Consider the following 42,441-nt stretch of genomic DNA (forward strand, 5'->3'; position numbering starts at 1 on the left):
TCGTGCCGCGGCACGGCAGGAACGACGCGAACACGACGGTCGCGATCAGCAGCAGGCTGTAACGGTCTATGCGCTTGAACATCGTGCCTAATCGTCCCGGTGATGCAGTGCGTCAACGGACGGGGCAGCGATACGATGCCGCAGCTTTGGCTACGCAGACGATCCGCCTTCGACTATGACGGCGGGATCGAAGCGATTACCAAGGGCGGCGGATACCGACCGTCGTCGGACAGGAGTAGGGTCAGGAATGGAAGCTATGATCGCGTGTGCCGCCGCTGCAATGGCCTTGACCGGCATCGCCGCCGCCACCCCGCAACCGCAGGCCGCACCCGCCGCGCCCAGCGCGATTGCGGCTTCCGCCGCACAGGCCGCCCCCGCCGGCCGGCCCGAGGATACCGAGGTCTGGGCGCCCGAAGTGCCGGTGATCGTCCCCGGTCCGGCCACGACGACCCCTGCCCCCTCCGACGCGATCGTGCTGTTCGACGGCAAGGATCTGAACGAATGGGTTTCGACCAAGGACAAGGGTGCAGCGAAATGGACCGTCGCGGACGGCGTGCTGACCGTGAAGAAGGGCACCGGCAACATCCAGACCAAACGCAGCTTCCGCAACTATCAGGTTCATCTGGAATGGAAGGTGCCGGCGAACATCACCGGCGTGGGGCAGGCGCGCGGCAATAGCGGGCTGTTCCTCGCGTCGACCGGCGACGGCGACAACGGGTACGAACTCCAGATCATGGATAGCTATCGCAACAAGACCTATGTCAACGGTCAGGCGGGCGCGATCTACAAGCAGTTCGCGCCGCTCGCGAACCCGGTGCGTGCGCCGGGCGAATGGCAGAGCTACGACGTGATCTGGACCGCGCCGGTGTTCGCCGCGGACGGATCGGTGACCAGCCCCGCCTATGTCACCGCCTTCGTCAACGGGGTGCTGGTGCAGGACCATGTCGCGCTGAAGGGTGAGACGGCGTATATCGGCGCACCCCGCTACAAGGCGCACGGCCCGGCTCCGATCAAGTTGCAGGATCACGGCGACCCGAGCGCGCCGATCAGCTACCGCTCGATCTGGATCCGCGAGCTGAAGTGATCTTGTGGGGGGAGAGCTGCGGCCCACCCCCACTTCCCCTGCGAGGCCGGGGTCCAGTCGCGGTGAGTTCATTGAAAATCATGAGGTCAGCGGCAACTGGACCCCGGCCTTCGCCGGGGAGGGGAATGGGCGCTGATCGGCAGTCCCCTACTTCGCCTTCGTCGCCGCGATGTAGCGGTCGACCTGCTCCTCCAGCACCGCCAGCGGCAGCGCCCCCTGGCTCAGCACCGCTTCGTGGAAGTCGCGGATGTCGAACTTGGGCCCGAGTTGCTGTTCCGCCCGCTTGCGCAGCTCGGCGATCTTGAGCTGGCCGACCATGTAGCTGGTCGCCTGACCCGGCCAGTTGAAATACCGGTCGACCTCGCGTCCGATGTCCTTCTCCGACACAGAGCTGTTCGCCTTGAAATACGCGACCGCCTGTTCGCGCGTCCACCGCTTGGAATGGATGCCGGTGTCGAGCACCAGCCGGATCGCTCGCCACACCTGCAACGAGAGCATGCCGAACCGTGCATAGGGGTCCTTGTACACGCCCATTTCGTTCGCCAGCCGCTCCGAATACAGGCCCCATCCCTCGACATAGGCGCCGTAGCCGCCGAACTTGCGGAACTTGGGAATGCCCGTCATCTCCTGCTGGCGCGCAATCTGGAAATGGTGGCCCGGTGCGCCCTCGTGCGCGGCGATGCCGGCGACCTGCACCTTTTGCGTCTGGTTCATGTCGACAAGGTTGACGTAATAGATGCCCGGCCGCGATCCGTCGGCGGAGGGCGGGTTGTAGAACGCGGTCGACGCGGTGCCCTCCCGCCACTTCTCCACCGCACGCACCTCCAGCGGTGCCTTGGGCAGGACGCGGAAATAGCGCGGAGCGGCGACCATCACCGACGCGATGACGGCGCGCGCATCGCCCAGATACTCCTCGCGGCCGGCGGCGGTGTTGGGATATTTGAACTTCGGATCGGTGCGGACGCTGTCGAAGAACTGCTCCAGCGTGCCGGTGAAGCCGACCTCCCGCCTGATCGCGTCCATCTCCTGACGGATCGCCGCGACCTGACGCAGGCCGAGTTCGTGGATCTGGTCCGCGGTCAGGTCAGTGGTCGTCGAACCCTTCAGCCGGTCGGCGTAATAGGCTGCGCCGTTCGGCAGGCTCCACGCGCCGAAATTGCCCTTCGACAGCGGTTCGATCGCATCCAGCGCCGCGAACAACGTGTCGTAGCCACGCCGGAACGGACCGGTCAGCGCCGCGCCGGCATCCGCCAGCAGCTTAGCCTTCGTCGCTTCGGGTGCCTTCAACGCCGTCACCTTCTTGCGGAAATCGGCCATGACGGTCGAATCCGGGCCGTTGTCGAACGGCGCGCCGGTGATGACCGCCTTCGCGTCGGCACGGGCGGGGGCGAAATTGACCTTGTTCGGGATGATCCCCGCCGCCGCCTGCTCGCGCATCGTCGCGGCGACCTCGCGCATCACCCGCTCGGTTTCGCGGAGGCGCGCAATATAGGCCTCGGCGTCGGCGACCGTGTCGACCTTGTGGTTGTTGATGAGCAGCACGGGAATGTCGCCTGCCGGGCTGCCGTTGGTCGACACCGGGAAGCGCAGCTTGCGGAACTGGAAGGACTCGCCCTCGCGCTCGACCTGATACTCGAACAGGCGGTAGCTGACGCGCGCACTCTCCCCCAGTTGCTCGGGCCGGAACTGCGCCCGCATCGCCTTCAGCTGCCGCTCGGCCAGCGCCCGCCCCCGCACCGCGGCGGCATCGGTATAGTCGTCGAGCTTCCCATAATTCGTCTTGAACCCGAGCTGCGTCTGGTTCTCCGGGCTGAGCGCCAGTTGCTCGTCATAGGCACGGTCGAGAAATTGCAGCAGCGCGGCGTCCTGCGCCTGAGTGGCGGCGGCTTGCAGCGGCACCGGCGCGCTCGCCTGGATCAGCGGAGTCAGGGGCAAGATCATGAGGGCGAAGGCAAGACGCATCGAATACTCCTGTGTGTCCGGCGCTTGTCGCCCACCCACCCCTGCGAGGCAATCGCCTAGAAGCGGTAGACGCCGCCCGGCTCGGCGGCCACGAACCGGTCGGCGGCGATGCCCGCATCGACCAGCGCCTGCCGGAGGCCATCGCGCGGCGCCTCCCGCGCTTCGTCGGTCAGTTGAAACGTGCCCCAGTGGATGCCGAGCGCGCGGCCGACCCCGACATCGGTAAAGATCCGCACCGCTTCCGCCGGGTCGACATGCTGCGCGGCCATGAACCAGCGCGGTTCGTAGGCGCCGATCGGGATCAGCGCCACGTCGGGCGCTCCCAGCCGCGTTCGAATGTCGCCGAAGATGCGGCCGTCGCCATAGCCGGTGTCGCCGACGAACCACAGCGACCCCGCCGGCGTGTCCAGATAATGGCCACTCCACAGCATCATGCGCGAGTCGCTCGGCCAGCGATTGGACCAGTGATAGGCGGGCGTCAGCGTCGTCGCGATCCCCTCCGCCAGCACCAGCCGGTCCCACCAGTCGCCCGCGACGCAGCGCGCCTCCGGCACCGCCGCCCGCACGATCGCATCGTTGCCCAGCGGCATCGCCATCAGCGGCGCATGCACCGCGTGGAGGCGACGCAGCGTGTCCACGTCGAGGTGATCGTAATGGCCGTGGCTCAGCAGCACGGCATCGATCGGCGGCAGGTCGTCGAACGCGATCCCCGGTGCGGTCACCCGCTTCGGTCCGACGCGGCGGAACGGGCTGGCCCGGTCCGACCAGACCGGATCGGTCAGGATGTTGACCCCCGCGACCTGGATCAGCAGCGCGGCGTGCCCGACCATCGTCACCCGCAGGCCGTCGACGCGCGCCTCGGGCGTAGCGGGCGTCACCGCCACCGACGCGGGCCAGCGCGCGGCCGCCCCCGCCAGCTTCCAGCGCAGCATGTCGCGCAGGCCGCGGTCGGTAGACGGCTGGCCGGGATTGAAGAAGCGGGTGCCGTCGAAATGATCGCTCGGCGGGCCGTCATAATATCGGTTGCGGGGCATGGCGCATCCTACTGTCCGGTCGCCGCCGCGTCCAAGCCAACTAATCGCTTCGACTAACGACAAGGCGCTGCCGGCGTGGGACATTCCGGATCGTCAGCAGAGGAGTCGCGCGTCATGGTCAGCGCAGTATCGGTCGCCGCGAGCGTCCGGGCGGATGCATCCCTCCGTGTCGGTGGCGAGCCGCCGAAGCCGGGTGGCAGCCACATCGTGACGTCGGGCGAGACGCTGTCGTCGATCGCGCATCGTTACCAGACCGATGTCGAGGTGCTGGTGCGGCTGAACGACATCCGCAATCCCGACCTCGTCCATGTCGGCCAGACGCTGACGCTGCCGGCCGGCGCAGGCCAACGCTATACGATCGAACATGGCGACACGCTGGGCGACATCGCGGCGAAGCACGGTATCGGACTGAAGGCGGTGCTGTCCGCCAATCCGCAGATCGACAATCCGTCCCGCATCTACCCCGGCGACACGATCACGATCCCGGCCGGTACGGGGAGCGGCGGCACGGGGAGCGGCGGCACGACGCCGACTCACATGACCGGCCGCACATCCGCCACCGTCGGGGTGAGCCAGTCGACGCGCGTCGAGAACGGCACGCTGTCGCTGACGGACGCCGACGTGACCAACCTCAAGAAGACGTTGCAGACCGAATGGGTGCAGACCGCCGGCGACGCGCAGGCGCGCGGCATCGTCGACACGATCCTGAACCGCACCGCGTCGGGCCATTGGGGTAGGAGCGTCGCCGACGTCGTCGACAGCTACAACCAGTTCTCCGACATCAACGGTCCGATCGCGCGTCGGGACGGGCGCAATTCGGTCCAGGACATCCCGAACAGCCGGATCAGCACGCGCGTCGATACCTTCGTCGACACCTATCTGGCGGAGCGGGCGAGCGGCACGCCGTCATCGATCGGATCGCACCTCAACTACGCCAATCCGAACTATTCCAGCGCCAACAATCTCGGCTGGATCAACGCGCTGGACGGGCCGGTGCTGGGGCGCGGCAATGCCGTGCACCATCACGGCACCGTTCCCGAACTGGAACGCTACCGTCCCGGCGAGGTGACCGTCGCACTGCCGGGCACGGCCGCCGCCGACGTCGACGCGAATGCCACCGCGACCGGCCGCATCGACGGCAACACGGTGGCGGCGGAGGCCGGGGTTCAGGTCAAGAGCGACGGCGTGCATATCGGCCGGCTCGACGCGGCGATGTCCCCCGCGATCCGCGCCGTCGCGCAGGCGGCGGAGAAGCTCGGTCTGCCGACGCCGGTCATCACGTCCGGCAATGACAGCCGCCACTCGACCGCGTCGCTCCATTATGCCGACCGCGCGCTCGATTTCCGCGGCAACAACATCACGATCGAACAGGGTCGCGCTTTCCAGGCGGAGGTGCGCGGGATATTGGGCGCGCGATACGACGTTGTGTTCGAGACGTTCGCCAATCGCAGCAACAACCATCTTCACGTGGAGTTCGACCCTGACTGACGGCCTGCCCCGCGGATCGATCCGCATGCTCGTGATGTCCTGCCTCGCGCTGGCCGGCTGTTCGCAACCCGCCCCGGCGACGAAAGCAGCGGAGCCCGCTGCGCCCACGGTTGCGCCCCTGGTTGGGCCCACGCCGGTGGCGGCAAAGCCGACCCCGCCGACGGCTTCGGCGGCGCAGGCCAGGTCGCGCGTGCTCGCGAAGAAGGACTTCGCGTTGCGCGGCAAGCCCGCCTGCAAGGTCAGCTATAGGTATGTGGGACACGCCGCCGACACGCTGTTCTGGGAAGAGCCCTGCGCTGCCGTGACCGCGAAGATGATGACGCAGCCCGAACTGGTGGAACTCGGCAAATGGGATCGCCTCGACGAGTCCGCGCGTACGTTCATCGCCGCGCTGCCGGGGGGCAAGGTACTGTACGTGGAGGGCAGCTTCAGCGCGTCCGTCTACCCGATCGGGACCACGGGATCGGCCTATGAGGTATCCGTCGCGGATTGAGCGCAGGTCTCGCGCATCGTGCTACGCATCATAGCCATCCTATAGGATTGTGCCCGCGACCGCTTCCCGGCATGACTGTCGGTCAGGAGAAACGCAGGATGTACCGAATTCTGGCAGTGGTCGGGCTGTTGACGGCAGCGCAGTCGGCCCCCGATCCGCACCTTCCACGGGCGACCTATGACACCGTGCGGCCGGTGCTTCCGGCAAAGCTGGACCGCGCGGTGTTGATCGTGTCGAAGACCAATGGCTGGCGACACATCGAACACATCCCCCATTCCAACGACGTGCTCGCCGACATCGCACGTGGTCTGGGCCGCGCCAGTTACGCGACGGAAAATGCCGCGGTGTTCAACGACGAACAACTCCGCCATTTCTCCGTCGTGGTGCTGAACAGCGCCAGCGGCGACTTCCTGACCCCCGATCAGCGCGCCGCGTTCGCACGGTTCGTCGCGCGGGGCGGCGGCGTGGTGGCGCTGCACGCGGCGGGCGACGATAGCCACACCGCACCCTGGTATGTCGACACCGTCATTGGCACCAAATTCATCGGTCATCCCGGCGGCGACGACCACATCCAGTCTGCGCGGATCGTCGTCGACCAGCCTCGCCACCCGGTCATGGCCGGCGTGACGCTGCCCTGGTCACCGAAGGACGAGTGGTACTCGTTCGCCGGTGATCCGGCGGCCAAGGGTATGACCGTCCTCGCGCGCATCGACGAGGCGAGCTATCGGCCGGGCGCGAAGCTGACGATGGGATCGCATCCGGTGATATGGTTCAATCCACGAAGCAAAGGGCGGGTCGTCTATTCTGCGCTGGGCCATACGCCAGAAGCGTATGACGACCCGAACTACCGCCGCATTCTCGTCAACGCGGTCCGCTGGGCAGCGCGGTAGCGGTACGTCTCCGCAACGTGGGGCGACGTGCATGAAGACGCACACACATTCGACCCACAATCCTTCTAAAACACAGATTATTGACGTAAGTTCGTTTCATCCGTGGTTAGAATGTTCGCCCAAGTATTTGCGATCGTTCAGAATGGTTTCTTAACTACCGTGACTGCACAGCGGTTTAGCGGGTAGCTGTGGCACCCGCCGTCGACTGCGGGGTCCGGTACAATGCATTTCGGTTCTGACAGACCGCGCGCCTTTCTGGTGCGTCTGGCGCAAAGCCGTCGCGGCAACACGCTGGCGATCATGGCCGCCGCGCTGATCCCCCTATGCGGCATGATCGGCGGCGGTGTCGATGTCGCGCGCATGTACCTCGTCAAGACCCGGCTCCAGCATGCATGCGATGCCGGCGCGCTCGCCGGGCGCAAGGCGATGGGCGGCGGCCAGTGGAGCCAGAGCGGCAACATGCCGAACACGGTCGCGCAACGCTTCTTCAAGGCGAACATCGCAGACGACGCGTACGGCAGCAGCGGCATGACGTCCGCGTTTTCGGAAACGGCGGGAAAGGTCACAGGCGCGGCATCGGCGGTCCTGCCGATGACCCTGACCAAGGTCATCGGCGCCACGACCACGACATTGTCGGTGACCTGCGAAGCGGAGATGCGCCTGCCGAATACGGACGTGATGTTCGTGCTCGACAACACCGGATCGATGGATTCCAAGGCGGTGTCGACCGACAGCCAGACGAAGATGCAGGCGATGCGCTCGGCAGTGAAATGCTTCTACGAGATCGTCGCCCGGCTGGATACCGACGAGGATTGCGTCGGTGGCGCTCCTTCGGGCGGACTCAGCGATCAGGTCCAGGTACGCTTCGGCTTCGTGCCCTACGCGATGAACGTCAATGTCGGCCGCCTGCTGCCGACCGACTACATCGCCAACAACTGGACCTACCAATCGCGTGAGGTCGACGACGATCCGGAATATGGCGCGTTCGACCGGTGGAACGACACGTTCGCGACCAACACCGTCGGCAGCTACGGCACCGCCATACCCGTGCAGTTGCGCGGCGTCGGATCATCGGCGGACTGCAATTCGAGCACGTTCCCGACGCCGGCCGATACGTACACGCCGACATCCGGCCAGCGGCAATGGCCGATCGAGAATAGCGACAACGGCACCGAATGGTCGGCCTATACGCCGACGATTCATCGCACCTACAGCACCAGCTACTCCAGTTCGCTGAAGATCTGCACGCTCCGCTATCAGGAACGGACGATGTTCCGGCTGGCATGGCACAAGCGTGTGTCGTCGAAAGCCGCCGGCGCGGTCGGCTTCCCGATCTTCGCCTATCGGCCGGTGCGGTTCGACATAAGCCAGTTGAAGAACAACCCCGGCATGGCCAACGTGTCGCTGCCGATCGGCAAGTTCAATGCCGCCACTTCGGTGGCGTGGGGCGGCTGCATCGAAGAACGCCAGACGGTTCGCGCGACCTCCTACGACCCCATCCCCGGCGACGCACTCGATCTGGACCTGAAGAATGCCCCCACGGGCAGCGAGGAGACGCAGTGGGGCCCATTGTTGCCGGGTGCCGTCTTCGGCCGCAAGAACGCCAGCGGCGTCTATACGACGGACACGATCAGGACGTTCAACGCCCTGCCCTTCTCGCGCGTGTCGGAATGCCCCGCCGCCGCGACGAAGATGATGAAATGGCCCTATGCCAACGAGTTCAGCAACTATGTCGACGGCCTCGTCGCGAGGGGCAACACCTATCACGATATCGGTCTGATCTGGGGCGCGCGCCTGATGTGGCCGACCGGCATCTTCCGGGCAGAGAACGAATTCACGCCGCAAGGCGGCGAGATCCAGCGCAATTTGATCTTCATGACCGACGGCGATGCGTGCACCGACATCGACAATTATCAGGCCTATGGCTTCGCGGCGATCGATCGCCGCCAGACTCCGGCGAATACGTTGCCGACCGAGGGCTGCACGACGACCGGCACCCTGACGCAGCAGGTCAACGCCCGCTACCAGGCGGTGTGCAGGGTGGTCCGCAACGAGAACATCACCTTATGGGTGATCTGGTTCGGCGTGAAGAACAACACGCTCGAAACGCAGATGCGCAACTGCGCCACGCCCGGCCGGTTCTTCGCGGCACGCAACCAAACCGATCTTCAGAACACCTTTCGCCAGATCGCCGACCAGATCTCGCAGTTGAGGATCACCAATTGAACCGGCCCGCGTACCCCCGTCCGTCGCTGTGCACCGATCGGAAAGGCGCGGCGCTGGTCGAGTTCGCCGTCGTCGCGCCCGTCATGTGCCTGCTGCTGGTGGGCAGCTTCGACGAGGCGCACACGCTGTACATGCAGGCGGCGCTGCAAGGCGTCGTGCAAAAGGCCGGTCGCGATAGCAGCCTGGAGGACTCCACGTCCGACGTCCAGAATGCGATCGATGCGCGGGTCAAGGCGCAGGTGCTGGTTCTGGCCAACAATGCCGACGTGACGATCGGTCGCAAGTCGTACCGGACTTTCTCCGATGCCGTGAGTGCGAAGGCGGAAAACTGGACCGACAACAACGGCAATGGCCGGTGCGACCAGCACGAACCCTATGTCGATGCCAACCGCAACGGCAGTTGGGACAGCGACGGCAGCAACGGTGCGCAGGGCGGCGCCAAGGACAAGACGATCTATACCGTGACCGTGAAGTATCCGCGGATGCTGCCCCTCAACAGGTTCATCGATGTCCCCGACAAGCAAACGCTGGTGGCGCAGGCGGTGGTGCAGAACCAGCCCTATGCGGATCAGTCGGACGTCGGCACCGACGTGCTCCATTGCGATTGAGCGGCCGATGATGTTTCCGACCTTCGCCCGCCGCCTCCGTCGCGATCGCCGCGGCCTCGCGCTGATGGAATTCGCGATCGTCCTCCCGGCGCTGGTCCTGTTGTGTCTGGGCGGAATGGAGATCGCGAATTACGTCACCACCAAGATGCGGATGAGCCAGATCGCCTTGCAGATCGCGGACAACGCTGCGCGGATCGGCTCCGGATCGCCCCTGGCGGCGAAGACGATCACCGAAAACGATGTCAACGACCTCTTCATCGGTGCTCAAACCGCGTCGGGTAAGTTGAACCTGCGCGAGAATGGCCGGGTCGTGCTGTCGGATCTCGAACCGCAGGCGAATCCCAACACCACCAGCAAATACAAGATCGCGTGGCAGCGGTGTTACGGCGCGAAGGTGCACCCCTCCACCTATGGCAATGCCGGCGCGACGAACCTGGCGGGCATGGGCCCCGTGGGTCGCCTCGTGACCGCGCAGGACGACAATGCGACGATGTTCGTCGAAGTCTATTATGTCTACAAGCCGATCGTCGGGCTGACCTGGACGCCGGCGACGGAGATGGTCGAGATCGCGTCGATGGCGGTGCGCGATCGCCGCGACCTCGCCTCCGGATTGACGAACGCGGACAAGGTGACGCCCTCGACCTGCTGATCGGTCGAACCATCTACATCGTCGCGGCACGATTGGTGCCGATCTACCAACCCAAGGGTATATCAGCACGATATGGCCGCACCCGGGCGAGTGGTAGCGACGTCATCATGAGCGACGATAACGACCCTGCCCCCGACTCCGTCCTGCGTCTGGATGCGGAGGAGTATGAGTATCTGCGCAAACGTGCCGCGGATCACCAGCAACTTGCGGAAAAGGCTGATGATTTTGCCTCGAAGACCATTCATCGCCGGCTTCGGCAACTCTACGAGGATCGGGCCAGGGCGCTCCGTTTAGTGCTTCTCCACTAGTAGAACGCGCAAAAATACCAGGAACGCCCGGTCCCGTGACTGGTTGATCCGCCCGAACCAGCTGGACCCGGCGGTACCGGTCGTGGAGGATCGATCATGAAAGCCCTGACCGTCGCGCTTGTCGGCGCGACATTGCTGTCCGCCTGTGCCGCGCCTGCAACCCGCATTTCGACGGGGCTGCAGCGTTACGGATTGGACGGCCCGCGTGCGGATTGCGTCGGCGACCGGTTGCAGGGCGACCTGTCGCTCGGCCAGCTCCAGCAGCTCGGACGCGCTGCCGCCGCCTATCGCAAGGGCGATACCGATCCAGGCGTCCTGACGGTCGGCGACCTGCTTCGGGTCGCCGGCGAGTTGAAGGATCCGGCCATCGCGATCTCCGTCGGCAAGGCTGCCGCCGGATGCGGCGTCCTTCCCTGACCCGATCCGTACCTCCCTTTTCGAGTCGACCCAGCAGCAACAGGACAAGATGATGAACAAGGACGAATTCCAGGGCGGCGCCCGCTATGTCGGCGGCAAGGTCGAAAAGGCCGTCGGTGATGCAGTCGACAGCCGCGACTGGCAGGTGGACGGCGTGGTCGATCAGGTCGCCGGCGGCGTGCAGCACGGCTATGGCCGGGCACGCTCCATCGTCGAGGATGCCGTCGACAGCGCACCCGAGCTGGCCGACGCCGCCCGCGAACGGCTGAAAGCGGCCGGCGAGCGCGTCGCCGACAGCGCCCGGACGGGTGGCCACGCCGCCGTGCAGACCGTTCACGATACACCCGTCCTCTGGGCCCTCGCCGCCGCCCTCGGCGGTTATGGCCTGGCGTGGTTCATCCACGGTCGCCGCGACTGACTCCCGTCATGGCCGAGGCAGCGTTCAAATCGCTTCGCGAGACCGCCGATCTGCGCCACCTGCGTCAGATCATCGTGGGTCTGGACGAGGGCGTGATCCTGATCGATCCCGACCAGAGCCTGCTCTGGGCGAACGACGCTGCCTTGGCGATGCACGGGGTCGGCGACATCGCCGAACTGGGCGCGACCGTCGACGAATACCGGGCGCGCTTTCAACTGCGCTATCGCAACAACCACCGGGTCGAGGCCGACGATTACCCTATCGAGCGGGTGGTGGCCGGCGACTCGTTCTCGGAGGTGGTGGTCGAGGTCACCGTCGCCGGGGAGGAGTCGCCACGCTGGGTACATCAGGTCCGCAGTCTGGTCCTCAACGACGCCGACGACAGCGAACCGGCGTGCCTCGTGCTGATCATCCAGGACGTCTCCGCCCGGTTTGAGGCGGAGGATCGGTTCGAACAGTCGTTCAACGCCAATCCCGCGCCGGCGATCATCTGCCGGCTGAGCGACTTGCGATACGTCAAGGTCAATCAGGGCTTTCTCGACATGACCGGCCACCACCGCGACCAGGTACTGTGCAGGACCGTGTACGACATCGACGTGCTGCGCGGTGCCGAAAAGCGTGATCTCGCGAAGGAACGGCTTGGGGAGGGTCGGACCGTCCCGCAGATGGAGGCGGAGCTGGAACTGCCGGACGGCAGCACCAAGCTGGTGATCGTCGCGGGCCAGCCCATCGATATGGGCGATCAGCCCTGCATGCTGTTCACCTTCGCCGATCTCGAACCGCGCCGAAAGGCGGAGGGCGCCCTTCGCCACAGCGAGGAACGGTTTACGCGCACCTTCCAGATGGCGCCCGTGCCGATGGCGATCGGTGCCCGCGACGGCCATCTGCTGTGCGAAGTGAATGCCAGCTTCACGCAGATGACCGGTTACGGCGTGACGGAGATCATCGGCCGGCCTTTGGGCGACGTTCAGCTGTGGGAGAGCGACGCGACGCGGCGCCAGATCGAAGCCGCCATCGACGGAGGCCGGGACCTGCGCGCGCACGAGGCGCGCATCCACGCACGCGACGGCGCGGCGATCGACTGCCTGATCTCCACGGAGGCGATCCGCCTCGGCGACGATGCGTGCGTGCTGTGGGCGTTTCAGGACATCACGCAGCGCAAGGCCACCGAACTGGAGCTCGTCGAGGCGATCGAGGCGGTGATGAAGGACACGAGCTGGTTCAGCCGCTCGATCATGGACAAGTTGGCGCGTCTGCGTGCGCCGCAAACCGACGCCCAGGGTCCCGGTCTCGACGACCTCACGGCACGCGAACGCGACGTGCTGGGCCTGATCTGCCGCGGCTGCGACGACAAGACGATCGCTCGCACGCTGGACGTCGCCAGCAACACCGTGCGCAATCACGTCGCCCGTATCTACGCCAAGATCGGGGTCAATCGCCGCATTGCCGCCGTGGCTTGGGCCCGCGCCCGTGGCTTCGACGGAGAGGGCGTCGCTGTGGACAAACATCAACGGGAGACGGCGGCATGACTGCCCGGCCGACGGACACGCGCGCTTCGCGGGACGACAAGGCGAAGGCCGCCACAACGCGGGAAGCCAAGGGATCGGTTCACGAGGCGATCGGCAAGCTGATCGGCGACGATGCCGCCCAGGCGGCCGGCACTGCCGAACGGCAGGCCGGCGCCGCCGATGCCTCGGGCGTCCGGAAATCATCGCGGCCCTGACCGCGGCGTACAATCAGTTCAACAGGAGTAACTATGGCTACCTACGCTACCACCGGCCTCGCGCCGGTCGATGAGACGCATCCGGGCAAGACGGCGACCCGACTGTCCTGGGGCGCGATCTTTGCCGGCGTCGTCATCGCCGTCGCCGTCCAGCTGGTGCTCGGCATCCTCGGCGCGGGCATCGGACTGACGATGGTCGATCCGGTCGAGGGCACGACGCCGGGCGCGGCGGGCTTCGGGATCGGTGCCGGCATCTACTGGCTCATCACCACCGTCCTCGCGCTCGGCGCGGGTGGCTTCGCGGCGGCGCGCGTCGCGGGCGTGCACGAGCGGTTCGACGCGCTGGTCCACGGACTGGTGGTCTGGGGCGTGACGCTGATCCTCACGCTGTACCTGCTGACCTCGGCGGTCGGCGGCATCATCGGCGGCGCATTCAGGACCGTCGGCTCCGTCGCGGGCGCAGCCGGGGCGACGGTCAGCGCCGCCGCACCCAAGGCGGCGTCGATCGCCGGCATCGACGAGAGCGACGTGCGCAGCGAGGCGGCGGCGTACCTGTCGGATGCGCCGACCGACCCGGCGCAGATGACGCCGGAGCAGGCACAGAAGGAAATCGCGCGCGAACTGCCCGCCCTTGCCCGCGGTGGAACTGACGGTCGGCAGGCGGAAAGCCGGATCGTCGACATCGTCGCGGCACAGCGCAAGATCAGCCGTCCGGAGGCTCAGGCGCAGGTGACGCGGGCCAAGCAGCAGTTCGTGCAGACGAAGAACGACACCGTCGCCACTGCCAAGTCGGCTACCGACGCAGCGGCCGGTGCGGCGGCGGGAACCTCCTTCGTCCTCGTCCTGGCGCTGCTCGTCGGCGCGGCGGCGTCCGGGTTCGGTGCCACCGCCGCGACCCGCCGACGGCTGCGGTGAGTATCCGCGGCGGACCGGCGTATCGGGTCCGCCGCCTTCGCTTTCAACGAAAAGGAATGACAGCATGACCAGGAAGATCGGGCTTGTGTTCGCCCTCACCACGATGATCGCACTTGCGGCCTGCAACACGGTCGACGGCGCGGGCAAGGATCTCAAATCGGCCGGCTCGGCCGTGTCCAGCGCCTCGGGCGAAAGCAAGAAGTAACGATCGCGGCGGAGCGCCCTCTGGCGCTCCGCGCTTTCGCCTAAGTTGCGGCCCGCTTCATCAGCGCCTGCACGCGCAGTCTCGGGAAGACCTCTTCCAACGGCTTGGTGTCGGGCAGGATGTACACGTAGCCGCCCTTCCGCTGGAACATCGGTCGCAACCGCTTGGCGTAGAACGCCTTGGGTACGTTGATGCAGCCGAAGGTGATGCGGTTGTCGTCCGGGGTGGGCGACAGCATCCGCTCGCGCCGCTGCTCCTTCTTGCCGGCATCGGTCGGGATGGGATGCATGGCCACGGATGTGGCATAATCGACCCACAGGATCCGCTCCTTGCGGAAGGGTATCCCGAACTTGGCGAGAAAACGTCCCGCCGGAGTCGTCTTTTCGGCCGGTCCGATCTCGGCGAGCGTCTTGGCCCCGACACCGGGCGTGGCATCGTCGCCGGGGGCGATCCCGACCAGCACCGGCACCGTCTCGATCAGCTTGCCCTTGCCGTCGAACAACACCAGCGACCCGTTGATCTTGTCGACGATCGCATAGGGTAGCGCATGATTGTCCTTCGACGCCGCCACCCATTCCGTGACCCGGATGACGCCTTCGGACGGGCCGACAGCGACTTCGACAGGGGCAACGCCCGCCTCCGTCACGCCGTCCTGCGCGACCGCCGCGGCGGGGAACATCAGGATCAGTCCGGTCAATATCCGCAGCACGATGGTCATGGATCGATAGCACTTACGCGAAAAGCCGGCCGTCCCCACGGGGAACGACCGACGATCATCAAACGGAAAATAACGTCGTGCGATCAGTGCCGCGGACGCTTCGGCCGTGCTTCCTGCGCCTGCAACCGCTGCTCGACCCCGTCGACGCGACCATTGAGCTGGTCGAGCCGCTGACCGGACGCCTGCAACTGGCCGGACGCGGCCTGCGCCTCCGCCAGCGCCGACTTGGCGGTGCCGTCGGTTTCCTGCAGCTTCGCCTCCAGCGTGTCCACGCGCTGGCTGACCGGGGCGACCTGCTCGCGCACATAGGACTTGGTGGCGCAGCCGCCGAGACCGACCGCACCAGCCAGGATCACCATCGCGGGCATGAACTTAGACGCAAACTGAGACATTGCGGTTTTCCAATCGTTAACCAGTCGGAACAACCAAGCCGAGCAGCGATGCGTCGCCAATCCGGATTCTGTTCGGACGTGCATCTTCTCCGCTCAACGGATGAATTTGCCGGTTCGCACAGGTGCTTGGCAGCGATCCTGAGGCGCCGAATCGGGCGGAGCTACTGGCGCCGCTTGCGCTTCGACGACGGTGCGAAAGGATCTTTGGGGATATCGTCTGTGCGCGGCTTGTCCCGGATGGCCGCCACTGGCCTGGATCGCTGGGTTTCCACGCAGCGCCGCAACGCGACGATCGCCGCCCCACTGCCGTCCAGGTTCAGCCGCTCCACCGGCACGTCGCCGCGATTGATCTCCAGCGTCCGCGAATTCGCGAAATAGGTCGGAAACTGCGGCTCGAAGCTCGTGACGAAGCCCGGCTTACCGTCGGACATCAGACCGATCGCGAAATGGCCGGGATAGGCACCTTTCGACAGACGGAACGTCAGCTTCAGGCGGTCTTTCGGCCTGATCGACCAATTGGCGTTGAGGAGAGTCAGGTGGTTCGTGCCATCGGTATCGATCCCGAGCAGCAGCGTGGTGTCTCCGGCGCGATCGAACTCGCGGGTCAGGAAACAGCCCTTGCCATCCTTGCTCACCGCGACCGTCCACTCGCCCACGTCCTGCGGCTCCGGCTGGGCCTGCACCGACGATGCGATAACGGGTGTCAGGAGCAGTGACACAGGGCGAAGAACGGCGGTCGATGGTCGCAGGGTCACCATAGACGCGACTGTAACCGCCCCGGGTGCGATTGGCTACGCGTGCTCGACTCCGGCGTCGGCCCGGAGGCGGCGGCGTTCACGGCATTCGTGACGGGTCGTTACGATCGTCTAGTCAGACAAGAGAAGTTCGTATACCATTTGCAGCGTTCACCCTGTCGCACGAGCAGGAATGGCGCGGCCGACGCGGATCGAAGGAGATGATGCATGCCATCCACACCGAAGCTGCCCGTGGCCCTGCCCATCGGCCATGCTGACATTCGGCGTCGCCACGTTCTGAAGGTCGCCGCCGGCGCCGTCGCTTTCTCGCTGGCGGACCGTGGACTCGCCTTGCCGCGCGCGGATGCGGAAATCGTCAATCTCGCCAAGGCCGCGACGCCGGGTGGCCTCTACGTTTCGGGCGACACCAGCTTTTCCGCCCTGAACAACGGCGCGGAACCGAGCGGTTCGGACGATGCCGGCAAAGGCGCGTACGGCACCTGGCCCCGCACCGACCGCCAATGGGTCACGTACGAGTGGAGCCAGCCGGTCTCGACCGACAGCGTCGACCTTTACTGGTGGCATGACGGACGGGGCATCGCCGCGCCGACGTCTGCACGCCTCCTCTACTGGAACGGCAGCGATTACGTGCCCGTGCGCAGCCGCCGCGCGGCCGGCCTGCTGACCAACCGATTCAATCGGGTGTCGTTCGATCCCGTGACCACCACCCGCCTAAAATTGGAGTTCGGGGGAGACGGCGAGAAGTCGGTCGGCCTCCTCCAGTGGAAAGTGTACAATGCCGGACCAGTCCCGGCGTTCGCCCCCACCGTCGCGGCCGGGATCGACCGCTCGATGGTGATCGGCGCACAGACCTTCCTCGCGGGCAAGGCCGACTGGCTGCAGCGACGGCCGGGCGACGCCCTGCGCTGGACGAAGGTCAGCGGGCCCGGCGAAGTGATCTTCGCCGACGCCGCGGCGTCGACGACGCGCGCCACGGTCAGCCAGCCGGGTGATTACGTCCTGAAGCTGGCGGCGAGCGCGGGCGCGAAGACCGCCGCCTCCACGCTCAACCTGCGCGTCGTGGCGCCACCGCCCGCTAAACGCCTCGATGTCGTCTATACGACCCCCTACGCGATCGACAGCCCGCTCTGGAACGAGCGGGCGAAGGCGCTGATCGTCAACTGGATCCCGCATTGCATCGCTTATTGCGAGCGCACCGACCTCAAGGACGGTCAGGGCGGCCTCGATAATTTCGTCGAAGCGGCCAAGGCCTTGCGCGGCCAATCGCATGCCCAGCACAAGGGGTATGTCTTCTCCAACGCCTGGGTCCACCAGACGATGGAGTCGATGTGCATCGCACTGATGGTGGACCCGCAGGGCGACGCGGAGATCGCGACGGCGCAAGGACATATGCGCCAGACGCTGGAGCGCTGGATTCCGATCGTCCTCGCCGCGCAGGAACGTGACGGCTACCTTCACACGGCCTACACGCTCGCCGATCGCAGTGCGTGGCCGGAGCGCTGGTCGCCCGAGCATCGCGGCGATCACGAAGGCTATGTCGCGGGCTATTTCATCGAATCCGCGATCAACCACCACACGCTGACCGGCGGCCGCGATCTGCGGCTCTACGACGCCGCGAAGAAGCTGGCGGATTGCTGGGTGGCGAATATCGGACCCGGCAAGAAGCCCTGGTTCGACGGCCATCAGGAAATGGAGCAGGCGCTCGTCCGGTTCGGGCGCTTCGTCAACGACGTGGAAGGCAAGGGTCGCGGCGACGCCTATATCCGGCTCGCCCGTTTCCTGCTCGATTCTCGCGAGGGCGGATCGGAATACGACCAGAGCCATTTGCCGCCTGAACAGCAATATGAGGCTGTCGGCCACGCGGTCCGCGCGGTGTATTTCTATTCGGGGATGGCGGACATCGCCGCCGAAACCGGCGATCGCGACTATCAGAGCGCGACCATGTCCCTGTGGGACAACATGGTGAACCGCAAATACTATGTCACCGGCGGCGTCGGCAGCGGCGACACGTCGGAAGGGTTCGGCGGCAATTACGCGCTGCGCAACGACGCTTACTGCGAATCCTGTTCGAGCTGCGGCCTGATCTTCTTCCAGTACAAGCTCAACCTGTCGTACCACGATGCGAAATACGCCGACCTGTACGAGGAGACGATGTACAACGCGCTGCTCGGCGCCACCGATCTGGCCGGGAAGAGCTTCTGCTACACCAACCCGCTGGTCGATACCGAGCGCGCCAAATGGCACACCTGCCCATGCTGCGTCGGCAACATTCCCCGCACGCTGCTGATGATGCCGACCTGGACCTATGTGAAGGATAAGGAGGGCGTTTACGTCAACCTGTTCGTCGGCAGCCGCATCGAGGTCGGCGACGTAGCGGGCACGCCGGTCCAGATGGTGCAGGAAACCAATTACCCCTGGGAGGGCGCGGTCAAGATCACCGTCAACCCCAAGGAGGCCAGACGGTTCTCGGTGCGCGTGCGCGTTCCCCAGCGCAAGACCAGCGCCTTGTATTCCGCCGTGCCGGCGGTGGAGGGACTGACGCGACTGGCGGTGAACGGGCAGGCGGTGACGCCCCGCATCGAAAACGGTTACGCCGTCATCACGCGGGAATGGCGCCGGGGCGACCGGATCGAGCTGCAACTGCCGATGGCGGTCCAGCGTGTGACGGCAGACGACCAGATCGAGGCGACACGCGGCAAGGTCGCGGTGCGCTATGGTCCGCTGATCTACAACGTCGAGTTGGCCGATCAGCCGCGCATCGACCAACCCCTCTCCACTGCGCCCCTGACGGCGGAGTGGCGCCCGGACCTTTTGGGCGGCGTGACGGTGATCCACGGGACCTGGGCCGACGGGACACCGATGCTGGCCATCCCGAACTTCGCCCGTGCGAACCGCGATGGTGGTGCGATCCCCGAATTTCCGGGGCAGCACGACGGTGTCGAATACGCCCCCGGGGCATCGCAGGGCGACGCCGCCACCGCGCAGGAGGCGGGTCCATCGTCCGGCCAACGGCGCGGGGGGCGATCGCAGGTCTGGCTGCGCAGCGTGTGACACCGCGGCCCTGTCGCACCGAACCGATCGGTTCCGACCGGCGGTTTTCGGCAGGGCGGGCAGGTTGACAGACGATCGGCAGATCGGGGGCTGGTGCTTCCGGTCGCCGCCGCTACGCTCCTGACGGATGATCGCGACGGCAGCGCGATCCTGATCTGGAAGGAACGTTCATGGTCGGTATCGCCCTGCTTTCCCAGCCGCTGGACCTCGTCGTACTGGGCGACGCGGATCGTTCGTTCCTGTCGCGGCTCTCGCCGATGCCGGCCCGGCACATCCCGTTGCGCGCCGACACGTCGGCCGACCGCAAGCTGACGGCATCGCACCTCGACCGGGCCGTGCTGGATGCCGGTCGGCCGGTCTTGCTTGTCGCACAGGGAGCGGCATGTCTGGCGGCGGCGTGGTGGACCCGGCTTTCCCCGCAATCCTACGTCTCGCGCGTTACCGGTGCGCTGATGCTGGCGCCCAGGCGTGCGGGAGAACGCGATGCGATGTTCGCGTCGCCAGCATCACGATTGCCCTTCCCGTCGATCGTCGTCGGGGCGGACGATGCGAGCCAGCAATGGGCGGTGGAATGGGGCAGCCGCCTGATCGACGGGCCCCTGCCGGGCGTCGGCCCCGCTCTCAGCAATCGTTTCCAGTCGATCCTGAGCCATTTCACGCGCGCCATCGTCGAACGGGATATCCGCACGGCGGAGCGGCTGATGGCAGCCATCGGCGACCATTGACGCCCGCCGTTGCGGAGCGGACTGGTCGTTCAGGCAGCTTGAGCCGCTGGTGCTTTTTGCCGCGGAGCAGTGTGACGATCCGTTCGCCTTCTTCCCTCAGGGCCTTGGTGCGTGCTCGCATGTCGGTGCTGATGACACGGGTCTGGCACGCCACGGTCGTGGCTTGATCGAACAGGTCGCCCGACGAAATCGGGCGTCTCGCACGCGGCATCATTGGAACGCTCGATTTCGACGTCGCTGCGCAAGGGCGGCCTAACCGCGAATACTTACGATCTCCCGCCAAGGCGTGGTCCGCTCGGCCCGAACGTCCCGTTCTACCGCTCGCGAACGGCAATCAGCTTCGTGACGCGTGTGCCGGTGCGACCCGGTTCGCCACTGATTTCGACGATGATCGAGCGATCCTCGGCGATGGCGATCCGGTACCGCCGCGCCGCATTCGGCAGCGAGGGACTTGGCTTCGCCTCTCCGAACCGCGCGGCAACGGCGTCCAGCTTCAGCCAGACACCCGCCGCCGGAACCAGAGTCAACGTGTCGGGACTGACGCTGGCCGCGTCGGTCGCAACGGCGACCGACGATCCCCGGTCGGCCAGATCGGCGATGCGGAAAGCATAGTTGCCGGACTTCGCGAACGTGTCGTCAATCGCCGCCTTGCGGTCCCGAAGGTTGGCGAGAGGATCAGCCCCCTTCAGGAAATCGTCCGCCAATGCGAGCAGCACCTCGGACGATCCCTGTTTCGCTTCGACCGGACCCGTCGCCATTGCCATCGTCGCAACCACCGTCGCCGCCATCACTGGCCTCAGCCATACCAGAGATTGGTGATCATGCCACCGACGCGCCATGCGTCCGCCTCCTCGGGAAGCCTGCGATAATCCGCATATTCCTCGGGCGTGACCGTGGTGCCGTCGTTCAGCGCCGTCAACACGTCGTTACGACGATCCGAACCGCTGCCGTACACGCTTCGGTACATCGCGTTGGCAAACCGGCCGCGATCGGTGTCGAGGTCGATCGCCCCCGCCTCCCGCGCGGCCCGGATCACGCCGCGCGGCATGTCGAGTTCGCTCGCCGGACGTCCCTCCGCCAGGTGGATGCGTGCCATGTCGAACCATTGCTCGGCGTGGCGACCTTCGTGATACACGGTATCGGCGAGGTCGAGCAGGTCTTCCGACTTGACGCCGTCCTTCGACAGCAAGGCCGAGTCGACCTTGATGGTGTGGGTGGTGAAATCGTAGACACCGTTACCGTCCAGTCCGTCGATGACGAGGTCAACCGGCGGCACGCCACGCGTGGCCAGCCGCTCGTTGATCGCGTCCTCCAGCGCCTGGAGCCGCTCTGACGGCTCGAGCGCATTCCATTGATGTTCCAGCGTCTTGATATCGGCGATGAACGCTTTGGCCGATGCCTTCGTCCCCAGACCGTAGGCAGTTGGCGGCACCAGCACGATGTCCGATCCCGGCGGCGGCAGTTCGCCGCCAAGCAGGCCGTTCGCCTTGACGATCTGATCGACCGAGACGCCATAGGTCCGTGCCAGCGACCGCAGCGTATCCCCCTCCTGAACCTCCACCACCTGCCGGTTGAGCGGCACCCGGATCGTGTCGCCCTTTCGCAGATCGAAGATGCCGGGATTATTCTTGTTCAACAGGATCAGCTGCTGGACCGTCGTTCCGTACTGCTCCGCGAGGCCGCTGAGCGACGTCTCGTCGCGAACGGTCGCGCGGGTGGATGGGATATGCGACCCGTCCCGCCCGGCCGTGGCGACGATCGCTTTCGCGGCGTCGAATATTCCCGAGATGCCGCCGATATCGATACCACCGCCGCCATCGGCCGTACGAACAGGAGCGAGACCTTCCGGCTTCAGGTAAAGCCGCGGCGTCGCCGTCGAGATGTCACTGGGCAGCATCCTCACGATCTCCGGTTACCGCTCCTGCCTACCTAACCGCCTGACGGGCCGGAATAATCGAAACGATTATCGGAGGTGGATCGGATGTCCGTGAGCACATTCCGACACATCGGGAGGCAGTGGGCCGGAACCGAACATCGATCATGATTGCGGCGCCCCGATCCTCGCCGAACCGATCCCTCAGGTCGTCGTCGTTCGGTAGCGGGCGGCATGGCCATGCCCCGACGCGTCCGACGATCTTGATCCTTGCCGATACCGACCGCACAAGAGCGATCGCCTCCTTCGGAGAATTTCATGCGCATAATGTTCGCGGCGCTTGCCGCATCCGCCCTGATCCCGACCGCACTCCCGGCTCAGGATGCGCCGGGCACGCCGGCGGGCGCGGAAGCCCTCGCGCTGTTGACGAAGGGGATCGCGTTCAGGACCGTCGAGGGGCAGGGTCAGGTGCCCGCCTATGCCGCCTATCTGAAGCAGCAACTGGTATCGGCCGGCTTCGCCGACGCCGACGTGTCGTTCGTCGCGATGGGCGACACCGGCTATCTCACGGCGCGCTATCCCGGTCGCGATCGCAAGGCGAGACCGACCGTGGTGCTGGGTCACATGGATGTGGTGCAGGCCGATCCGAAGGACTGGACGCGCGATCCGTTCACCCCGGTGATCGAGGGCGGCTATGTCTTCGGCCGGGGCAGCCTGGACAACAAGGCCGGCGTGTCGATGGTGGTCGCGACGCTGATGAAGCTGAAGCGGGAAAAATGGGTGCCGCAACGGGACCTTGTGCTGGTCCTGACCGGCGACGAAGAAACCACCATGAAGACGACCAAGGCCGCCGCCGCCGCGTTCAAGGGTGCGGGACTGGTCCTGAACGCCGACGCGGGTGGCGGAGCGCTCGGCGAAGACGGCCGACCGATTGCCTATGGTTTGCAGGCGGCGGAGAAGGTCTATGGCGACTGGCACCTGACGATCACCGATCCCGGCGGTCATTCCAGCCGCCCCGGCCCCCGCAACGCGATCGCCAGTCTGGCCGCCGCGATCACGCGCATCGCCGCCTATCGCTTTGCGCCCCAGCAGAACGAGATCACCAAGGCATCGCTCGCGGGCACCGCCGCCGGCATCGCGGGTCCGTTAGGGGCAGCGATGAAGGCGTTCGCCGCCGATCCCGGCGACACCGCCGCCGCCGATCTGATCTCCGCGGACCCGCGCTATGTGGGCCAGATCCGCACGACCTGCGTACCGACCATGTTCAACGGCGGCCATGCGCCCAATGCGCTGCCGCAACGGGCGATGGCGAACGTCAACTGCCGCATCTTTCCCGGCACGCCGCGCGCGGCGATCGAGAAGACGCTGGTGGAACTCGTCGCCGACCCGACGATCACGGTGGAATTGTTCGACAACGGCACGATCGAAGCCGGGGCATCGCCGCTCGACCCGCGCGTGATGACGGCAGTCAAGGCCGCCGCGGCGAAGCGGGCGCCGGGTCTGCAGGTGCTGCCGCTCCAGGAACCGGGCGCAACCGACTCGATGCACTTCCGTGCCCTCGGCATCCCCAGCTTCGGCGTCGGCGGCGTCTTCATGAAGCCCGGCGACATCTTCGCGCATGGATTGAACGAACGGGTGCCCGTCGCGACGTTCGACCCCGGCATCGTCTGGTGGGAGGGGCTGCTGAAGGCGTTGGGATGATCGGCGCAGAGCCGCCTCGCGCGTCGCGGCTTCCGAAGCGATCCGCCGCGCGTTGAACGCTGATGCTGATGGCTATCCTTCTCGCCGGTGCTGCCGCGGATTTCGACCCCTTTCGCTTTTTCATCGGCCGGACGCGGGGTGAGGCGCAGTTGAAGGTGATCCTGCGCGCGCGTGTCCCGGTGGTTGTGCGTGGCACCGGCCATGTGGACGGCGACACGCTGGTGCTCGATCAGGTGGTCCAGGAAGGCGGCAAGCCGCCCCGCACGCGGCAGTGGCGACTGCGCCACATAACGGCTGGTCGCTACGAAGGCACGCTCAGCGACGCGCGCGGACTGGTGCGGGGCGAAGTCGACGGCGCGCGTCTGCACCTCGCCTTCACAACCGACAAGGGCTTCAAGGTGCAGCAATGGCTGACACTCGCCCCGGATGGACGTTCGGCCGCCAACATCCTCGAAGCGCGAAAGTTGGGGATCAAGGTCGCTACCCTCCAAGAGCGGATCACCAAAGTCGATCCCTGACGTCCGGCGATGCCCCGCGACCCTCGTCGGACCGGCGAAGCGATATCCCTTCGAAGCGAATGATGATGGACGCCCGGACCGGTGACGTCGGCGCCGACCCCCGTGACCCGGTCGAGTCCATAAGATCTACGATTCGCCGCCGAAGCCGGTCTCGACCACCCGAACACCATGCCGCTCGCACGCCTCGCGCAGCGTTGCATCGGCAAGACGGTCGGTCACGAGATGGTCGATCGCCTCCAGCGACCCGACGCGGACCGGTGCGGCGCGGCCGATCTTGGAGCAGTCGGCGACGAGGATCACCTGCCGCGCGTGCTGGATCAGCGTGCGTGTGACCTGCACCTCGTCCACGGCGAAATCGAGCAGGGTACCGTCGGGGTCGATCGCCGATGCGCCGATCAGCGCGTAATCCACCTTGAACGAGCGGATGAATTCCATCGCCAGCGCGCCGACGACCGCGCGGTCGCCTTGCCGCACCTGACCACCGACCACGATCATGTCGATGCCCTCGCAGCCGTTGAGGATGTCGACGACGTTGAGGTTGTTCGAGACGACCATCAGGTCGCGGTGATGCACCAGATGACTAGCCACCGCCTCCGTCGTGGTGCCGATATTGATGAAGAGCGATGCGCCATTCGGGATCAGCCCGGCCGCTGCCTTGCCGATCGCGGCTTTCGCGCCCGTGGCGACCGTACGGCGAGTGCCGTAGTCGATATTGTCGACGCCCGACGTGACGATCGCACCGCCATGCACGCGCGACAGCATCGACCGGCGAGCCAGTATGTTCAGGTCCTTGCGGATCGTCTGCGGGGTGACCTCGAACCGGTCGGCAAGGTCGTCCACCGCGACGCTGCCGGCATCGCGGGCGAGCGCCAGGATCTGCCGATGCCGCAACGCGATCGCGTCGTCAGCGCCGGCTTTGTCCACCCCATTGTCCGGTTCGATCGCGGCCATGCGCCTTCCCTACGATGCGGGCGGCAGGGGTGCCGCCAGTATCCGGCGGTCGACGAGGTAGGCGTCGATCCGCTCCGCGGTGCCGGGCGGAACGTGCAGGCCCAGCTTGCTGCGCCGAAACAGGATGTCCTCCGCCGTGGTCGCCCATTCGTTCGCGACCAGATAGTCGATCTCGCGCGCATGCAGCCCCGCGCCGAAATCCTCGCCGAGATCGTCCTCCACTTTGGCATCGCCGAGCAGCGCATCCGTCCGCGTCCCGTAAGCGCGGGCCAGCCGCCGCAGCATTACTGCGGGCATCGCCGGGTAACGCGTCGTCAGCGTCGCCAGATACCGGCCGAAATCGGCGTCGGGCATGTCGCCGCCGGGCAGCGTCGCATCCTCCGTCCACGCTCCACCCGCAGCGGGGAAGAACCGCGCGAGTTCCTGCAACGCATGTTCCGCGAGCTTGCGATAAGTCGTGATCTTGCCCCCGAACACGCTGAGCATCGGCGCACGATCGTCATCGCCGTCGAGGTCCAGAACATAGTCGCGCGTCACCGCGGAGGCGTCGGCGGCGTGATCGTCGTAAAGGGGCCGGATGCCCGAATAGGTCCAGACGATGTCGTCCTGCACCACCGGCCGCTCGAAATAACGGTCGACCGTTTCCAGCAGATAGTCGATCTCGCCCTGATCGATCGTGGACCGGCCGGGTGCGCCCTGCCACGCTTCGTCGGTGGTGCCGATCAGGGTAAAATTCTCCTGATAGGGGATCGCGAACACGACGCGCTTGTCGGGGTTCTGGAGCAGGAACGCATGGCCCCCGTCGTACAGGCGCGGCACGACGATATGGCTGCCCTTGATCAGCCGGACGCCACGGTCGCGGCGCGCGTCCGGCACGGTGCCGAGCACGTCCGCCACCCAGGGTCCGGCGGCGTTGACCAGCGCGCGCGCGTGAATATCGCGGCGGCCACCCTCGTCGTTCTCAATCGTGGCGATCCAGCCGGCACCCTCTCCGCCACGCCGGGCCGATACGAGGCGGGTGTGGGTCAGGACCGCCGCCCCGCGATCCGCGGCGTCGCGGGCGTTCAGCACGACCAGCCGGCTGTCCTCCACCCAGCAGTCCGAATAGACGAACGCCTTGGGATTGCCCGGCTTCAGCCCGTTGCCGACCGTGTCGCGGTCCAGCGCGACGGTGCGCGTCGCCGGTAGCCGCTCGCGGCCGCCGAGATGGTCGTAGAGCAACAGGCCAAGCCGGACGAGCCACGCCGGACGCGGCGAATTGCTCTGCGGCAGCACGAACTCCAGCGGCCAGATGATGTGCGGCGCCATGCGCCACAGCCGCTCCCGCTCGATCAGCGCCTCGCGCACCAGCCGGAACTCGTAATACTCCAGATAGCGCAGGCCGCCGTGGATGAGCTTGGTCGAGGCCGAGGAAGTGTGGCTGGCGAGGTCGTCCTTCTCCACCAGCAGGACCGACAGTCCGCGCCCGACCGCATCGCGCGCGATCCCGACGCCGTTGATGCCACCGCCGACGACCAGCAGGTCGACCTCGTCGAACGCGGATGCTGTCTCCTGAGCCACGCGGCACCTCTCTCGCGCCGGACCTCCGGCAGGTTCGAAACAGACATGGCGTCGTTCGTTCGAACTTTCAAACGAAACTGTTGACGCTCGTCCGAAACGGGTGGCTATATCCGGTTAGGGGCAGCGATGGCTCCGGGGGAGGACGCGGGCATGACGGGGCGGATGGCGTTGCGAGGCGAGTTGATCTCCGAGGCGCTGGCGGTGGCGATCATCATCACGCTGGGCGATTCCGCGGCGGCGATGCTGATCCTGTACGACCCCAGCCCCTATGCGACCGCCTATTGGGGCGTGTGCATCGCCTGGGGCCTGGCGGTGACGCTCGCGATCTTCGTCACCGGCGCGGTGTCCGGCACGCACGCCAATCCCGCAGTCACGCTGGCGCTGATGCTGTTCCGCGACTTCCCGCGCCGCAAGGTACTGCCCTATGTGGCGGCGCAGATCGTCGGGGCGATGATCGGCGCGGCGTTGGTCTATCAACTGTTCGGCCCGGTGATCGAGGCGTTCAACACCGCGCACGGATTGACCCGCGCCGGCGGCGGCGCGGCGGGCGTGTTCTTCACCGCACCGGGCGCGCACATCACCCCGATCCATGCCTTTTGGGACGAGGTCGTGCTGACCGGCATCCTGCTGCTCGGCATCTTCGCGATCACCGACGAATTCAACACGCAGGCGCCGATGGCGAACGCCAGTGCACCGATCATCGGCCTGCTCGTCGCCTGCATCGGCGCATCGGCCGGTTTCCTGGAGGGATGGCCGATCAATCCCGCGCGCGACTTCGGTCCACGGCTGTTCTGCTGGTTGATGGGCTGGGGCGACTCCGCTTTTCCCGGCCCCGGCAACTACTGGTGGGTACCCATCGCGGGGCCGCTGGTCGGCGGCGTCGCGGGCGCAGCGGTCTATCATTATCTGGTCAGGCCCTATTTGCCGCCCCGCGCGGCTCGCTAGACCCCGGATACGACAACAAGGAGAGCGACGTGGCCGGCCTGAAGCACATCCTGGCGATCGATCAGGGCACTACCTCCACCCGCGCGATCGTATTCGATGCGGAAACACGCGCGGTCGCCACGGCGCAGAGCGAGTTCACCCAGCATTATCCCCGCCCCGGCTGGGTCGAACACGACCCGGAGGATATCTGGCGCGACACGCTGGCGACCGCACGACAGGCGCTGGCCGAGAGCGGCGTCGATGCGGCGGGGATCGCCGGGATCGGCATCACCAACCAACGCGAAACCGTCGTCGTCTGGGACCGCGCGACCGGCGCGCCGATCCACAATGCGATCGTCTGGCAGGACCGGCGCACCGCCGACCTGTGCGCGCGGCTGAAGCAGGAGGGGCACGAGGCCGCGGTCCGCGCGAAGACCGGGCTGCTGCTCGATCCCTATTTCTCCGCGACCAAGCTGGCGTGGATTCTCGACCATGTCGACGGCGCCCGTGATCGCGCGGATCGCGGCGAACTCGCCTTCGGCACGATCGACAGCTTCCTGTTGTGGCGGCTGACCGGCGGCACGGTTCACGCCACCGACGTGACCAACGCCGGACGCACGTTGCTGTACGACATCCATGCCCAGCGCTGGGACGAGGCGCTGTGTGCGCTGTTCGACGTGCCGATGGGCCTGCTGCCCGAGGTCCACGACAACAGCCATATCTTCGGCCACACCGCCGAGGGTCTGTTCGACGCCGCGATCCCCATCGCCGGGATCGCCGGCGACCAGCAGGCGGCGCTGTTCGGACAGGCCTGTTTCGAGGCGGGGATGGTCAAGTCCACCTACGGCACCGGCTGCTTCATGCTGCTCAACACCGGCGAGGAAGCGGTGGAGTCCGGCCACCGCCTGCTGACCACGCCCGCCTATCGGTTGAACGGCACGATGACCTACGCGCTGGAGGGATCGATCTTCATTGCCGGCGCGGCGGTCAAATGGCTGCGCGACGGCATCGGCGTCATCACCCATGCGCGCGAAACCAACGACATGGCGACGCAGGTGCCCGACAGCCACGGCGTGTACATGGTGCCGGCGTTCGTCGGCCTCGGCGCGCCGCACTGGGACCCCGACGCGCGCGGTGCGATCTTCGGCCTGACGCTGGGATCGACGCAGGCGCATCTGGCGCGCGCGGCGCTGGAGGCGGTCGGGTACCAGACGATGGACCTCGCGGATGCGATGGTCGCGGACGGCGGCGATCCGCCGGCGACGATCCGCGTCGACGGCGGCATGGCGGCGAACGACTGGCTCTGCCAGTTTCTGGCGGACATGCTGCAGGTCGCCGTCGAACGCCCCCGGCATCTGGAGACGACCGCGCTGGGCGCGGCGTTCCACGCCGGTCTGGCGACGGGCGTCTGGGCCGATCTCGACGCGCTGGCCGCGACCTGGGTGCGCGGCGACTGTTTCGAACCGAAGATGGACGCGGAGTCCCGCGCGACGCTGGCCGCCGGTTGGCACGCCGCATTGGCGAAGACGCTGACCGGGACCGGACGCTGACGCTGCGGCGCGACCCTTGAAGGAGGTAATCGGAACGACTATCCAGCCGCCCCGGTGCTTCCGGTAGACTTGGTCCCAAGTCATTGGGAGTTATGCCATGTACGCCGTGGATGTTGGTGGGATGCGGTCGGTTGCACCGACCTATAACCCGGTTCCCTCGCCGCCCGTCGATACCGCCGTCACCGATGCCGTCGTCGCGACGGTACAGGCCGGAACCCGCTTCGGTCCCGAACCGGTCGGCGCGATGGCGTACCAGATCGGCGAGAAGCTGGCCGACCCCGACCTGACCCAGGCGCAGAAGGACGAGTATGTCGCGCAACTGGTCGACCTGACGCACTCACCCGGCTGGTCGGTGCTGGACAATGGCAAGACGGTGCCGGAACTGGTCACGGCGGCGCTGGAGCAGGTGGGGACCGGCGACGGGACTCAGGAGTCCGCGGATCTGCGCGATCAGGTGAGCGCGGCGGTGGGCCGGGGCGTGGAGGCCGGGCGCATCGACGTGGACGACCTGTACGGGCTCGTCGATCCGGCGGTGAACCCGTATTCCGATGGCGGCCGCCAACTCCTGTCCGACGTCACGGATGGCCGCATGCTCAACCAGGTCGCCGGTCGCCTGCTCGACGACGCCAAAGCCGCTGGTTATGACGTGAACGACTATCAGGACGGCCCCGCATTGCTGGTGGCGGCGGGGGACGTCGCCAACATGGCCGCAGGTCACGGCATACCGGCCAGCGCCAACGCCGTGGTTCGGGAGATCGGTCGCGTCGAGGCGGACGGCCCCGTCGCAGGCGACATGACCCTGATCGACGCGATGAGGACCTTTACCGCGACCGGCCCGTATTCGTCGCTCGTCGCCCCCGATCGCAACGGGTTCGATGTGCTGGCAGGTCTGATCAACGCGGCCAATCCCAATGCCCCGGGTATCCAGACGACCACCGATTCGATGTTCGCGACCCTCGTTCGCACGGGCCAGTCCGGGTCCGAGAACGGCAACGGGCTGGGCGAGCTGGGAACGTATTTCAACACGAACATCTCCCGTCTGAACGAGAGCGGCTGGCGCTACGACAGTGCGGAAGACGCGCGCGAGAACTTGGTCCAGGACTTCGTGTCGAAGGTGATGCTGGACGCGGACTATCCCCTGAAGGATCAAAGCGTCGCGGCGATCGGAACGGAGATGGACCGACTGGCCGGACAGTTGCAGGACCCCGCCCTCTCCGATGACCAGCGCAGCGCGGCGGCCACCGGCCTCGGCGAACTGGTCGGCTCCGTAAAGGGTGGCGCGAACGACTTCTTCGACGCCAGCAAGGAGAGCAAGGACGCCAAGATCGACGCGATCCGCTTCTTCTCGGACAAGTTGACCGGCTTCGTGTCGAGCAAGGCGGGACCGCTCGGATCGCTGATCGACGCCGGCGTCGATGCCGGATGGAATGCCGGGTCGGCCGCGCTGGACGAGGGAATTCAGAAGGACGTTCGCGACGCCCTGGGATCGTTCTACGATCAATCGAACCAGTTGCGCGTGGCGATCGGCGACATGAACGACGCCACTCTCATCAACGCCTACGATCAGCGCTATGTGGAGCATGTGCCGGACGAGTGATCCGGCCCCTGTCGACCTTTTCGTCTCGCTGGACCGACGCGAACAGACCGGGTCGATGACCTGATCGGCCTCGCGTCATCCTGTTTCGCGACGAGCGCGCTACGCGCTCACGCCTCTGCCTCGGCGACCAGCGTCCGCTCGTCGACCGGATCGTACCGCGGCACGATGAGGTGGACGACGAGCAGCGCGACCAGATAGGCCGCGGCGGCTACGAGGAAGATCGGCTGGAAACTGCCGACCGTCTCCAGGATGATGCCCGCATATTTCGCCATCAACATGCCGCCGATCGCGCCCGCCAGTCCGCCCAGGCCGACGACGGAGCCGACCATCCAGCGTGGAAAGACATCGCCCGGCAACGCGTAGAGATTGGCGGAAAACCCCTGATGCCCTGCGCAGGCGAGCCCGATCAACGCGACCGCGACCCACATCGACGGTGCCGCCGTCGCGAACGCGATCGGTACCGCGCACAGCGCGCACACGAACATCGCCGTCTTGCGCGCGCGGTTCACCGTGATGCCCCGCCCGATCAGGCGCGAGCTGAGCCAGCCGCCTCCGACCGAGCCGATATCGGCCAGCAGATAGACCGCCACCAGCGGCGGACCGAATTCCCGCAGCGACAGGTTGAACTGGCGCGAGAAGAAGTCGGGGAGCCAGAACAGGAAGGTCCACCAGATCGGATCGATCAGGAAACGGCCCATGATATAGGCCCAGCTCTGCCGCGTGCGCAGGATCGTCGACCAGCGCACCGGCCGCGGCGGCACCTCCGGTTCGGACTGGATCCAGTCGCGCTCCTCGCGGCTCAGGGTCGGATGATCGGCCGGGCGCCGGTAAAAGCGCCACCACGCGAGCAGCCAGACGATCGACAGCGCACCCGTGACGATGAAGGCGGCGCGCCAACCCAGCCCGAGTGTGACGACGATGAACGGCACCAGCAACGGCGTGACGATCGCACCGACGTTGGAACCGGCGTTGAAGATGCCGATCGCCAGCGCACGCTCGCGTTTCGGAAACCACTCGGCGGTCGCGGCGAGTGCGGCCGGAAACGTCGCGGCCTCGCCCGCTGCCAGCGGCAGCCGCGCCCAGATCATGCCGGATGTCGTCGTGAAGGCGATGTGGAGGACGTGGCCGACCGTCCACAACGCCACCGCCGCCGCATAACCGACGCGCGCGCCGACCCGGTCGACGATGCGACCCGACACGACATAGGCAAGGCCGTAGACGAGCTGGAAATAGAGCGCGAGATCGGCATAGCCCGTCTCGGTCCAGCCATAGCGGGCCGACAGATCGGGCTTCAGGACCGAGATGACGAGGCGGTCGATATAGCTGAGGACCACCGCGAAGAACAGCAGCGCGCACACGATCCAGCGCGTATTGCCGCCCGGTCGGCGCGGCGCGGCATCCGCCTCGATGGCGGCGGCTACCCCCTGCACGCCCCGCCCGCCTCGTCAGCCATGGGCATCGGCATGAGCGCCGGCATAAGCGCGGGCCTCGCTGTCGGAGAAAAGGGGGCCGGCCCGAAAGCCAGCCCCTGCAAGTACCTTGGGAGAGGTTCCAAGGATCCTAGAACCGGCCACGGATGCCGACGAGCAGCGTTCGACCGGGATTATATTCGTTGAAGGTCGCGTTGCTGAACTGGAAGTAGCTCGACTGCGCTTCCTTCGTGATGTTGATCACGTTCACGACGAGCGTCGGCAGATACGTGTTGCCCAGGATCTTGCCGAGATCCAGGTTGCCGGAGAAATCGAGCTGCCCGTAATCGCGCCCGAAGATCGCCGCTGCCGGGATACCGTTCTGGTTCAGCGACGAACCCTGCGATCCCTCGTTATAGGTGTAGGTCAGGCGGGTAGAGAGGCCGTTGCCTTCGTAATAGCCCGTCAGCGTATAGGTCGTCGGAGCCACGCCCAACGCGATCGCGGGCGCACCGGCCCCCTCGCCCTTCTGATCGATCAGCGTCAGATTGCCCTGAAAACCGAAGCCGCGAACGCCGATATACTGGGTCAGGAAGTCGAGCGGCTGCGTCAGCTGGAACTCCAGTCCGTTGACCTTCAGCTTGCCGTCCGCATTCACCTGCTGCTGGATCTGGATCAACGCCTGTTCGGGCGCGACGCCGGTTCCCCGGACACGGTCGATCAAGGCCTGCTGCTGCGCCTGCGTCAGCGATCCGAAGGTGATCCCGAACGGCTCCAATGTCGAGAAGGGCACCGTCGTCAGGCCGTTGACCGTGAAACCCGTGATCGACTTGCGGAACGCCGCGAACGCGATGACGCCTTCACCCCCGGTGTAATATTCGAAACCAAGGTCGAGGTTGTCGGAGATGTACGGGTTGAGGGCATTGTTGCCCAGCGTGCCGACGTCCGCCGACGGCTGCACGAAACTCGCGCCCGGCAGCAATTGGTTCGGGTCCGGTCGCGTCAGGGTCCGCGAGATCGAGCCGCGCGCGACGGCCTTGGTGCCGAAGCTGTAGGCGACGCTCGCCGACGGCAGGAAGTTGGAATAGAGGCGGTTCGTCTCGGTGAAGTTCACCTGCACCGGATAACAGGACCCATCCAGCGCGAAACCCGGGCTGACACCGGGACACGTCACCCCGCCACGCGTGTTGCGCGGATCGGGGATGGTGGTGCGCCCACCCACGATCTGCTGGGTACGAACGTAACGGACGCCGCCGTTCAACCGGATGGTGTCGTCGTCGCCGATATCGAAGATGCCGTTCGCCTCGACGAACGTTCCCGTCACCTTTTCCCGGATCAGGCCGCCATTGGCACCACTGCTGCCGGCCCCCGTCTCCGTCGCTCCGGCCAGGAGCGCGTCGTAATTCGTCGCGCCCTTGAACTTGTCCCAATCGACGGTGACGAAGCCGTTCGGGCCGGGCAGCAGGTAACTGCCGACCGCTGCGGTGGGAATGAGGGAACCCGCATAGACCAGCGGCGGCGCGCCAGCCGAGAAGCCGGTGCCGTAAGCCGCGTAGGTGGGATAGCCGGGAGGTGCCGCGGAGCCGGGAAGATTGGCGCCGTCGCACAGCGGTTGCCGGTTCGGGCCGGGCAGGACGACGTTGGGATTGTTGCCGCAGATCGCCGCCTGCCACGGGTTGGTGTTATCGAACGGCGTGATGCGACGGCTGACATCGTCATACGCCGCACCGACGCGAACGCTGAAGCGCTTCTCGTCGCCGAACAACAGGCTGCCGCGGATACCCTTCGTTTCCGTATCGCGCTCTTCGCCGTTCAGGTTGACGCGGCCGCCGCCCGCCCAGCCGAAGCTCGCGGGATTGTTGAGGTCGACGTTCGTCGTCACCGACGGAATGCCGCCGTCGTTCGTGTAATTCACCGTCACGCCGCTGCTGGGCGGCGTGATGACGAGCACCGTCGGGCTTTCGCGACGGAAATTGCTCTTCGTGTAATTGGCTTGCAGATCGCCCTTGATGGAGTCGTTGACGGTGAACTCCATCCCCGGATTCACGCCCCAGTAATCCTGACGATCACGGTACGGACGATATTCGAGGAAGAACTGGGAGTTGGCGAAAGTGCCGCCGGTGACCGTGCAGCCAGCCGCGCAATCGGCTTTGTCGTAGGTCGTGTTCAACGGGATCGCAGCGCCGTTGCGGACCGCCCAGTTCATCGCCGATCGGTCGAAATCGGTGTTGCGCTTGGCGTACATGCCGTCGACGTAGAAATGAAGGTCGTCGCTCGGCCGCCATTCGAGCGACACCAGCCCGTTATAGCGGGTCCGCTCGCCGATCTCGGTCCGCGGGCGGCTGAGGCGCGGCAGCAGCCCGTTGTCGATCTGGTCGATCGTCGCGCCCGGATTGCGCGCCAACAGGAACGCCTGGTCGATGACCGTGCCCGGGACCAATCCGTTGCCGGCGTTGGCAGGGACCGTCGCCGGGATCGTGAAGTTACCGCCACCCGTCGCGTTGCGCGTGCCCGAACTGCTCTGCGCGGCGGTCAGGTTGGGATTGGTGAAGCCGATCGTTTCATACCCGTTGACCTGGAACCGGTTCTTGACCGCGGCGCCACCGACCAGGATGCCGAAATTTCCGAACGTGGCGCTGGCGAGCGCATAGCCGCGATAGCCCCATTTATCGGCCGTGCTGACCTTCGATCCCTGCAAGCCATAGCTCAGATACGGCTTGGGATTGTCGAACGGCCGCGCCGACCGCAGATTGACCGTGCCCGCGGCACCGCCTTCGAGCTGACTGGCGATGGGTGATTTGCTCACCGTCAACTGCGTGAACAATTCGGTCGGGATCAGATCGAGATCGACCTCGCGATTGGTGCTCTGCGCGTCGAACCGGACCGATGCGATCGCGACCGGCGCGCCGTTGAGCAGCACGCGCGTGAAATTGGTACCCAGCCCGCGGATCGCGACATTGGCACCCTCGCCCGTCACTTCGCGACTGATCGTGACGCCGGGGATGCGGTTGACCGATTCCGCGATGTTGGTGTCGGGGAACTTGCCGATATCCTCGGCGAAGATCGTATCCGTGAAGCCGATCGAGTTCTTCTTGGCGTTCGCCTGGCTCTGCAACGATGCGCGATAGCCGGTGACGACGATATCCTGATTGCCGGTCGCCGAGGGATCGGCCGCTGCGCCGTCCGTCGTGTTGATTTCGGTCGGAGCCGTGTTGCCGGCGCCGTCCTGCGTCGTTGCCGTGGGGACCGTCGTGGCGCTGCTGCTGGAGGCCGCTGTGGGAGCCGACTGGTCGGCCGGGGGTGTCGACGTGCTCTGCGCCAGGGCCGGCCAGGAGGCGGTGCCCAGCAGGAGGGCGAGCGGCGTGCCGACGTGGCGGAGTGCTGATCGGGTCATGGTTGTCCTCCCCTGTGGAACGGCTGGCAGCCATTAACTGGCTGTCCTGCGATGCATCTATGTTAGCGCTACCCGAAATCGCATGTCAACAGGCAACCTGTCCAATCTAAAGTATGTGTATGACACCTTATCCAAGAAGCATCAGCTACCAATGGAAGAGCGTTCCATCCTCCAGCCGGTTCACGGGCAGGTATGCGCGCGCATAGGGGTAATCGGCTGCCAGCGTCTCATCGATCTCGACGCCCAGTCCGGGCGCATCTCCGGGATGCATCATGCCGTCCGTATAGGTGTAGGCGTGCGGGAACACCGCGTCCGTCTCGGCGGTGTGCGGCATATGCTCCTGCACCCCGAAGTTCGGGATCGACAAACCGACATGCAGCGCCGCCGCCATTGCCACGGGCGACAGGTCGGTGGCGCCGTGGCAGCCGGTGCGGACTTGATACAGGTCCGCCAGCGCGGCGATCCGGCGCAGGTGCGTGATGCCGCCTGCATGAACCACGGTCGCGCGGATGTAATCGATTAACTGGTGCTCGATCAGGTGCTTGGCATCCCAGATGCTGTTGAACACCTCGCCCACGGCGATCGGCGTCGTCGTATGCTGGCGGATCAGCCGGAACGCCTCCTGGTTTTCGGCTGGCGTCGGGTCCTCGATCCAGAACGGGCGGTATGGCTCCAGGTCCTTGCCCAGCCGCCCCGCTTCGATCGGGGTCAGCCGGTGATGGACATCGTGCAGCAGGTGCACGTCCCAGCCCAGCGCCTCCCTCGCGGCCGCGAACAGCTCCGGCACGATGCGCAGATAACGCTCCGTCGACCAGCGGCTCTCGGCCGGCAGATCAGCGTCGGCGGGTTCGTAGCGCTGCCCCGGCTTCGCCACGCCGTAGGTGCTGGCAAGCCCCGGCACCCCGCATTGCAGGCGGACGGCCTTGTATCCCTTTGCGATCTCGGCCTTCGCAACGGCAATTGTATCCGCGACGGTGGTGCCGTTGGCATGCGCATACACCATGCAGCCGTCGCGGCTCGCTCCGCCGAGCAACTGGTAGACCGGCAGTCCCGCCACCTTGCCCTTGATGTCCCACAGCGCCATGTCGACCGCGGCGATCGCGGTCATCGTCACCGGCCCGCGTCGCCAATACGCGCCCTTGTACAGATACTGCCAGATGTCCTCGATCCGGTGCGGGTCGCGCCCGATCAGGCACGGCACGACATGCTCCGACAGATAGCTTGCCACCGCCATCTCGCGCCCGTTCAGCGTCGCATCTCCGACGCCGGTGGTACCGTCGTCGCATGTGATCTTGAGGGTCAAGAAATTGCGCCCCGGACTGGTGACGATGACGCGGGCAGAAACGATACGGGGCATGGCGGAATGGGGCTCCAGACGACATCGTGATCGGGCGATGTCTGCGACCGACATCGTGCCCCGCGATGTGTTGCCGTTTGGACCTACACGTCAAGCGATTTGGTCTGTCACATCACGGCACGATGTGTGGCTAGTGCCGTCAGTAGAGCGTTGCGCCGATGGTCGGAACACGCAATGTTGGCATCATGGCCCAATCCGACAAACTCTATCGCCGCATCACCGACGGCATCCTGCAACGCCTTGCGGCTGGGGAATTCGAGATTGGCCGCCGTCTGCCGACCGAGCGCGAGATTGCTGAGCACTACGCTGTCAGCCGCACGACCGTTCGCGAAGCGATGGTGGCGCTCGAAATGATGGGCGTCGTCGAGATGCGGAAGGGGTCCGGCATCTATGTTGCCGCGCTACGCCTTCCCGGCCAGGAGGCCGAGACGCTCGACATCGGTGCATTCGAACTCCTCGAAGCCCGACGCAGCATCGAGGCGGAAGTGACAGCGTTGGCCGCTCTGCGCATCGGCGATACCGACCTCACGCGATTGGAGGCGTTGCTGGTCACGATGACCGATCCGGATGTCGCCGTCAGCGAACGGGCCGATCGAGATTTCCATTTCGTCATCGCCGCAGCGACAGGCAACAGCGCAATGATCGCCGTCGTGGCCGATCTCTGGGCCATGCGCGATCGATGCGATCTTGCAAGGACGATACACGAGCGCGCGCGGGGCGGTGGCGAACTGCTCCGCGTCGAGGAGCACCGCGCCATTCTGGACGCGTTGAGGTCGCATGATGCGGATCTGGCGCGGGCCGGAATGCGCCGACATCTCGACGCCGTGATCGAACATCTTCTGGCAAAGACGGAAAACGAGGAAGTCGCGGCCGTGCGGTTGCGCAGCGCGCATCTCCGCCAGCGGATCTTCGCCGGCCATCGTGCCGCGTGAACCGGACCTCCCGGCCTCGGCGGTTCGCAGGCCCCTCCGGCAAGGCGCTCCCGCGGCTCGCCAGGCGGATCGATGCTGGTCGCGGAGAGTGACGCCATGTCACGTCCGCCTTTCTGACCCTGTCTGCGCAAGGAGGCTCAGCATCACAGCTGCGGCTCTGGCGCAACACTGCGGCCGGCTGATTTCCCTATCGTTTCCCGATAGTTGCAACTCCCGACAGGTCAATTAATGGCGCCGCCCTTGCCGCGTGGTGCGGCAGAAGAGGGATGACGAATGAAGACGGTTTTAATGGCCTTGATCGCGCTCGCCGGTGCTGCGCCGGCCTACGCTCAAAATGTGGGTACGACATCGCCGTTCGACGGCGTGCGCATCGAAGGTCGCGTGGGCTGGGATCGCCCGGTCGCCAGCGTAGAAACGGATGACATCGAGGCCAATCAGGGCAAGAGTGGCGTGGTGTACGGCGGTGAGATCGGGTTCGACGTTCCGCAGGACACGATTATTCTCGGCGTCTATGCAGGTCTCGAAGGTTCGAGCACGAAGTCCTGCTTCGAATTTTATGGTCGCGACGAAGCGTGCGTTCGTGCCGGGCGGAACATCACCGCCGGGGCGCGGGTCGGCGTCCAGCTGGGCGTACGCACGATGGTCTATGCCAAAGGCGGCTATTCCAACGGCAAGCTGAAGGCGTCTTACGTCGACTTCGACGACGCGCAGAACAACCTGCGGTACCGCCCCAATCTCGACGGTTTCCACCTTGGTGCTGGCGCGGAGGCGAATGTCAGCGCCAACGTCTACGGGAAGCTGGAATATGTCTACACCAACTACAACGCAGGCCGTCTCGACAATGGCGATTTCGGCTTTACCGCTGATCTCGAACGCCATCAGGTCGTCGCGGGCGTTGGCATCCGCTTCTAAAGCGCAGCTGCGGACGATACGGATCCTGTCTGCAAGCGCGTAACGGCCTGATCCTACGCTCGAACGGCACGTCCTCCGCCGTCCCCGCGGGCCGATCGGCAAGCAGACGGTAGAGGACGATATCGGGCAGCTCTGCGGCTACGAGCGAACGATGTCACCGGCCCATTTCAAAGCTCGCCGGACGGCTGATCGCACATACCCAGCCCAGGATCGGCACCGCCGCCGTGACCCCGAGCGCGGTGGACCTGTCCGCGCTCGGCCAACGGTCCAGCGCGATCGTCGATCAGGCCGGCAACTTAGCCCGCTACGGGATGGACGACGTGGCCGGTGCAGGCGTGCGCAGCGGCGAGTCCGTGACATTGCAGGCCCCGCGCACCGTAACGTTTCCCGATGGCGGGTCGATCACCTACGGCGCGCTCGACCATCTCGGCCGGCCGACTGGCGTGACCGTGCACATCACGCCGGACATGATCGGTGCGGGCACGCACGCCAACGCTTCGATCCTGCCCCCCGGCTGGAGCGGCAACGGCATTCTGCACAACGAGGCCCGCAGCCATCTGCTCGGGCGTCAGCTCGGCGGATCGGGCGACCTGACGGAAAACCTCGAAACGTTGCAGCAAGCGCCCGCCAACAGCCCGGTGATGAGCGGCTTCGAAGGCCAGATTCGCCGCGTGGTCGAGGGTGGTCAGGCGGTGGACTACCTCCCCACGTCGATCTACCTCGGCGACGAACTGGTGCCGCGCGGCATCACCCTGGATGCGCAGGGAACGGGTGGTTTCGACTGGTATGTTAGGTGCTGAACCCTGCGAACAAGCCCCTACCCTAATCGAAGGCGATGACGGATGACGATCGAGCGGCTGAGTACGGTCCTGCCTCCGCCCGGCGACGATCGCCGACCGTCGACCACCGACTGGCCAGCGGTGGAGGCTGCGCTCGGCACCTCGCTGCCGGGGGATTACCGGGCCTTCGTGGAGCGTTACGGGGTCGGGCGGATCGCGGGCTTCCTGTGGGTGTTCGTGCCGGGCGCCGGTCACGTTACGATCGATCTGCTCGCGCAGGTAGTCGTGCAGCGCGAGGTCTTGTGTGAACTAGCGGCGTCGGGAGAGACGATCCCGTTCGCGAGCTATCCCGAGCCCGGCGGGTTACTGGCGGTAGGCATGACCGACAATGGCGATGTGCTCCACTGGAACACGACGGGGCTCACGGACGATTGGACGATCGTGGTACAGGAGGCACGCGGCCCCTTTTTCACATCCACGGATCAGGACCTGACCGGTTTCCTGGCCGGAGTACTGGATCGTACCGTTCGCTGCCCCGCCTTCCCTGATGACTTCCCGAACGATGCGATCGCATTCGAAGCACAGTAGAACTCGCAGTGCGGGAGAGCCTTAAGAATGGGAGAATCACACAGTGGCTGCATGGGACACCATCCGCTCCAAGGCCGAAGCGGAGAATTTGCGGAACGAGGGCCGGCTGGAGCCGATATTGCTGATGCCCGCAAAATTTGGCGGCGTCGCCGATGCTGCGAATGTCGTGCTGGTACCGCCAACCGCGCGTGAGGAACGCGACGGCTCATCGCCGAGGTGCTCGATCTCGTCCGCGCCGGTGGCGCGAACCGCCTGTCCGTCACCCCGGATTATCGAGGCGACAGTCTGATCCTATGCGCGCTGGCGATTAACGCTTGGCGAGACGGCATGCCCACCTACGAGCGTCGGATCGCGATCTGGTAGCTTGTCTCTTTCGGCGATAGCTGTCGCCAAGCAACACGCCGTTCGCTCGACCCAATCATTCTTCCAATCAACCATAGCCGGAGTCTCGGCCGCCGGACGGCCAAGCGCATCGGCAGAGCCGGCGTCCGCGCAGCCGCTGGAGGGTGCGAGCATCCCGAAGAGAGCGTCGTCAAAATATGGGCGTCACCAGCCGTGGCTGGAACCAAGCTCCTATCGAACGCCTAGCAGACGCGGGGCAGCACTACGCCGGGTCACTGCCTATGCCTCGTTCGACACCGGCCGGCGCATCACTAGCGGAGGGAGGTGAGCCAACGAGTCTGCCCAGCACAAGCTTGTATCATGAAGAACCTACACTCCGAAGAGGTTCTGACCACCGGGTTGGTGGGAAGCAGAGAGCGGCTCGCGCGAGATATCGGCGGGTAAATGCCGGCGGCCGAGCTACCGATCCGCACGATCGGCTTTGGCGCGATGGGTCAACAGGAACGTGGTACGTCGTCCGTCAGGCATATCCCGAAGCATTTTCACCATTCTGGTTGCTCTCTCCAGTGTGCAACCGTCTCGACCTGCCGGTACGTAATAGTGGCGGCCCAGGGCCCCCATGTCGCAGACCGGCTGGCCAGCGGCCGATGCCTCGATGTCGAAGTGGCCGCCGCCTGCCTTCATGACGTATAGCGCGCCGCCGACGAGCCCCGGAATACCGGGGTTTGCCAGGCAGAGCGCGGCCGCGACGCATGCGAGGCCACTGATCGGCCAGCGTCGGTCGGCGAGGCGCATAGCGGACTGCACGATGCAGCCGGCGGACACGATTGCCAGCATAACGAGCGGCGTCGCGCCGGATGTCGCTTCGGGGATCCAGAAGATAGCCACGTGGAGCCAGATGTCGGACCAGAGCACGAGCCACACCATTGATACGAACGCCCATGTGCCTTGGAGCACGAGCCTCGCCAGAAGCGCGGAGGGACTGATGCCTCCCGTTTCGATCTCGCATTGACGGCATGCGCTCGCGGCGACCAGCGGGACGAGGACCACGGCGAGCGGCAGTCGCGGATCGATCCAAGGCACCATCAGGATGGCCGAGGCGCAGGCCGCCATTCGTATGTGCATGAGGTGGCGCGACGCACCCCCGGCCGCGGGCGGCATCTCCCATCGGGGGAGGAGGAACATGCCGAGCACGCACGCTATGGCCAATGTGCAATATACCGCCAAACCCAGCAGAGGCGTCGCATCGGTGGCCACCTCGCCGCCCCCGGAGGGAAGGCCAAATATCCCTTTGTACGCGCCGACTGCGGCCCAAACCCCGTACAGCGCAAGGGCACCCAGAAGCGCATGCCTGCCCGAGAGTGCGGCCATGCCGCCGCGCAGCCATCGTCGCGCGGCTACCACATCGGCTTCAAGAAGACGTTCGTCGAGGAGGATGATCTGTTCGGCACGGCGTGACATGCGAGCATGCTGGACCCGGTCGCACGACTGCGCAACAGGGGCGTGTACCAATCCAACGGCGTACGGATTTTCCAGGACTACATCGTCGTCAGTTACTCGCCATCTAACGGCGATCGACACTTCTCCGGGTTTCGTGACTCCTGTGCTTCGAAGGCACTGTCAGAGGTTGAGCACAAACCTAGAGCGACCCTGATCTTACGGGCAGAGCCGGTTCACTCAGGAGTATTGCCGCACTCGGGCTGTTACCAGCTATGCTAGACGTAAGGCTGATCGCCCCCCCCCCGGGGGGGGGCGCGGAGGAGCATTGTCACGGGCTACAGGCGCCTACCACCTGAGTACTGGCCGGATACAATGCCAATGCTGGAGAGTGTCAGACCCGAACGCTAAAAGTCCGGCGGCAGCGTTGTGCTGATGCGGACGGTCGTGGCGGTTTGGTTGGCTGCTGGTCTGGTGTGTTGGTTGCGGGGACAGGATTTGAACCTGTGACCTTCAGGTTATGAGCCTGACGAGCTACCGGGCTGCTCCACCCCGC

General features: G+C 65.9%; 40 protein-coding genes (1 of these 40 only partly in view). 26 read left to right on the top strand and 14 right to left on the bottom strand.

Features of this window, described 5'->3' with window-relative positions; genetic code table 11:
* A protein-coding gene (locus ILT43_RS16670) for a bile acid:sodium symporter family protein (RefSeq protein ID WP_204200116.1) crosses the window boundary here: on the bottom strand, positions 1-82 show its start. Its footprint begins 905 nt before the window's first position; only the first 82 of its 987 coding nucleotides appear in the window; the start codon lies at positions 80-82; the stop codon falls past the left edge of the window.
* A gap of 165 nt (positions 83-247) precedes the next feature.
* Here ILT43_RS16670 and ILT43_RS16675 point away from each other — a divergent pair, with 165 nt between their 5' ends.
* A complete protein-coding gene (locus ILT43_RS16675) occupies positions 248-1,084 on the top strand; it encodes a 3-keto-disaccharide hydrolase (protein WP_204200117.1) in 837 nt (278 codons plus the stop codon).
* A 147-nt stretch (positions 1,085-1,231) separates the two neighbouring features.
* On the opposite strand, the gene ILT43_RS16680 is transcribed toward ILT43_RS16675, so the two are convergent.
* Together ILT43_RS16680 and ILT43_RS16685 are read right to left on the bottom strand one after the other, a co-directional pair.
* The gene (locus ILT43_RS16680) at positions 1,232-3,046 is read right to left on the bottom strand and encodes a DUF885 domain-containing protein (protein ID WP_204200118.1); all 1,815 of its coding nucleotides are present in this window, start codon (positions 3,044-3,046) and stop codon (positions 1,232-1,234) included.
* A gap of 56 nt (positions 3,047-3,102) precedes the next feature.
* On the bottom strand, positions 3,103-4,080 hold the full coding sequence (locus ILT43_RS16685; protein WP_204200119.1) for an MBL fold metallo-hydrolase: 978 nt from the start codon (positions 4,078-4,080) through the stop codon (positions 3,103-3,105).
* A gap of 114 nt (positions 4,081-4,194) precedes the next feature.
* Between ILT43_RS16685 and ILT43_RS16690 the strand changes: the two genes are divergently transcribed.
* The 13 genes from ILT43_RS16690 (at position 4,195) to ILT43_RS16750 (ending at position 14,420) form a co-directional block, all read left to right on the top strand.
* Complete coding sequence (locus tag ILT43_RS16690) at positions 4,195-5,568, top strand: LysM peptidoglycan-binding domain-containing protein (RefSeq protein ID WP_204200120.1); 1,374 nt, start codon at positions 4,195-4,197, stop codon at positions 5,566-5,568.
* 25 nt (positions 5,569-5,593) lie between these two features.
* On the top strand, positions 5,594-6,061 hold the full coding sequence (locus tag ILT43_RS16695) for a hypothetical protein (protein ID WP_204200121.1): 468 nt from the start codon (positions 5,594-5,596) through the stop codon (positions 6,059-6,061).
* A 98-nt stretch (positions 6,062-6,159) separates the two neighbouring features.
* Positions 6,160-6,951 carry a ThuA domain-containing protein gene (locus ILT43_RS16700; protein WP_204200122.1) on the top strand — a complete coding sequence of 264 codons (792 nt, stop codon included), beginning with the start codon at positions 6,160-6,162 and terminating at the stop codon, positions 6,949-6,951.
* 222 nt (positions 6,952-7,173) lie between these two features.
* Complete coding sequence (locus ILT43_RS16705) at positions 7,174-9,177, top strand: TadE/TadG family type IV pilus assembly protein (RefSeq protein ID WP_204200123.1); 2,004 nt, start codon at positions 7,174-7,176, stop codon at positions 9,175-9,177.
* Entirely contained in the window at positions 9,174-9,785 is a 612-nt protein-coding gene (locus ILT43_RS16710) for a TadE/TadG family type IV pilus assembly protein (RefSeq protein WP_204200124.1), read from the top strand. Before ILT43_RS16705 ends, ILT43_RS16710 begins: the two co-directional genes overlap by 4 nt.
* Positions 9,786-9,792: 7 nt before the next feature.
* Positions 9,793-10,434, top strand: coding sequence for a TadE/TadG family type IV pilus assembly protein (locus ILT43_RS16715; RefSeq protein WP_204200125.1), 642 nt, complete (start codon positions 9,793-9,795; stop codon positions 10,432-10,434).
* A gap of 107 nt (positions 10,435-10,541) precedes the next feature.
* Entirely contained in the window at positions 10,542-10,742 is a 201-nt protein-coding gene (locus ILT43_RS16720; RefSeq protein WP_204200126.1) for a hypothetical protein, read from the top strand.
* 96 nt (positions 10,743-10,838) lie between these two features.
* Positions 10,839-11,159 carry a hypothetical protein gene (locus ILT43_RS16725; RefSeq protein WP_204200127.1) on the top strand — a complete coding sequence of 107 codons (321 nt, stop codon included), beginning with the start codon at positions 10,839-10,841 and terminating at the stop codon, positions 11,157-11,159.
* 49 nt (positions 11,160-11,208) lie between these two features.
* Positions 11,209-11,577: a CsbD family protein gene (locus ILT43_RS16730; RefSeq protein ID WP_204200128.1), complete on the top strand. Its 369-nt coding sequence runs from the start codon at positions 11,209-11,211 to the stop codon at positions 11,575-11,577.
* A gap of 8 nt (positions 11,578-11,585) precedes the next feature.
* On the top strand, positions 11,586-13,106 hold the full coding sequence (locus ILT43_RS16735) for a PAS domain S-box protein (RefSeq protein WP_204200129.1): 1,521 nt from the start codon (positions 11,586-11,588) through the stop codon (positions 13,104-13,106).
* Positions 13,103-13,300: a CsbD family protein gene (locus ILT43_RS16740; protein ID WP_204200130.1), complete on the top strand. Its 198-nt coding sequence runs from the start codon at positions 13,103-13,105 to the stop codon at positions 13,298-13,300. The genes ILT43_RS16735 and ILT43_RS16740 overlap by 4 nt, the downstream gene beginning before the upstream one ends.
* Positions 13,301-13,333: 33 nt before the next feature.
* On the top strand, positions 13,334-14,215 hold the full coding sequence (locus ILT43_RS16745) for a hypothetical protein (RefSeq protein ID WP_204200131.1): 882 nt from the start codon (positions 13,334-13,336) through the stop codon (positions 14,213-14,215).
* Positions 14,216-14,279: 64 nt separating this feature from the next.
* Positions 14,280-14,420, top strand: coding sequence for an entericidin A/B family lipoprotein (locus ILT43_RS16750; protein ID WP_204200132.1), 141 nt, complete (start codon positions 14,280-14,282; stop codon positions 14,418-14,420).
* Between the two features lie 40 nt (positions 14,421-14,460).
* Here ILT43_RS16750 and ILT43_RS16755 read toward each other — a convergent pair whose 3' ends face one another.
* The 3 genes from ILT43_RS16755 to ILT43_RS16765 form a co-directional block, all read right to left on the bottom strand.
* On the bottom strand, positions 14,461-15,138 hold the full coding sequence (locus ILT43_RS16755; RefSeq protein ID WP_204200133.1) for a hypothetical protein: 678 nt from the start codon (positions 15,136-15,138) through the stop codon (positions 14,461-14,463).
* Positions 15,139-15,221: 83 nt separating this feature from the next.
* Positions 15,222-15,530 carry a hypothetical protein gene (locus ILT43_RS16760; RefSeq protein WP_204200134.1) on the bottom strand — a complete coding sequence of 103 codons (309 nt, stop codon included), beginning with the start codon at positions 15,528-15,530 and terminating at the stop codon, positions 15,222-15,224.
* 161 nt (positions 15,531-15,691) lie between these two features.
* Positions 15,692-16,249 (bottom strand): hypothetical protein, encoded by a 558-nt coding sequence (locus ILT43_RS16765; protein ID WP_204200135.1) that lies wholly within the window; start codon positions 16,247-16,249, stop codon positions 15,692-15,694.
* A 243-nt stretch (positions 16,250-16,492) separates the two neighbouring features.
* Here ILT43_RS16765 and ILT43_RS16770 point away from each other — a divergent pair, with 243 nt between their 5' ends.
* On the top strand, positions 16,493-19,336 hold the full coding sequence (locus ILT43_RS16770) for a glycoside hydrolase family 127 protein (protein ID WP_204200136.1): 2,844 nt from the start codon (positions 16,493-16,495) through the stop codon (positions 19,334-19,336).
* A 170-nt stretch (positions 19,337-19,506) separates the two neighbouring features.
* The gene (locus ILT43_RS16775) at positions 19,507-20,061 is read left to right on the top strand and encodes an alpha/beta hydrolase (protein WP_204200137.1); all 555 of its coding nucleotides are present in this window, start codon (positions 19,507-19,509) and stop codon (positions 20,059-20,061) included.
* Positions 20,062-20,375: 314 nt separating this feature from the next.
* Here ILT43_RS16775 and ILT43_RS16780 read toward each other — a convergent pair whose 3' ends face one another.
* Positions 20,376-20,849, bottom strand: a complete 474-nt coding sequence (locus tag ILT43_RS16780) for a hypothetical protein (RefSeq protein WP_204200138.1) — start codon at positions 20,847-20,849, stop codon at positions 20,376-20,378.
* A gap of 8 nt (positions 20,850-20,857) precedes the next feature.
* Positions 20,858-21,958, bottom strand: a complete 1,101-nt coding sequence (locus tag ILT43_RS16785; protein ID WP_204200139.1) for a LysM peptidoglycan-binding domain-containing protein — start codon at positions 21,956-21,958, stop codon at positions 20,858-20,860.
* Between the two features lie 294 nt (positions 21,959-22,252).
* Here ILT43_RS16785 and ILT43_RS16790 point away from each other — a divergent pair, with 294 nt between their 5' ends.
* Complete coding sequence (locus tag ILT43_RS16790; protein WP_204200140.1) at positions 22,253-23,635, top strand: M20/M25/M40 family metallo-hydrolase; 1,383 nt, start codon at positions 22,253-22,255, stop codon at positions 23,633-23,635.
* A gap of 68 nt (positions 23,636-23,703) precedes the next feature.
* Positions 23,704-24,153 (top strand): DUF3833 family protein, encoded by a 450-nt coding sequence (locus tag ILT43_RS16795; protein ID WP_204200141.1) that lies wholly within the window; start codon positions 23,704-23,706, stop codon positions 24,151-24,153.
* 126 nt (positions 24,154-24,279) lie between these two features.
* Here the strand turns inward: ILT43_RS16795 and ILT43_RS16800 are convergent, their stop codons facing one another.
* A complete protein-coding gene (locus tag ILT43_RS16800; protein WP_204200142.1) occupies positions 24,280-25,104 on the bottom strand; it encodes a DeoR/GlpR family DNA-binding transcription regulator in 825 nt (274 codons plus the stop codon).
* A 9-nt stretch (positions 25,105-25,113) separates the two neighbouring features.
* Positions 25,114-26,664 (bottom strand): glycerol-3-phosphate dehydrogenase, encoded by a 1,551-nt coding sequence (locus tag ILT43_RS16805; RefSeq protein WP_204200143.1) that lies wholly within the window; start codon positions 26,662-26,664, stop codon positions 25,114-25,116.
* Positions 26,665-26,790: 126 nt separating this feature from the next.
* Here ILT43_RS16805 and ILT43_RS16810 point away from each other — a divergent pair, with 126 nt between their 5' ends.
* The 3 genes from ILT43_RS16810 (at position 26,791) to ILT43_RS16820 (ending at position 30,735) form a co-directional block, all read left to right on the top strand.
* A complete protein-coding gene (locus tag ILT43_RS16810) occupies positions 26,791-27,609 on the top strand; it encodes an MIP/aquaporin family protein (RefSeq protein WP_204200144.1) in 819 nt (272 codons plus the stop codon).
* Between the two features lie 29 nt (positions 27,610-27,638).
* Positions 27,639-29,138 carry a glycerol kinase GlpK gene (gene glpK, locus ILT43_RS16815; protein ID WP_204200145.1) on the top strand — a complete coding sequence of 500 codons (1,500 nt, stop codon included), beginning with the start codon at positions 27,639-27,641 and terminating at the stop codon, positions 29,136-29,138.
* A gap of 97 nt (positions 29,139-29,235) precedes the next feature.
* On the top strand, positions 29,236-30,735 hold the full coding sequence (locus ILT43_RS16820) for a hypothetical protein (protein ID WP_204200146.1): 1,500 nt from the start codon (positions 29,236-29,238) through the stop codon (positions 30,733-30,735).
* 107 nt (positions 30,736-30,842) lie between these two features.
* Here the strand turns inward: ILT43_RS16820 and ILT43_RS16825 are convergent, their stop codons facing one another.
* The 3 genes from ILT43_RS16825 to manD all read right to left on the bottom strand — a co-directional run bounded on the left by ILT43_RS16825 (position 30,843) and on the right by manD (position 36,895).
* Entirely contained in the window at positions 30,843-32,165 is a 1,323-nt protein-coding gene (locus tag ILT43_RS16825; protein ID WP_204200147.1) for an MFS transporter, read from the bottom strand.
* Positions 32,166-32,295: 130 nt separating this feature from the next.
* A complete protein-coding gene (locus tag ILT43_RS16830) occupies positions 32,296-35,538 on the bottom strand; it encodes a TonB-dependent receptor (RefSeq protein WP_204200148.1) in 3,243 nt (1,080 codons plus the stop codon).
* A gap of 145 nt (positions 35,539-35,683) precedes the next feature.
* Positions 35,684-36,895, bottom strand: a complete 1,212-nt coding sequence (gene manD / locus ILT43_RS16835) for a D-mannonate dehydratase ManD (RefSeq protein WP_204200149.1) — start codon at positions 36,893-36,895, stop codon at positions 35,684-35,686.
* A 185-nt stretch (positions 36,896-37,080) separates the two neighbouring features.
* Between manD and ILT43_RS16840 the strand changes: the two genes are divergently transcribed.
* The 5 genes from ILT43_RS16840 to ILT43_RS16860 all read left to right on the top strand — a co-directional run bounded on the left by ILT43_RS16840 (position 37,081) and on the right by ILT43_RS16860 (position 40,395).
* On the top strand, positions 37,081-37,827 hold the full coding sequence (locus ILT43_RS16840) for a FadR/GntR family transcriptional regulator (RefSeq protein ID WP_204200150.1): 747 nt from the start codon (positions 37,081-37,083) through the stop codon (positions 37,825-37,827).
* 273 nt (positions 37,828-38,100) lie between these two features.
* Complete coding sequence (locus ILT43_RS16845; protein WP_204200151.1) at positions 38,101-38,739, top strand: outer membrane protein; 639 nt, start codon at positions 38,101-38,103, stop codon at positions 38,737-38,739.
* A gap of 224 nt (positions 38,740-38,963) precedes the next feature.
* Positions 38,964-39,539, top strand: coding sequence for a DNA/RNA non-specific endonuclease (locus ILT43_RS16850; RefSeq protein ID WP_204200152.1), 576 nt, complete (start codon positions 38,964-38,966; stop codon positions 39,537-39,539).
* A gap of 42 nt (positions 39,540-39,581) precedes the next feature.
* Complete coding sequence (locus tag ILT43_RS16855; protein WP_204200153.1) at positions 39,582-40,106, top strand: SMI1/KNR4 family protein; 525 nt, start codon at positions 39,582-39,584, stop codon at positions 40,104-40,106.
* A 43-nt stretch (positions 40,107-40,149) separates the two neighbouring features.
* Positions 40,150-40,395: a hypothetical protein gene (locus ILT43_RS16860; RefSeq protein ID WP_204200154.1), complete on the top strand. Its 246-nt coding sequence runs from the start codon at positions 40,150-40,152 to the stop codon at positions 40,393-40,395.
* A gap of 512 nt (positions 40,396-40,907) precedes the next feature.
* On the opposite strand, the gene ILT43_RS16865 is transcribed toward ILT43_RS16860, so the two are convergent.
* Positions 40,908-41,909 carry a hypothetical protein gene (locus tag ILT43_RS16865; protein WP_204200155.1) on the bottom strand — a complete coding sequence of 334 codons (1,002 nt, stop codon included), beginning with the start codon at positions 41,907-41,909 and terminating at the stop codon, positions 40,908-40,910.
* Between the last annotated feature and the right edge of the window lie 532 nt (positions 41,910-42,441).

This window comes from Sphingomonas longa (assembly GCF_016892685.1).
In the GTDB taxonomy this organism is placed as follows: domain Bacteria; phylum Pseudomonadota; class Alphaproteobacteria; order Sphingomonadales; family Sphingomonadaceae; genus Sphingomonas; species Sphingomonas longa.

Coding starts and splice junctions, on each gene's coding strand:
- ILT43_RS16690 (WP_204200120.1), top strand. CDS start 4,195: ATGGTCAGCGCAGTATCGGTCGCCGCGAGCGTCCGGGCGGATGCATCC.
- ILT43_RS16720 (WP_204200126.1), top strand. CDS start 10,542: ATGAGCGACGATAACGACCCTGCCCCCGACTCCGTCCTGCGTCTGGAT.
- ILT43_RS16705 (WP_204200123.1), top strand. CDS start 7,174: ATGCATTTCGGTTCTGACAGACCGCGCGCCTTTCTGGTGCGTCTGGCG.
- ILT43_RS16755 (WP_204200133.1), bottom strand. CDS start 15,138: ATGACCATCGTGCTGCGGATATTGACCGGACTGATCCTGATGTTCCCC.
- ILT43_RS16845 (WP_204200151.1), top strand. CDS start 38,101: ATGAAGACGGTTTTAATGGCCTTGATCGCGCTCGCCGGTGCTGCGCCG.
- ILT43_RS16700 (WP_204200122.1), top strand. CDS start 6,160: ATGTACCGAATTCTGGCAGTGGTCGGGCTGTTGACGGCAGCGCAGTCG.
- ILT43_RS16735 (WP_204200129.1), top strand. CDS start 11,586: ATGGCCGAGGCAGCGTTCAAATCGCTTCGCGAGACCGCCGATCTGCGC.
- ILT43_RS16750 (WP_204200132.1), top strand. CDS start 14,280: ATGACCAGGAAGATCGGGCTTGTGTTCGCCCTCACCACGATGATCGCA.
- ILT43_RS16855 (WP_204200153.1), top strand. CDS start 39,582: ATGACGATCGAGCGGCTGAGTACGGTCCTGCCTCCGCCCGGCGACGAT.
- ILT43_RS16730 (WP_204200128.1), top strand. CDS start 11,209: ATGATGAACAAGGACGAATTCCAGGGCGGCGCCCGCTATGTCGGCGGC.
- manD (WP_204200149.1), bottom strand. CDS start 36,895: ATGCCCCGTATCGTTTCTGCCCGCGTCATCGTCACCAGTCCGGGGCGC.
- ILT43_RS16795 (WP_204200141.1), top strand. CDS start 23,704: ATGGCTATCCTTCTCGCCGGTGCTGCCGCGGATTTCGACCCCTTTCGC.
- ILT43_RS16865 (WP_204200155.1), bottom strand. CDS start 41,909: ATGTCACGCCGTGCCGAACAGATCATCCTCCTCGACGAACGTCTTCTT.
- ILT43_RS16775 (WP_204200137.1), top strand. CDS start 19,507: ATGGTCGGTATCGCCCTGCTTTCCCAGCCGCTGGACCTCGTCGTACTG.
- ILT43_RS16830 (WP_204200148.1), bottom strand. CDS start 35,538: ATGACCCGATCAGCACTCCGCCACGTCGGCACGCCGCTCGCCCTCCTG.
- ILT43_RS16785 (WP_204200139.1), bottom strand. CDS start 21,958: ATGCTGCCCAGTGACATCTCGACGGCGACGCCGCGGCTTTACCTGAAG.
- ILT43_RS16770 (WP_204200136.1), top strand. CDS start 16,493: ATGCCATCCACACCGAAGCTGCCCGTGGCCCTGCCCATCGGCCATGCT.
- ILT43_RS16810 (WP_204200144.1), top strand. CDS start 26,791: ATGGCTCCGGGGGAGGACGCGGGCATGACGGGGCGGATGGCGTTGCGA.
- ILT43_RS16740 (WP_204200130.1), top strand. CDS start 13,103: ATGACTGCCCGGCCGACGGACACGCGCGCTTCGCGGGACGACAAGGCG.
- ILT43_RS16685 (WP_204200119.1), bottom strand. CDS start 4,080: ATGCCCCGCAACCGATATTATGACGGCCCGCCGAGCGATCATTTCGAC.
- ILT43_RS16745 (WP_204200131.1), top strand. CDS start 13,334: ATGGCTACCTACGCTACCACCGGCCTCGCGCCGGTCGATGAGACGCAT.
- ILT43_RS16840 (WP_204200150.1), top strand. CDS start 37,081: ATGGCCCAATCCGACAAACTCTATCGCCGCATCACCGACGGCATCCTG.
- ILT43_RS16715 (WP_204200125.1), top strand. CDS start 9,793: ATGATGTTTCCGACCTTCGCCCGCCGCCTCCGTCGCGATCGCCGCGGC.
- ILT43_RS16780 (WP_204200138.1), bottom strand. CDS start 20,849: ATGGCGGCGACGGTGGTTGCGACGATGGCAATGGCGACGGGTCCGGTC.
- ILT43_RS16790 (WP_204200140.1), top strand. CDS start 22,253: ATGCGCATAATGTTCGCGGCGCTTGCCGCATCCGCCCTGATCCCGACC.
- ILT43_RS16680 (WP_204200118.1), bottom strand. CDS start 3,046: ATGCGTCTTGCCTTCGCCCTCATGATCTTGCCCCTGACTCCGCTGATC.
- ILT43_RS16760 (WP_204200134.1), bottom strand. CDS start 15,530: ATGTCTCAGTTTGCGTCTAAGTTCATGCCCGCGATGGTGATCCTGGCT.
- ILT43_RS16675 (WP_204200117.1), top strand. CDS start 248: ATGGAAGCTATGATCGCGTGTGCCGCCGCTGCAATGGCCTTGACCGGC.
- ILT43_RS16725 (WP_204200127.1), top strand. CDS start 10,839: ATGAAAGCCCTGACCGTCGCGCTTGTCGGCGCGACATTGCTGTCCGCC.
- ILT43_RS16820 (WP_204200146.1), top strand. CDS start 29,236: ATGTACGCCGTGGATGTTGGTGGGATGCGGTCGGTTGCACCGACCTAT.
- ILT43_RS16695 (WP_204200121.1), top strand. CDS start 5,594: ATGCTCGTGATGTCCTGCCTCGCGCTGGCCGGCTGTTCGCAACCCGCC.
- ILT43_RS16800 (WP_204200142.1), bottom strand. CDS start 25,104: ATGGCCGCGATCGAACCGGACAATGGGGTGGACAAAGCCGGCGCTGAC.